This window comes from Streptomyces sp. AJS327 (assembly GCF_013450295.1).
In the GTDB taxonomy this organism is placed as follows: domain Bacteria; phylum Actinomycetota; class Actinomycetes; order Streptomycetales; family Streptomycetaceae; genus Streptomyces.
In genome coordinates this window covers 223,780-280,629 of sequence record NZ_SKBR01000004.1, presented here as the reverse complement: position 1 = coordinate 280,629, position 56,850 = coordinate 223,780, and the positions used below count along the sequence as shown (strand labels likewise).

General features: G+C 68.9%; 55 protein-coding genes and 2 pseudogenes (1 of these 57 only partly in view). 34 read left to right on the top strand and 23 right to left on the bottom strand.

Going from position 1 to position 56,850, the window contains the following annotated elements:
* The 3 genes from E0L36_RS23135 to E0L36_RS23125 form a co-directional block, all read right to left on the bottom strand.
* A protein-coding gene (locus tag E0L36_RS23135) for an MAB_1171c family putative transporter (protein ID WP_308416887.1) crosses the window boundary here: on the bottom strand, window positions 1–1,032 show its 5' portion. 171 nt of this gene lie to the left of the window's left edge; only the first 1,032 of its 1,203 coding nucleotides appear in the window; the start codon lies at window positions 1,030–1,032; its stop codon lies off the left edge, out of view.
* Entirely contained in the window at window positions 1,029–1,595 is a 567-nt protein-coding gene (locus tag E0L36_RS23130) for a secondary metabolite protein (protein WP_180931221.1), read from the bottom strand. Before E0L36_RS23130 ends, E0L36_RS23135 begins: the two co-directional genes overlap by 4 nt.
* Window positions 1,596–1,748: 153 nt before the next feature.
* Window positions 1,749–2,180 carry a helix-turn-helix domain-containing protein gene (locus tag E0L36_RS23125; RefSeq protein WP_180931220.1) on the bottom strand — a complete coding sequence of 144 codons (432 nt, stop codon included), beginning with the start codon at window positions 2,178–2,180 and terminating at the stop codon, window positions 1,749–1,751.
* Between the two features lie 343 nt (window positions 2,181–2,523).
* Here E0L36_RS23125 and E0L36_RS23120 point away from each other — a divergent pair, with 343 nt between their 5' ends.
* The 15 genes from E0L36_RS23120 to E0L36_RS23050 all read left to right on the top strand — a co-directional run bounded on the left by E0L36_RS23120 (window position 2,524) and on the right by E0L36_RS23050 (window position 15,963).
* Window positions 2,524–2,838, top strand: coding sequence for a helix-turn-helix domain-containing protein (locus E0L36_RS23120; RefSeq protein ID WP_180931219.1), 315 nt, complete (start codon window positions 2,524–2,526; stop codon window positions 2,836–2,838).
* A gap of 73 nt (window positions 2,839–2,911) precedes the next feature.
* The gene (locus tag E0L36_RS28610; protein ID WP_180931218.1) at window positions 2,912–3,442 is read left to right on the top strand and encodes a WhiB family transcriptional regulator; all 531 of its coding nucleotides are present in this window, start codon (window positions 2,912–2,914) and stop codon (window positions 3,440–3,442) included.
* 13 nt (window positions 3,443–3,455) lie between these two features.
* Window positions 3,456–4,286 (top strand): helix-turn-helix domain-containing protein, encoded by an 831-nt coding sequence (locus tag E0L36_RS23110; RefSeq protein WP_180931217.1) that lies wholly within the window; start codon window positions 3,456–3,458, stop codon window positions 4,284–4,286.
* 2 nt (window positions 4,287–4,288) lie between these two features.
* Entirely contained in the window at window positions 4,289–5,005 is a 717-nt protein-coding gene (locus E0L36_RS23105; RefSeq protein ID WP_258016521.1) for an ATP-binding protein, read from the top strand.
* 180 nt (window positions 5,006–5,185) lie between these two features.
* Entirely contained in the window at window positions 5,186–5,728 is a 543-nt protein-coding gene (locus E0L36_RS23100; RefSeq protein WP_180931216.1) for a hypothetical protein, read from the top strand.
* Window positions 5,729–6,136: 408 nt separating this feature from the next.
* On the top strand, window positions 6,137–6,529 hold the full coding sequence (locus E0L36_RS23095; RefSeq protein ID WP_180931215.1) for a hypothetical protein: 393 nt from the start codon (window positions 6,137–6,139) through the stop codon (window positions 6,527–6,529).
* A 15-nt stretch (window positions 6,530–6,544) separates the two neighbouring features.
* Window positions 6,545–7,498, top strand: a complete 954-nt coding sequence (locus E0L36_RS23090) for an NlpC/P60 family protein (protein WP_308416886.1) — start codon at window positions 6,545–6,547, stop codon at window positions 7,496–7,498.
* Between the two features lie 65 nt (window positions 7,499–7,563).
* Window positions 7,564–7,908: a hypothetical protein gene (locus tag E0L36_RS23085; protein WP_180931214.1), complete on the top strand. Its 345-nt coding sequence runs from the start codon at window positions 7,564–7,566 to the stop codon at window positions 7,906–7,908.
* Window positions 7,905–9,206 carry a hypothetical protein gene (locus E0L36_RS23080; protein WP_180931213.1) on the top strand — a complete coding sequence of 434 codons (1,302 nt, stop codon included), beginning with the start codon at window positions 7,905–7,907 and terminating at the stop codon, window positions 9,204–9,206. Before E0L36_RS23085 ends, E0L36_RS23080 begins: the two co-directional genes overlap by 4 nt.
* Window positions 9,187–10,644, top strand: a complete 1,458-nt coding sequence (locus E0L36_RS23075) for a hypothetical protein (RefSeq protein WP_180931212.1) — start codon at window positions 9,187–9,189, stop codon at window positions 10,642–10,644. The genes E0L36_RS23080 and E0L36_RS23075 overlap by 20 nt, the downstream gene beginning before the upstream one ends.
* Window positions 10,641–12,170 carry an SCO6880 family protein gene (locus tag E0L36_RS23070; protein WP_180931211.1) on the top strand — a complete coding sequence of 510 codons (1,530 nt, stop codon included), beginning with the start codon at window positions 10,641–10,643 and terminating at the stop codon, window positions 12,168–12,170. Before E0L36_RS23075 ends, E0L36_RS23070 begins: the two co-directional genes overlap by 4 nt.
* Window positions 12,167–13,630, top strand: coding sequence for an ATP/GTP-binding protein (locus E0L36_RS23065; protein ID WP_180931210.1), 1,464 nt, complete (start codon window positions 12,167–12,169; stop codon window positions 13,628–13,630). The genes E0L36_RS23070 and E0L36_RS23065 overlap by 4 nt, the downstream gene beginning before the upstream one ends.
* A gap of 172 nt (window positions 13,631–13,802) precedes the next feature.
* Entirely contained in the window at window positions 13,803–14,024 is a 222-nt protein-coding gene (locus E0L36_RS23060) for a hypothetical protein (RefSeq protein ID WP_180931209.1), read from the top strand.
* Complete coding sequence (locus E0L36_RS23055; protein WP_180931208.1) at window positions 14,021–15,460, top strand: type IV secretory system conjugative DNA transfer family protein; 1,440 nt, start codon at window positions 14,021–14,023, stop codon at window positions 15,458–15,460. Before E0L36_RS23060 ends, E0L36_RS23055 begins: the two co-directional genes overlap by 4 nt.
* On the top strand, window positions 15,460–15,963 hold the full coding sequence (locus E0L36_RS23050) for a hypothetical protein (protein ID WP_180931207.1): 504 nt from the start codon (window positions 15,460–15,462) through the stop codon (window positions 15,961–15,963). The genes E0L36_RS23055 and E0L36_RS23050 overlap by 1 nt, the downstream gene beginning before the upstream one ends.
* A gap of 666 nt (window positions 15,964–16,629) precedes the next feature.
* Here E0L36_RS23050 and E0L36_RS23045 read toward each other — a convergent pair.
* From E0L36_RS23045 to E0L36_RS23035, 3 genes are all read right to left on the bottom strand, one after another.
* Window positions 16,630–16,860: a DUF397 domain-containing protein gene (locus tag E0L36_RS23045; RefSeq protein WP_308416885.1), complete on the bottom strand. Its 231-nt coding sequence runs from the start codon at window positions 16,858–16,860 to the stop codon at window positions 16,630–16,632.
* 323 nt (window positions 16,861–17,183) lie between these two features.
* On the bottom strand, window positions 17,184–17,429 hold the full coding sequence (locus E0L36_RS23040; protein WP_308416884.1) for a DUF397 domain-containing protein: 246 nt from the start codon (window positions 17,427–17,429) through the stop codon (window positions 17,184–17,186).
* Window positions 17,426–18,322, bottom strand: a complete 897-nt coding sequence (locus E0L36_RS23035; protein ID WP_180931206.1) for a helix-turn-helix transcriptional regulator — start codon at window positions 18,320–18,322, stop codon at window positions 17,426–17,428. Before E0L36_RS23035 ends, E0L36_RS23040 begins: the two co-directional genes overlap by 4 nt.
* A gap of 996 nt (window positions 18,323–19,318) precedes the next feature.
* Here E0L36_RS23035 and E0L36_RS23030 point away from each other — a divergent pair.
* The 8 genes from E0L36_RS23030 (at window position 19,319) to E0L36_RS22995 (ending at window position 26,980) form a co-directional block, all read left to right on the top strand.
* Window positions 19,319–20,362, top strand: coding sequence for a Scr1 family TA system antitoxin-like transcriptional regulator (locus E0L36_RS23030; RefSeq protein ID WP_180931205.1), 1,044 nt, complete (start codon window positions 19,319–19,321; stop codon window positions 20,360–20,362).
* Between the two features lie 181 nt (window positions 20,363–20,543).
* Window positions 20,544–21,392 (top strand): methyltransferase domain-containing protein, encoded by an 849-nt coding sequence (locus E0L36_RS23025; RefSeq protein ID WP_180931204.1) that lies wholly within the window; start codon window positions 20,544–20,546, stop codon window positions 21,390–21,392.
* Window positions 21,393–21,551: 159 nt separating this feature from the next.
* Window positions 21,552–23,036: a hypothetical protein gene (locus E0L36_RS23020; RefSeq protein WP_180931203.1), complete on the top strand. Its 1,485-nt coding sequence runs from the start codon at window positions 21,552–21,554 to the stop codon at window positions 23,034–23,036.
* A complete protein-coding gene (locus E0L36_RS23015) occupies window positions 23,036–23,722 on the top strand; it encodes a hypothetical protein (protein WP_180931202.1) in 687 nt (228 codons plus the stop codon). Before E0L36_RS23020 ends, E0L36_RS23015 begins: the two co-directional genes overlap by 1 nt.
* Window positions 23,719–24,513 (top strand): methyltransferase domain-containing protein, encoded by a 795-nt coding sequence (locus E0L36_RS23010; protein ID WP_180931201.1) that lies wholly within the window; start codon window positions 23,719–23,721, stop codon window positions 24,511–24,513. Before E0L36_RS23015 ends, E0L36_RS23010 begins: the two co-directional genes overlap by 4 nt.
* On the top strand, window positions 24,510–25,346 hold the full coding sequence (locus E0L36_RS23005) for a hypothetical protein (protein ID WP_180931200.1): 837 nt from the start codon (window positions 24,510–24,512) through the stop codon (window positions 25,344–25,346). The genes E0L36_RS23010 and E0L36_RS23005 overlap by 4 nt, the downstream gene beginning before the upstream one ends.
* Window positions 25,343–26,278, top strand: a complete 936-nt coding sequence (locus tag E0L36_RS23000) for a GNAT family N-acetyltransferase (RefSeq protein WP_180931199.1) — start codon at window positions 25,343–25,345, stop codon at window positions 26,276–26,278. The genes E0L36_RS23005 and E0L36_RS23000 overlap by 4 nt, the downstream gene beginning before the upstream one ends.
* A 201-nt stretch (window positions 26,279–26,479) precedes the next feature.
* Window positions 26,480–26,980 carry an NUDIX domain-containing protein gene (locus tag E0L36_RS22995; protein WP_180931198.1) on the top strand — a complete coding sequence of 167 codons (501 nt, stop codon included), beginning with the start codon at window positions 26,480–26,482 and terminating at the stop codon, window positions 26,978–26,980.
* Window positions 26,981–27,635: 655 nt separating this feature from the next.
* Here the strand turns inward: E0L36_RS22995 and E0L36_RS22990 are convergent.
* Complete coding sequence (locus E0L36_RS22990; RefSeq protein WP_258016518.1) at window positions 27,636–29,054, bottom strand: MFS transporter; 1,419 nt, start codon at window positions 29,052–29,054, stop codon at window positions 27,636–27,638.
* Window positions 29,055–29,851: 797 nt separating this feature from the next.
* Between E0L36_RS22990 and E0L36_RS22985 the strand changes: the two genes are divergently transcribed.
* The 7 genes from E0L36_RS22985 to E0L36_RS22955 all read left to right on the top strand — a co-directional run bounded on the left by E0L36_RS22985 (window position 29,852) and on the right by E0L36_RS22955 (window position 36,978).
* Window positions 29,852–30,616, top strand: coding sequence for a tRNA-dependent cyclodipeptide synthase (locus E0L36_RS22985; protein ID WP_180931197.1), 765 nt, complete (start codon window positions 29,852–29,854; stop codon window positions 30,614–30,616).
* Window positions 30,617–30,753: 137 nt separating this feature from the next.
* The gene (locus tag E0L36_RS22980; protein WP_180931196.1) at window positions 30,754–31,641 is read left to right on the top strand and encodes a 2OG-Fe(II) oxygenase family protein; all 888 of its coding nucleotides are present in this window, start codon (window positions 30,754–30,756) and stop codon (window positions 31,639–31,641) included.
* Window positions 31,642–31,652: 11 nt separating this feature from the next.
* Window positions 31,653–32,546 carry a 2OG-Fe(II) oxygenase family protein gene (locus E0L36_RS22975; RefSeq protein ID WP_180931195.1) on the top strand — a complete coding sequence of 298 codons (894 nt, stop codon included), beginning with the start codon at window positions 31,653–31,655 and terminating at the stop codon, window positions 32,544–32,546.
* Window positions 32,543–34,105 (top strand): cytochrome P450, encoded by a 1,563-nt coding sequence (locus E0L36_RS22970; protein ID WP_180931194.1) that lies wholly within the window; start codon window positions 32,543–32,545, stop codon window positions 34,103–34,105. Before E0L36_RS22975 ends, E0L36_RS22970 begins: the two co-directional genes overlap by 4 nt.
* Window positions 34,102–35,070 (top strand): 2OG-Fe(II) oxygenase family protein, encoded by a 969-nt coding sequence (locus E0L36_RS22965; protein WP_219636996.1) that lies wholly within the window; start codon window positions 34,102–34,104, stop codon window positions 35,068–35,070. The genes E0L36_RS22970 and E0L36_RS22965 overlap by 4 nt, the downstream gene beginning before the upstream one ends.
* Window positions 35,071–35,122: 52 nt before the next feature.
* Window positions 35,123–36,040 carry a 2OG-Fe(II) oxygenase family protein gene (locus tag E0L36_RS22960; RefSeq protein WP_180931193.1) on the top strand — a complete coding sequence of 306 codons (918 nt, stop codon included), beginning with the start codon at window positions 35,123–35,125 and terminating at the stop codon, window positions 36,038–36,040.
* Complete coding sequence (locus E0L36_RS22955; RefSeq protein WP_180931192.1) at window positions 36,037–36,978, top strand: isopenicillin N synthase family oxygenase; 942 nt, start codon at window positions 36,037–36,039, stop codon at window positions 36,976–36,978. The genes E0L36_RS22960 and E0L36_RS22955 overlap by 4 nt, the downstream gene beginning before the upstream one ends.
* A gap of 423 nt (window positions 36,979–37,401) precedes the next feature.
* Here the strand turns inward: E0L36_RS22955 and E0L36_RS22950 are convergent, their stop codons facing one another.
* Window positions 37,402–38,172, bottom strand: coding sequence for a TnsA-like heteromeric transposase endonuclease subunit (locus tag E0L36_RS22950; protein ID WP_258016517.1), 771 nt, complete (start codon window positions 38,170–38,172; stop codon window positions 37,402–37,404).
* Window positions 38,173–38,381: 209 nt separating this feature from the next.
* Between E0L36_RS22950 and E0L36_RS22945 the strand changes: the two genes are divergently transcribed.
* Both E0L36_RS22945 and E0L36_RS27990 read left to right on the top strand, forming a co-directional pair.
* Window positions 38,382–38,966: a Tn3 family transposase gene (locus E0L36_RS22945; RefSeq protein WP_180931191.1), complete on the top strand. Its 585-nt coding sequence runs from the start codon at window positions 38,382–38,384 to the stop codon at window positions 38,964–38,966.
* 8 nt (window positions 38,967–38,974) lie between these two features.
* Window positions 38,975–39,109, top strand: coding sequence for a hypothetical protein (locus E0L36_RS27990; RefSeq protein ID WP_258016516.1), 135 nt, complete (start codon window positions 38,975–38,977; stop codon window positions 39,107–39,109).
* Between the two features lie 244 nt (window positions 39,110–39,353).
* Here the strand turns inward: E0L36_RS27990 and E0L36_RS22940 are convergent, their stop codons facing one another.
* From E0L36_RS22940 to E0L36_RS22920, 5 genes are all read right to left on the bottom strand, one after another.
* Entirely contained in the window at window positions 39,354–40,373 is a 1,020-nt protein-coding gene (locus tag E0L36_RS22940; RefSeq protein ID WP_180931190.1) for a protein-L-isoaspartate O-methyltransferase, read from the bottom strand.
* Window positions 40,374–40,460: 87 nt separating this feature from the next.
* Window positions 40,461–40,883, bottom strand: coding sequence for a lasso peptide biosynthesis B2 protein (locus tag E0L36_RS22935; RefSeq protein ID WP_258016515.1), 423 nt, complete (start codon window positions 40,881–40,883; stop codon window positions 40,461–40,463).
* Window positions 40,880–41,182 (bottom strand): PqqD family peptide modification chaperone, encoded by a 303-nt coding sequence (locus tag E0L36_RS22930; protein ID WP_180931189.1) that lies wholly within the window; start codon window positions 41,180–41,182, stop codon window positions 40,880–40,882. The genes E0L36_RS22935 and E0L36_RS22930 overlap by 4 nt, the downstream gene beginning before the upstream one ends.
* Complete coding sequence (locus tag E0L36_RS22925) at window positions 41,166–43,001, bottom strand: albusnodin/ikarugamycin family macrolactam cyclase (RefSeq protein WP_258016569.1); 1,836 nt, start codon at window positions 42,999–43,001, stop codon at window positions 41,166–41,168. Before E0L36_RS22925 ends, E0L36_RS22930 begins: the two co-directional genes overlap by 17 nt.
* A 168-nt stretch (window positions 43,002–43,169) precedes the next feature.
* On the bottom strand, window positions 43,170–43,289 hold the full coding sequence (locus E0L36_RS22920) for a lasso RiPP family leader peptide-containing protein (RefSeq protein WP_180931187.1): 120 nt from the start codon (window positions 43,287–43,289) through the stop codon (window positions 43,170–43,172).
* 415 nt (window positions 43,290–43,704) lie between these two features.
* Here E0L36_RS22920 and E0L36_RS22915 point away from each other — a divergent pair, with 415 nt between their 5' ends.
* Window positions 43,705–44,712: a tetratricopeptide repeat protein gene (locus tag E0L36_RS22915; RefSeq protein ID WP_308416936.1), complete on the top strand. Its 1,008-nt coding sequence runs from the start codon at window positions 43,705–43,707 to the stop codon at window positions 44,710–44,712.
* Window positions 44,713–44,930: 218 nt separating this feature from the next.
* The gene (locus E0L36_RS22910; RefSeq protein ID WP_180931186.1) at window positions 44,931–45,275 is read left to right on the top strand and encodes a hypothetical protein; all 345 of its coding nucleotides are present in this window, start codon (window positions 44,931–44,933) and stop codon (window positions 45,273–45,275) included.
* 788 nt (window positions 45,276–46,063) lie between these two features.
* On the opposite strand, the gene mobF is transcribed toward E0L36_RS22910, so the two are convergent.
* The 10 genes and pseudogenes from mobF to E0L36_RS22875 all read right to left on the bottom strand — a co-directional run bounded on the left by mobF (window position 46,064) and on the right by E0L36_RS22875 (window position 56,786).
* Window positions 46,064–49,957, bottom strand: a complete 3,894-nt coding sequence (gene mobF, locus E0L36_RS22905) for a MobF family relaxase (RefSeq protein ID WP_308416883.1) — start codon at window positions 49,955–49,957, stop codon at window positions 46,064–46,066.
* 389 nt (window positions 49,958–50,346) lie between these two features.
* On the bottom strand, window positions 50,347–51,225 hold the full coding sequence (locus tag E0L36_RS22900; RefSeq protein ID WP_180931185.1) for a hypothetical protein: 879 nt from the start codon (window positions 51,223–51,225) through the stop codon (window positions 50,347–50,349).
* A 756-nt stretch (window positions 51,226–51,981) separates the two neighbouring features.
* Window positions 51,982–52,635 (bottom strand): hypothetical protein, encoded by a 654-nt coding sequence (locus E0L36_RS22895; protein WP_258016513.1) that lies wholly within the window; start codon window positions 52,633–52,635, stop codon window positions 51,982–51,984.
* Window positions 52,636–52,756: 121 nt separating this feature from the next.
* Window positions 52,757–52,957 (bottom strand): annotated as a pseudogene (locus tag E0L36_RS28605) (DUF6211 family protein); the annotation flags it as partial.
* A 197-nt stretch (window positions 52,958–53,154) separates the two neighbouring features.
* On the bottom strand, window positions 53,155–53,424 hold the full coding sequence (locus E0L36_RS28600; protein WP_374705578.1) for a DUF6349 family protein: 270 nt from the start codon (window positions 53,422–53,424) through the stop codon (window positions 53,155–53,157).
* A pseudogene (locus tag E0L36_RS28595) lies at window positions 53,387–53,764 on the bottom strand (DUF6349 family protein); the annotation flags it as partial. The pseudogene E0L36_RS28595 and the gene E0L36_RS28600, both read right to left, overlap by 38 nt.
* On the bottom strand, window positions 53,761–54,159 hold the full coding sequence (locus E0L36_RS22890) for a DUF6181 family protein (RefSeq protein ID WP_180931183.1): 399 nt from the start codon (window positions 54,157–54,159) through the stop codon (window positions 53,761–53,763). The gene E0L36_RS22890 and the pseudogene E0L36_RS28595, both read right to left, overlap by 4 nt.
* 45 nt (window positions 54,160–54,204) lie before the next feature.
* Complete coding sequence (locus E0L36_RS22885; RefSeq protein WP_180931182.1) at window positions 54,205–54,609, bottom strand: DUF6197 family protein; 405 nt, start codon at window positions 54,607–54,609, stop codon at window positions 54,205–54,207.
* 77 nt (window positions 54,610–54,686) lie between these two features.
* Complete coding sequence (locus E0L36_RS22880; RefSeq protein ID WP_258016512.1) at window positions 54,687–55,169, bottom strand: hypothetical protein; 483 nt, start codon at window positions 55,167–55,169, stop codon at window positions 54,687–54,689.
* A 222-nt stretch (window positions 55,170–55,391) separates the two neighbouring features.
* Complete coding sequence (locus E0L36_RS22875; protein WP_180931181.1) at window positions 55,392–56,786, bottom strand: DUF3560 domain-containing protein; 1,395 nt, start codon at window positions 56,784–56,786, stop codon at window positions 55,392–55,394.
* Window positions 56,787–56,850: the final 64 nt, after the last annotated feature.

Genomic DNA, 56,850 nt, shown 5'->3' with positions numbered 1-56,850 from the left:
CAGACCAGGGGTGGGGTGATCGCCGGGCGTGGGGTCGTGAGATGCCGCCATGAGCATGCCGGTCGCCAGCCAACCGGCTTCGGCGGTTGCTCGCGGATCGGGAGAGTTCGCGCTCTGGGCGGACGACAGCGCCCGGTCCTGAACAGCGGCTGGCACGTACTCCCGCAGCGCCAGGCAAGCGTCCTGGATTTCCACGACGCGCCTCTGGAGGCGGTGTCTCACGCGGCGCCGGGGGATGGCGGCGGGAAGGACGACCTGCGGAACGGCCTGGGTCACCGCTCGCCAGAGGGGCGCCAGCTGGTGGAGGCTCCGCCAATCGCGGACGGTCCGTATCGCGATGGCCATAGGCGGCAAGCAGCTCCCCACAGCGATGCAGAGCACCGCCGCCGATTTCAGGAGGAGCGACAGCGTGTTGGTCAGCTCCGCTCCGCCGGGGGTGGGTTGATCGCTGTAGAGGAACGCCAGGGCCACGATCCGGTGCAGTGCGTAAACGAGCCCCAGTGCGGTACCACCGCTCAGGACGTAGAGCCCGGCTTTCGCCCATCCCCGTGAGTACAGGGTCCCGCTGTAGAAGAGCACGGTTCCCAGAAGGGTGGCAACGCCTACGTAGAGCGCGAAAACGGCCTTGTATCCGATGGATACAACGGTCTCCCCCTCATCTGAGAAGGAATCAAGACTGTGCCGTTGTTGAGCCAGCACAAAGAAGGTGACCTGGAGAGCAACAACGATGTACACAGCCGCTTTCCGTGTTCCGAGAGCAGCCCTGTTGGGCGGAGTGATCGCCTCGACAAAACTGATCATGGCGGCAGCAGCGATCAGACACGAGACGCACGCGAAGAGGTTCGCCAATCCGGTGATGTGGAACCACGCGTCGATACCCCTCTCAACGTGTGGGATTTCACAGGTAAGCGACAGCGCCAGCGCGAGAAAGGAGATCCATAGGTACCGTTGCGGTAGCGATTTTCCCGCCGAGGGGAGCCTCCAGAGTGTCACGAACCACAAGGACGCCGCAGTGACTGCATGAGGCGTCATTTCGCCGGGCCGCCGGTTCTGAACGGATGGGTCAGGACGTCATCGAGGCTGGTGGCGACCTTCTGGTGCACGTTCTCGATGTCGGTAGGCAGCTCGGCTATCAGTTCTTGCAAGATCATGGCGGCAAGCTCCGCGTCCCGCTCGCGCTCGGAGTCATAGGCGACGCGTCCGAAGACCCGTCGCACTGCCTCCGGGTCGATGTGGGCGGGGAACTCCCTGACCAGGGCGGCGGTGTCGGTGGCGACACGGTGCCCGAGCAGCATGTGGGCGAGTTCGTGGCGGATGATCTGCTCACGATGGCGCTCGCTGGTCCCAGCGGCGTGGAAGATCACATCTGTCTCAGCGAAGGACACCCACAGGCCGCACGGCGCGTTTACGCCACCGGAGTCGGGGAGTTCACGCAACACCAGTCTGCGCCCCCGCAGTTCGCTGAGTCGAGTACAGAACTCCTCGATCGTGAAGTCTCGCTGAGGAAGTCGAATACCGTCCAGCTCACGCTGGCACATCGAACGCAGCTCTTCCTCGCGGCGCCGGTACGCGTCGTTGCGTCTCCTGCGGAACATTGCGCAGCTACCTTGGCTCTCGTCTCTGCGCGCCCCCGTCGCACACACTGACTAATCCGGGGAGAAGCTATCAGGGATTCAACGAAGTGAATCACCACGGAGAGCAGTCAGATAGTGACGCAGCGATCACAATCCGCGAAATTCCTGACCCTCTCAGTCATCCAACCCCTCCAAACGACGGGCCTGCTCGATCACGGTTGTGACCATTCTCAGACTCTCGACGCTGAGCCCGCTCGATCGAAATGCGATATTGCGCACATCACTATCCTCGGCTACTCGCAGTAGTTCACTCGTCACCCGAGCCCGCTCCGCCTCCACTTCGTCCTCCTCAACGAAGTAGTCGAGCGTCACCCAGAAGAACCGGGCAAGCAGGGTCAGAGTAGAGGCGGTGGGGTTTGACTTGACCCCCAATCGCATCTGGGAAATCGTGCTTGCCGCGACTTGCTTGTCGGCGGTAACGGTGGAAGCGATGGACCGTGCCACCTCCGCATTGGTCCACTTCCGTCCGGTTTCCGGGTTCACCACCGTCTCGAAGAGCTGGTTCAACCGTCGCGCCAGCAACGGCAGCTCGTCGTCCGTGGGCATCACATCCCCCTTCACTCTCTCCATCCTGGAGCGAGAGTACTGCGGTGTCGTCATGACCTCCAAGTCGACACCAAAGGGTTGACACCCCCCGGTTGCCTCCCCCTAGAGTCACCGCCAGTCGGATACGACGCCAAAGTATCGCCACTACATGTGAGCGATCACTCTAGTGACGACACTGGTCGTCCTGCCGCCCCGGGGCGTGGATCCTTCTCCACGTCAGCCGGTCCCGGCAGGCGCCGTCCAACCTGCGCCGCACTTGCCCGTGCGCCGTTGGCCTGCCCCGGGGAGGGAACCTGCCGTGACCAACGCTTGGCCTGCATCACCCGTCCCGGATACCGGGTTGGTGGGGAACTCACAGTCCGAAGGACTGGAAGAACTGCTGGCGGTGCTCCGCACCGCCCGAGATCGGCGAGTGCACGTCGGCTACGAGGAGGCGGCCCACCGCCTCGGCGTAAGCGAGAAGTGGTTGAGGGAGCGCATCGCCACACTGCCCCACCGCAAGATGGGCAAGTACGTGCTGTTCTCGCACGAGGACATCGCCGCGATTTCGAGCATGTTCGCCGTGTGTCCACCCGAAGGCGAGCCCGACTCTCGCGCGGGCTCTGCCTCCATCTCCGACCTGAAGCCGTCCCGCGCCGGGCGCCGGCACGCGGCCTGAGTGCGCGTCGCCTCACGGCTTCTCCGCCTGCCCGCCCCCCTGAGGGGCGGACCCTGCCAATTGGGAGAAATCCATGATCACTGCTGATCTCCGACGACCGGTGGAGCGTGCTCGCGCCGGTGACTGGGAGGACCTGCTGTCCTTGCGCGACCCGCGGGCGGACTGGCAAGCCGCTCCCTGCGTGGCAGACGACCCCGACCTCTTCTTCGGTGACGAACTGGCGACCGTACAAGCCATCGCCCTGTGCCGGAAGTGTCCAGCGCGGACCCGCGCGACGTGCTTGATCACGGCGCTGGAGGAGGACTCGGACTTCGGCGTGCGGGGCGGCACAACACCCGGTGACCGCCGGGATCTTCACGAGCTGTGGCGCCGACGGGTGGACGAGGAGAACGTTCGGGCCGCCCTGGCGGGTCGACCTGTCCCGCTGACGGAGGCCGAGGAACGCCGAGCGGTGCAACTCTACGCGCGGTCGAGTGTGCCCACGCCCCGTCGCGTTGCTCGTGGCCTCGGGATCTCCGTGCCCCTTCTACGAACTCGCGCTCGCAGGGGGCGACTCCGGGACACCGGAGACACGGAGACCCCCGGACGCCGTCCCGCCGCGTGAGAGGACATTCACCATGTCGCAGGCCCAGCGACCGAAGAACGCACGGCCCACGACTGTGGGCGAAGGGTGGGATGTGCGGGTGTGGCGTCTGTCGAGGTCGCGTCGAGCGACGCGGCTCGTGATGCTCGCGCTGGCGCGGCACGCTGACACAACGGGACGGGTCGAGATATCCCAGACCGGCCTCGCCCAGGAGACCCTGCTGACCGAACGCACCGTACGCAACTGCCTCGCCGAGCTGGTGCGGATGAACGAGCTGCGGGTGCGGCGCGAGGGAAGCCGGAACGAGTACCAGATCACATTGGGCGCCCAGAGTCAGAGAGCCCCGGCAGGTGCGGCAGAGGAAGACGCTTCCGCGGAATGCCGTACCGAATACCGGAAGAGCGAGACCACAACGAGGAATTCCGTTCCGGAATTTGGGTCCGCGCCGTCCTCGCGTGCGCGCGCGGACGGTACTCCCTTCGGGAGTACTCCTTCCTCAAGCAAGCCAGCCAGCCCGGGCCGGAGCGTGGACGAAGCGCCGCCGACCGTTCGGCCCCTGGTGGACGCGCTCAGCTCCTCGGGGATGGTGGTCGGATGGCGGCTCTCCGAGGCGGAGTGGACCGAAGTGGACACCCTGGTCGGGCGGTGGGGCGTTCCGCAGCTGGTGGACCTTGCCGGACGACGCTGGGACTCCGAGCACCCGCCGCGGTCAGCTCGGTATCTCCTCCGGGTATGGGGGGATCTACCGGAGGCCCCACCCACCGGCGCCGACGGCCGAAGCACAAGCAACGTGTCAGCCGCGCGGGCCGGTTGGCGGCCCTACCGGAACACCACGGCCATCAGCGCCTACGAGAACGGGTTTTGAGCATGTCCACCCCCCAACCGCTGAACGCGGTGATGGTGCGGATGGAACGCGTTCTGCGCCAGCGCGGGATCCCGGTGGATACCGTGGTGGGCGGGGATCGCCTCGACGACGTGTCGGGGCCGGGAGACCGGGAGTGGCACCGACGCCAACGGCGGGAGGTGGCCGTGGGCCGGTGGCAGGCGATCACGCCAGCGCGCTACCGCAATGCCGTCGTCCAGGAGCCCCGGGCTCGGGCCTGGTCCGACGCGGTGAGTCGCGACGCTTCCTCGGCCGGGGCTCTGCTGCTGACCGGAACCACCGGGACAGGGAAGACGCACACGGCCTTCGGTGCCCTGCGCCTGATCGCGGAGACCGGCCCGGTCTGGTTCCAGGCTGCCGCGCTCACCAGCGCACAGCTGTACGGAAAGCTCCGCCCCAACGGGGTGCCTGGGAGTACGGAGGCGGAGCTTCGTCGGCTGTGTGCGGTCCCGCTCCTGCTGCTGGACGACCTGGGCGCGGGCAAGTCCAGTGAGTGGACGGAGGAAGTCACCTACCGGTTGATCGACTACCGGTACGTGCACTGCCTTCCCACGGTCTTCACCAGCAACTTTCCCGCCCGTGACGGGACTTCACCCGACCTCCATTCGCAACTGGGCGAGCGGGTCACCAGTCGGCTGGCCGAGATGACGACCATCGTGCCCATGGTGGGGCCGGACCGCCGCCAACGCGACGCCGCGTGACCCACGACGGGCACTCGCCTTGACGAGCACGCTCGCTCACCGGCGTTTCCGTTCAGGCCCTACCTCACAGCCCGATCCCGTCCCGACGACGCCGCTGGGGCGCAGGTCTACGGAGAAAGTATGCCGTTGTTCAGAAGATCACGGGTTTCATTCCCTCGTTGGGGACCGTGCACATCAAGCGTGACCGAGGCAGTGGATGCCGCAAAGGATCTGGAATCGCACCTCGCGACCGGAGGTGCTTTCCTCTCCATAGCCGTCTCAGGAATGCAGCTCCCACCAGACGAATACGCTGTCGCTGATGTGTGGTGCACCAGCTCCCTGTACTACGCGGCACCCATCGAGTACCCCGTGGGGAGAGCCGGGTTCTTCGAGAATCATCCCGACCTCGGTCACAGGTGGGTGGACAATCCCCGTCTGGATCGCAAGCGTCGCGATGCCGCCGAACGGGAGGCAGCAGCTCGATGGCGAGACGACGTGCCCACCCGCGCCGTACTGACCGGGTCCGCCCTGCATCTCCTGCGGCAGGACGCCGCTGGCTGGTCAGGTTACGGACACGACCAGCTGCTCAGCTGTGTGACCGACCACCAGGCCCTCGGCACGAGCCTGGGATACCGAGGCTGCCTGCCCGTGCGGCTCACCGGTGCGGCGGTGCCGTGGCTCGCGGTTGCCCTGAACCATCTCCGCACTTCCCACCTGGTGAGAACCACGTCACAGGAAAACTGAGACAACAGGCGTGGAATGAACACGGCAGACGCTGTGAGAGTACCTGTCATCGGCGATCGCAACGCGATATGCCGAGCGTCGGCCCCGGAACTCCATCCCCCATCACGCCGGGGCCGACGCCCACACTCCGGAGCGCGGTGAACCTACTGGACTCGTGTTTGGCCAGAGTTTCCGCGACTCGATGACGGGCAATGACAAATGAGGTCCCTCATGGCGATCCGCAATTCACACACCACGTCGCGGAATTGCTTGCTGGCCGCTCTTGTCGGCTTCACCACTGGCTGCACCACCCCGGCTCCGACCGGAGGCGGCACCCCGCAGCCGAAGCACCAGTCCACCGCGCGCCAAGCATCCCCCTCTGCCGCCCCACCCACCACACACGTCGGCAGTACCGAGGTGCCACCTGCGGTGATCAAGGTAGCCAAAGCGTTCACCAGGGCCTATGTCACCGTCGACGCTCGGGACGGGCGGGACTCCTCCTACTCGGCGACCGGTCACCGGGCGAAGCGCCACTCCACCGAACCGCTGACCAGTGCGCTCACCGAAGAGCGCCCGGGCCAGCGGAAATCGTGGGCCGCGCTACGGGTCCGCGAAGCGGTGATCTCCGCAGTACCCACCAGGGTGTGCGTCCCGGACGGCGCTCCGGAACCATCCGATGACACCGCGCTGGTCCGGGTGTTCTACCACCGGACGGAGAAGGGGAAGGGGCACCCGACACGTCGGACCGAGGAACAGCTCACGCTGGCCCTCACGCGAACTACCCGCGACGCGTGGCGGGTTCACGACCTGCCGTGGGCTTGAGCGGTGAAGGTGATCGTGGCCGTTCTGGGCGGCGCGCTCGCGCTCACGCTGCTGGCCATGGCCGCACTCGGCGGCGTCGGGGCGGGGGCTGCCGAGACCGACCAGAAGGGCGCCGGCGGCCTGGTCGACACCGGCACTCCCGTACCCGGATGGATCCACCCTCTGGTGGAGAAGGCCGCCGAGAACGCGTGCCCGCAGGTTACTGCGTCGCTGCTGGCGGCTCAGCTGTACGCGGAGTCCGGATTCGACCCGAAAGCCGTCTCGTCGGCCGGGGCACGGGGCATCGCGCAGTTCATGCCGGACACCTGGCGCTCGCTCGATCCGAAGGGTGAGCGCAACATCATGGCGCCCCGGGATGTCATCCCCATCCAGGCCAAGTACGACTGCCAGGTGGCGCGCCAGGTCAAGGACGTGCCCGGCGACCTGGTGGAGAACATGCTGGCCGCCTACAACGCCGGTCCCGCCGCGGTACTGAAGTACCGCGGAATCCCGCCGTATCCAGAGACCCGCGCGTACGTCACCAAGATCCGCCGCCTGGCGGAGAAGTGGGCGGCGCCGCTGCGTCCGACGGCCGGTTCGGCGAGCCCCGCGGCCCAACGCGCGGTTCGCGCGGCGAAGTCGGCGCTCGGCAGTTGGTACCGCTGGGGAGGTACCTGTGTCAGACCGTTCCAGGGCAACCAAGCCTGTGACTGCTCCTCACTGATGAAGATGGCCTGGCGCGCGGGCGGGGTGAACCTCCCGAGGACCACCTATGAGCAGGTCCGTGTGGGCAAGCCCGTGCGCGAGGTCTCCCGCCTGCGTCCCGGTGACCTCCTCTTCACGCGCGGCAGCGCCAAGCGCCCCGAACACGTCGCCATGTACCTCGGTGGCGGCCAGGTGATCGACGCGCCCCGGACCGGCCTGCGTATCCGTATCCGGCCGGTGGACGAATGGGCGCCCCGCGTGCTGGCCATCCGGCACATCGCCTGATCTCGACGCCGCCACCTCGTTCCTCCGGTCTCCCCTGTCTCTCCGTTCCGAAAGGCGTCCTGCCCATGCAGTCCCTCTTCGCGCTGTCCGACGCAGCCCTGCACTCCCCGCCAACGGTTCTGGCTGCTGGCGTAGACATGATCCGTAGCGTCCAGCCCGCATGGGGCCCGTTCGCCAAGTTCGGGACCACGGCGAAAACCCTGCTGGGCGCCGTCGCCGCCGTGGCGTTGGTGATCTCCGCCGGTACGTTCATCGTCGGCCTCGCGAAGTCGAAAGGCATGGTCGGCGAGGGGCACTCCACGATGGAGACCTCCCGGGGCAAGGGCATGATGGTGGGTGGGCTGGCCGGGGTCTTCCTCATCGCCTCGCTGGGCACGATCTTCGCCATCACCTACGGCCTGGGCGTGTGATCCGCGTGCCCCCCTCCTCGCGCTCCGAACGCCCCGCTTCGCTCACCAGCCGCGCGGATCCCCGGCTCCGGACGGCGCTGTGGATCGGTGCCGCGCTCGTTGTCACCGTCACGGCCCTCGGGCTGGTCGTCACGGCCAGCACCGTGCCCGCACCGCCGCCACACACAGCCTCGCCCACGAACCACGCGCCGTCAGCGGACAGTTCGACCTCGGTACAGGTGCGGGACGGAGTGCCGACTGGGCACCCCCGTACGTCCGAGGGAGCGAAGAGCGCCGCCGCGAACACGGTCACCGTGCTGGGATCCGCCCCCGTGCTGGGCGACCGGAAGACCCGGAACCACACCGTACGAACGATCGCCGCGGCGGGTTTCCACGACAGCGTCGCGCAGGAGGCCGAGCGCGCGGCGACCTCGGCGGAACGTCGGCTGCCGGAGGATGCCGCGAAGGCGGTCGCGCGGACCGGCGTGCTCGCCGCCGAGGTGCGCTCCTTCAGCGTCCACAACGCCGTGGTTCGCCTGTGGATGGTCAACGTTCAGGGCAGCGCGGGCAGTTCGGGACAACGTCCAAGCTCGTCCTTCCACCTGGTCACCGTCGGACTGAGCTGGCAGGACCGAGACTGGAAGGTGAGGTCCCTGACCTCCGGAACAGGGCCTCGCCCGGCGGGATCGCTTCGGCAGTCGGTGAGCACCGCCGCGGACTTCAGCGACTTCGCTGCTCCTTCCGCCCACGACGTGGTATTCGCTGGGCGCCCTGCCCGCAAGCTGCCCTTCGCCTCCTCGTCGGGCGAGGCGGGGGCGCGGTCTGCCGCGGCCACCACCGTGATGATCCAGGGGCGAGCTGACTTCGTACTCGACGATGTCTGGCGGGCTCACGTGCTGCGGGCGACAACCGCTCCTTCCGCGCTGGACGCGGTGAGCGTGGAGGCGGATGCGACCGCCCGGTTGATCACCACCAACCGCGGTATCGGTCCGAACGGAACCGCCTCCGGAGGAGGTTCGCTGGTGATGCGGACGAGCGTCCTGGCAGTGCGACCGGTCAAGGTCTCCTCGCGAGCGGCAACCGTCGAGCTGTGGACGGCCTCGGTGGGTGGACTGGCCGGGGCCACTGACGGGCAGGAGCCGCAGGTCGCCTTCCAGCGGTTGACGGTGGACCTGGTCCGGGACGGTGCTTCCTGGCGCGCGGTCACGATCGCGGAAGGCACCGACCTCGTGCCCGCCGCCCCGCCGAACGCCCCGGCGGCACCGGCCGGGAGCTTCGCCCCGTTGGGAGGTGCGGGGCATGCGGCTCCACTTGCGTGAGGACGCGCCCGGACTGGTACGCGTCCGACGGTCCGGGTACTCCCCAGCCCGACGCCGTCTCGGAGTGGTGGCCTTCCTCACCGGACTGCTCACGCTGGGCTGGGTCGCGCCCGCAGCCGCCGCCGGCAAGGGCTGGTGGTGCCACATACCGATGGTGTGCGAGGCGAAGGAGACCATCGACTTCCTCAGCTCACCCACCGACTACATCCTCCAGCAACTGGCCGACGCCAACATCTGGTTCCTGGGAAAGCTGCTGGGCCTCCTGGAAGCGAGCAGCAGGATCGACCTGACCAGCCCCGGCTTCCTGCGCCAGTACGCACTGATCTTCGCGGCCTCCAGCGTCATGACCGTCGCGCTCTGGCTGGTGGCCGTGGCGAAGCGCGCCGTTCGCGGCGTTCCGGTGATCTCGGCGGCGGGAGAGGCGGTGGGGCTGCTCGCGCTCCAGTTCGTGGTCACGGCGCTCACTCCAGGGACCATCGCCCTGCTGATCACGGCGGTTGACGAGGTCACCAAGGTCTTCGCCCCGGGCGGTACCCGGAACTTCAAGCCTTTCCTCACCTCCATGATCAAACTGCTCTCCTCCCGTCCCGAGGCGGGCGCATTCGTTCTGATCGTGGTCAACCTGGTGATGCTGCTCGGCGCACTGATGATGTGGATAGAGCTGCTGGTGCGCAGTGCCGCCCTGTACGTCGCCGTGGCGCTGGCTCCGTTGGTGAACGCCGGTCTGGTCGACCGCGACCTGTGGGGCAAGACGAAGCGGTGGGTGGCACTGGTGATCGCGCTCGCGCTCTCCAAACCGGTCCTGGTCGCCCTGCTCGGCCTGGGCAGCGCGATCATGAGCAACACCGCGGGCAAGAAGGGCGCCGGGGCCGACTCCGTCTCGCAGATCCTGTCCGGTGCGTTGATCCTCTTCCTCGCGGTCTTCGCCTCGGCCGTGCTCTACAGGTGGATTCCGGTCTTCGGTGACGACATGGCCGGGCTCTACCAGGCCCGCCGGTCGGCGACCGCGGCCGGACCGATGGCCAGCGTGGACGGCCCGTCCACGCACATGAACCGGGCCATGGGGCATCACGTGCAGGACTCCCTGGTCGGCGGCCAGTCGAAAGCCAGCGGCTCGCGAGGCGCGGCCGGAACAGGCACCGGGGCCAGGGCCGGTGCCAGCGCCGGTACGGGAGGCGCCGCTGCGGCGGCCGGTCCGGCGGGAGCGGTCGTCGCCGCGGCCAAGGGCGGCGCCGACCTCACGAAGCGGAAGGCCGCCGCCACGCCTGGCACGGACGGTGCCGACAACAGCCCCCCGTCCGGAGGACCACCACCCGCCAACGGATCACGTTCGGCTCCCAGTTCGGGCGGCGCACCGCCGCCACCGCCCAGGTCCGCATCGCGCCCACCGACTCCCGGCCCCCAACCACCCAACTCCCGCAGGGACACCAGCTCATGACGGCATCGCCCTCCCGTACCTATGTCTTCGGCAAGCTCCGACCCACCGGCCTCGTCGGTGCCCGACAGCTCGGCGAACAGGTGGTGCTCGCCGCCGGTGTGACACTCGGCGTCGCGGCTGGCTACGTCCTCTCCTCCCACACCGCACTCGCCGTGGTCGGTTCGGCACTGCCGATCGTGCTGGCCGCCCTCGTCGTCTACGCGCCCTACCGGCCGCGCGGCGCCAGGGAACGACGGACCCTCTACCGGTGGTGGCGCATCCTCGCCCACCGGCGCCAGGCACTGCGGCGCACCGGTGGGGTCTGGGTCTCGCCGGCGATCGAGGCGGGAACCCACACGGACGGCACCGCGCCGAAGTCGGCCGTGGCTGAGCCGGAGGGGCTGGAGGGCATGACGTGGATCCCCGTGACGGTACGGGGACGGGATGCCGTGGTGATCCTTCAACCCCAGTCCGGCTGTGTGACAGCCACGTTGGAGATCGCGTCTCCCGGACTCGGCGGCAAGGACGTGGATGAGCAGACCGTTGCGCTGGAGCGTTGGCGGGAGCTGCTGGACGGGTTCGGAAACACCGTGGACACGCCCGTGAAACGCGTCCAGGTCCTGGCCCGCCAACTGAAGTCTGATCCCTACGCTCACCAGCGTCACCTGGCGACACGGGACGCTTCGGCCGCGACCGCGAACGTTCCGCGGTGGCTGACCGAGTCCTACGCCGAGCTGGCGGATGCCGTCTCCACCTCGGCCGAGGAGCACCGGTACTACATCACCGTGCACGCCGCCTACACGCGTGATCTCGCGGCGGAGGCGGAGGGACAGGGCGATCACGGTGTGGCCACTGTGCTCGCTGATGCCCTGGAGGAGCTGTGGACCCGCTGCGAGGACGCCGAACTCTCGGTGATGGCACCGCTGGACGGTCCCGCGCTGACTGCCCTGATCCGCAACTCCTACGACCCTGACCACGCCATATGGGACACCGGTCTGCCCCGGCAGCACGCCTTCCCCCGCACCGTGGACATCCGTCACGGTACGTACTTCGCCGCCCGGGCCGCGGGGTCGGTTGTGCCCTGGTTCCACGCCACCGCCGCGGTCGTCGCCTGGCCCACGACCCCGGTCGGGCCCGACTTCCTCTCCCCCCTGCTCATCGGCATGCCGGACGTGATCCGGACGCTCGCCATCACCCAGGACTTGGAGCCCAACGATCGGGCAGTGGCCCGGATGTTGGCCGAGGACACCAACAACCGCGCTGAGCTGCACCGCAGTGTCCAGCGTGGTAAGAACATCGATCCGCGCGACGTGCTGGCCGCGGACGCGACCGAGAGCCGTGGAATGGAGCTGGCCCGCTCGGGGGCCGCGGGCGCGGCCGTCGTGGGCTACCTGACCGTCTCTGCACGCGGTGCGGCGGAGCTGGAGAAGACCCGCCGCGTTGCCGACGCCAGGTCGCGTAGCGCGAACCTGCGTCTCGAATGGCTCGACCTGGAGCACGCGCGGGCCTTCGCCAACACCTTGCCATTCGCCGGGGGCATCCGGTGAACGGCCTCCTCGGAAAGGCGTTGCTGAATCCGCGTCACCAGACCGTCCGGCGTCCCCTGCACACCGCGACGACCACTTCCCAGTCGCTGTACCTTCCGATCGCCCCGCCCACCCTGGGCAACGCGGGGGCCGTCGTCGGCCGCGAGTTGTACTCCGGGAAGGCGTTCGTCTACTGCCCCTTCTCCACGTTCGGTGACGGACTACCGGGGGGCAACATGATCGTGATGGGCGATACGGGCCGTGGGAAGTCGGCTCTGACCAAGACCTACGCCGCCCGCCAGGTGCGGCTGGGTCGCCAGGTCGTGGTGCTGGACACCAAGGAGCAGGCCGAGCGCCAGGAGGGCGAGTGGGCCGCGCTCGGGCGGGCCATCACCGGGCGGGAACCAGTCCGGTTCACCCCGGGAGGGAGTTCGAGCGGGGCGCGGATCAACCCTCTGGACCCGGCCATCTCGGGTAAGCGGCAGGCCGAGCTGGTGCGTACCCTCATCGAACTCGGTCTCGGTGAACGGCTGGACGAGTTCGCCGGATCAGCACTGCGTATCGCTCTGCGCCGGGCCCACCGACAGGCTGGGCACGAGGGCCGTACAGCGGTCCTGGGCGATGTCGCCGCGGCGCTACGTGATCCGGACGCCGCCGAAGCGCGGGCGAAGCAGCGCAGCCGCGAACAGCTCCTCGCGGACGGCTTGGAGGCGTCGTACGTGGTGGACCGGCTGTGCGGCGGAACGGACTCCTCGGGGGATCTGACCGGGATGCTGGATGGCCCCACCAGCATCGGTGTCGATCTGGGCACCGACCTGATCACTTTCGACCTCACCCGGATTCCGTCCGGCAGCGTCGCCATGACGATCCTGGTCGCCGTCATCGCGGTCTTCCTGGAGGAGGTCTGGCTCCGTCCCGTGTGCGAGTGTGGCGCCGCCCCGGGCGTCCATCGGCGGAACCCGCTCAGCACCGGCTCCGGCGCCTGGGACCTGGGCGGCTGCGCGGACACCGGCTGCCATCGCTACGTCCAGCGCAAGCGGATCCTGGTGTGCGAGGAAGCCTGGCACATCCTGGGTACGCCCCAACTCGCCCTGCTCCTAGAGAAGTTCCTGAAGTTCGCCCGGGGCCTGGGGCTGTCCTGCGTCCTGATCGTCCATCACCTCTCGGACGTGGACGACTCGCCTAAGACCCAGGCCGCGTTGAAGATGGCCGACACCATCGTCGTCTACTCCATGAAGCACGCCGAGGCACGGGCGACCGCCGACCGTCTCGGCCTCCCCACGTGGACGGCCGAGCACATCATGCGGCTACGCCGCGGCATCGCCTTGTGGAAGGTCGGCGACACCCTCTACCCCGGTGTCCAGCACCTGCTCACGGAAGCCGAACAGCACCTGTGCTTCTCCTCCGGGTCCATGTCCGACCTCGCCGCCACCGCGCCCCAGGCGGTTCGACCCACGGCACACCAGCAGGAGCGACCTTGACCACCCCGCGCCTCCCAATCACCGCGAGGCACACCCCCTCCACGGCGCCCCGCTCCGGATCCCGGGCTCGGCGGCACCTCCCCTCCACCCCGCTACTGGCGCTGTGCGGCCGACGCACCCACCACCTCGCCCGGTCCCTCATGCGGGTTCTGACGGGGAGGGGTGCGGCCCGGTGAACGCGCTCGACACCAGCACCGTGCTGTACCTGTGCGTGGGACTGGGTGCGGTCACTCTGCTGGCCGCGTGGATCGTCACCGCTCGGATCGGCCGTGACTCGGGGTTCGCCACGAAACGTCGTCTCAAGCGGCAACTCACCGCCCAAGCGGTGCTGCGAGCCACCGAGTTGCGCCCCTCCCTCACCAGCCGGACGAGGTCGGACCGGGAGCGCACGTGAACCCCCACGAGTTCGGATACCGTCTCGGCACCTCGCGGCGGCCCCGCGGGGTGGAGCTGTGGTCGCGTGCCGACAAGGCGTGCCGAGTGATCGGTCCCATGGGTTCCGGAAAGACCTTGCGGTTCTTCGCTCCGCTGATCCGTCACTGGCCCGGCCCGGTCCTTGCCACCTCCACCAAGGCCGACACGGTGGAGACGACCCTGGACGCCCGCCGACGCGACCAGCGCCCCGTCCTCGTGCTGGACCCGCAGGATCTCGCTCCCGCGCTGCCGAAGCTGCGTTGGTCGCCCATCACCGGTGCCGCGGACACCCACGTGGCCTTCAGCCGGGCCAAGGCGGCCGTCGCCGGCACCCGTACTCCGGGCGTGGTTCAGGAAGCCTCCGAGGGGGCCGCCTTCTACAAGGGCCAGGCGGCCAAAGTACTCGCCTGTCTCCTGCACGCCGCCGACCTCGATGGCACGCGTCTCCCTCAACTGCTCCGCTGGGCCCGTACGTTGACCGATCCGGCCCCCCTAGCCATCCTCGACGGGCACCCCGGGGCCGGACCGGGCTGGGCAGCGATGCTGCTCTCCGCAACCACCGGTGATGACCGCACCGTCGGCAACACGCGGGTGACTCTGGACTCCGTCCTGGAGTGCTTCGCCCACCAGTCGGTCATCGAAGCCCTGGACGACGGCACGCACCCCACCGACATCCCCGGCTTCCTGGAAGCGGGGGGCACGATCTACCTGCTCGGCAAGGACTCCGCCACCTCGACCGTCGCTCCTTTGATCACCGCGATCAGCGAGGACCTACTGGACCAGGCGGAACGGCACGCGGCCACCTCCCCCGCCGGACGACTCGACCCACCCCTGCTCGCCGCCTTGGACGAAGCCCCGAACATCGCCCCGATTCCCTCACTACGCCAACGCGTCGCTGACGGACGTGGCCGTGGCATGACCGTCGTCTACGGGCTCCAGAGCTGGGCCTCGGCCGAGGCCCGGTTCGGTCCGGCCGACGCCAGGGAGCTGGCCGCGTACACCAACAACGTCCTGGTCTTCGGCGGAAGCAAGGACACCGACCTCCTGCGCGAACTGTCCGAGCTGGCCGGGCACATCGAGCGCGGCAAGACCACCACCACACGTTCCGGTGGCCCCCTCTCCCTGGACTCCGTCTCGCACGCCACGACGCCCGTGCTCGAAGCCGTGCTCCGCCCGGACCAGATCAAGGCACTGGAGACGGAGGCGGGTCACGCCCTCCTCCTGGCCGACAACTTGGCACCCGTGATCACGGAACTGTCCGGGATGTGGACGTGGAAGACCTGGCCGACCATCCAGACGGAGATCGCCCGGCTTCGCGAAGCCAACGCGGCCGAACGCGACCGTCGCGTTCACGCCCGACGCCAGCAGGCCACCGCGCACGCGGCGACGTGGCACGCCATGAGGAAGTCCGCCTGATGCACAACCCGGGCCGCGACGTGGCCCTTCCACTCGAACGCTTCCCCCCGATGCCGCCCGCGCTGGCCGACCACTACCTGGCCATCAGTGACCCCGAACCTCTCATCGAAGCACCCCACCCCTGGGACGTGGGAGAACTCCCCACCGACCTGGCAGCCGAGGTTCTGGCCTGGCTCGACCACGTCTGCGGCTGGCTGAACCGCACTTACGCCTGGCAGCCCCACCAGATCATCCCGCCCTGCTGGCGCGACCATCACCATCTCGTCCACGAGATCGCCGCCCTGGCCTTCGCCCGCTTCGACGCCTACCGCGACCCGGGATCGACCGTGGCCTGGCACGAGCAATACGACCGGTTCCTCCACCGCACCGCCGCGACCCTCGGTGCTGACGGCGAACAGTGTCGCATCGGCCGCCACACCTCCCGCCCCTCCCGCTACCACCTCGCCGCGTGGGGAGCCCTGACCAGCGACAACACGACGAAGGTGAACCCGTACGGCAACTGATCGCCCAGGGCGGATTGACTCTTAAGACTTGACGCACAGACCACCGAGCGTTGCATAATCCATTTCCGGCATGTACTTAGGTCATTGCCGCGACTCTCCAGAGAGGACCGCCCCCATGGCGCGAACCAGGCGGGGAACGGCCCTCTCTGCTAGCAGTCAACTCATGTCACGGGAGCGGACGTACTTTACGGTCACAAAAGGTATTGTGAGTTCGAAGGTCGTTCGCTCCCGTTCCTTCGTTAATGTGGCGGTATCCCGCTGCCTGCTCCTCTTGCCCCGACAGGGGCGTTGTGCACGCTTAGCCACTCTCACCTCCCTCCTCCGCAAGCGATCAACACACATCGATCCTAAAGTAGTTGATCGAGCCTGGCGCACAGGTCGCCTCGGAGGCACCGGTGCGCCCCAGGGCGGCTGAGGATCCGGAGGAGCGTCGCACAATGGGCATTTTTCGAAGCATTGGCCGAGCAACCCGCGTTCCAGGTTTCACGGTTTCTCTCACGCAGCCATTGCAATGCGGTGGCCAATTCTGTTCTGGATACGGGTTCCACGGCACACCTCCGCAAACGTACTCAGCAACAGCCACGGCGGGTATGTCACATACGAATGGCCCGTATCCTCCGAATGTGGACCGGAGGATACGGGCCCTCTTCGTAATGGGGTCTCAGATCAACCGGCCCTGCCGGAACTCACATCAGCAATGAAGTCTGCGAACGCCCCGACAGAGAGCAGCAGCGCAGACCCGGAGGGGTTTTTCGAGTCGCGGACAGCGATGCCCCTGTGGCGCTGGAGCACATCAGCAATCTCGACGCACTGTGACTCGCCACTGCCGCTGTAGCTCGACTTCTGCCAGACAACGCCTTCGAGTTGCGGTGCTGTCAGGCCATGGGGTTTGGTCACTCGTACAGTCCTTCCAGGTACTCATCAAGACGGTCCCGTGATTTGTCCACGGGAAAGGCGACGGGGGAAGCGGTGGCGACTCGCCTGCCAGCCTGGGGCCCTATTCCCCGGTGTACCGGTTCTGGCTCGCCAAGGGAACCAAGCAACGGCCGTCGTGCCGTCGCGTTCGCAGGCGTCGAGATCGTCAACTTCAGTGCGACCAGGACAAGAAGTACGTCACATCATCGTTAGACCGCGAGGTGCTGGAGACGTGGGTGAAGGTAGGACGAGGTGGTCCCCCGCAACACTCCTACGGGGGACCACCTCTCATCTCGGGCGGTCAGCTACGGGCAACCAAGGCCGATGCCACCAGCCCGCAGGCCCTCTGTGAACGCCGAGAACGTGGACGGAGAGAAGACCAGCGCGGAGGTGCCCTTCTTCCGCTGCTTGGAGTCCCGAACGTAGATCCGGCTGCTCCGGCCGGCGACCTCGATGCAGTTGTTGCCAGTGCCGTCGCTGTACGACGACTTGAACCACGCGCCCTCTGGGGGCAGCTCATGGATCGCGATATCCGTATTGATAACTTTCACCCTTTTGTCAGTTCTTCCAGGAAATCGATAGTTTCCTCCACGCCCAGAGCTACACCCACCATCGCGTCGAACCGGCGCGAGAACCGGTCCACCTCTCGGGGCTTGTCTGACGTGGAGACAGCTCCCCATGCATTATCGGTCTGCACACGGGCCGGAAGCGCGCCCAGGTTCAGGATCGTGAAGTCATTATTCGACCTGTACCCGCGACGGAAGGGCATGACCTGCAACGAGACGTGATCCTTCTTCGCCAGCCCGACGATCTCCTGGTACTGCTCTCGCATCACGCCATCGTCTCCGTACGGGGTTCGCAAGGCCGCTTCCCCGAGGATGATCCGAAGACGGGCAGGGGGCCGACCCTCCGGGCGCAACACGCGCTCCTTGCGCTCCATGCGCAGTTCGAGGTTGCGCTTCACCGATTCGGCCGTGGTGTCCTCCACGGGGCGATGCGCCTCCAGTAGCGCCTTGGCGTATCGCTGCGTCTGAAGTACCCCGTACACCAGTGTCGGATGGTACGCGGTGATCGCTATCGCCTCCGCTTCGAGACCGACGTAGTGCGGCATGCCGGTGGGCATGAAGCTGCGGTACTGGGTGAGCCAGTCTTCCCCCGGAGCATCCCGGTTCAACTCCACGAGCTGCTCCACAAGCTCGGGGTCGGTGACGCTGTACCGCTTCAGGAGGGTTCTCAAGTTCCCGACGTTTCGTCGGAAGTTGATCTCACCGCCTTCGATACGGGACAACGTCGCCTCTGAGATCCCCTTGAGCCCCCGGACTGCCTCCTTCCGAGTCATGCCGAGGGTTCTGTCCTTCTCCGTTGGTGGGCAGTTCTCGCGCAAATGTCGCAACTGGATGCCGAGTTCGAGTCGTCGACCAGTGGCTCCCAACTTCGCCCCCATGAGCGTCTTCCTTACGTCGTCGTGCGTGGCGCGTCGCCCTCTGCGTCAGGGCTGATACCCCCTGAGCATGCGGGGCAGTCCGCTGCGCATGTTGCCGCATAGTCCACTTCGTAGTCTCAGTGAATTTTCACTGGAGAACCGCTTGCGGTCCAACTTGGACAGCGGCCACGGTGGTTCACATGGAACCGTGAGAGCCAGCACGCGGGTCACGGACGCTTCGATTCCTTACCGCTGGCCCTCTCCCCGCTCCCTCTCACGAAGCCGAGGCCAGCCATGAGCAGCAGCCCTAGGAGCAGCCAGCTCTCGCGTCGAACCAGCCTTCCGGAGCGACGTGGAACTTGGTGGACCCGGCCACGGAGAGGTTCATCTCCGAACCGGTCCTTGGGCCACCAGGGCCCAACGCGGCTTAGGCAACCACCTACTCGTGTCGTGCGGCGTCGAACGAGTCGGCGCCACAGATGTTTCCGAAGTAGCGGCGCCCCGCATCTGGTTCGACAAGCACGCCCGCGAAAGAGAGGGGTCACGAGATGAGCAAGATCACCTTCCGCGTCTCGCGTGACGGCGGGCGGACCTGGGACGAGCGGCGGTCGTTCGACGGCGCGCGTCCTGGGCTGATGCCGCAGCCGATCGCGTTTCCGCCCTGCTCGTGTCCGCTGCACCGAACCTCGGCCCGACCACGAGTGGAGGAAGTGAACCGTGTACCCGGCGAGTTGACGGTTCGCCTGCGATCCGGGGGCGGGGTGCCGTGACGGCGTCGTGGGTCACGTGCCCGCTCGCGGAGCCGACCTCGTCCGCGCCCGGCGCCTGCTGGGCCGCCCACGCCGTACTGACCACCGCCCCTCCCCTTCTCCTACGGGTTTGCCAGGGGATGTGCGTGTCCATCTGTTCTGTCCGCGAGACCGCTTGGGAGTTGTTCGTGAAGTTCGCGATCCGTGCGCCTTGGGACGGTCGATCGGCTCCGCTTCGTTCGCGTGTGGCGGAGTGGGTGATGTTCCGGTGAGGCGGGGGACGGTGGCGCGGGTGGTGCTGGGGGCCGCGTTGCGTCAGCACCGGATGACGGGCCGCTCCAGCACCCGTCTCGCCCGGGCCGCACGGCGAGCGGGGTTAACGGCCGCCGCTCTCAGCTTCGTTGAGCAGGGGCTGCACCCCCTCGACCAGGGCACGTTGAGGGGGCTGCTGGAGGTCTACGGTGTCCACGATCCTGGCGAACGTCGGGCGCTCACCCACCTGTTGGCCGCCGGGGAGCCAGCGCGGAACCCGGCGGGCGAGCTGGCCGAGGCCGACCGGGCTGACGGGGCGCCGATCCGCGACCTGGGTCCGGGGCACATCGAGCGGCTCGCCGGTCTGGAGGCCCACAGCACGCTGACCCGCGCCTACACCGCCGCCCTCATCCCCGCGCCGCTGCGCACCCGCGCCTACCAGGCCGCGCTCGCCTCCGCGTCCGCCCGGCCGCTTCTGGGCCGTCGGGACAGCGCGGCCGAAGCGGACCGCCCCGCCAGACCAGGGCAGACGGCTCTGCGCCAACTGCTGCTGGACAAGGCGGTGTTGCGTCGACCGGTCGGTGGCGCGCACGTGATGGCCGACCAGTTGGAGTACCTGCTGCACCTGTCCGGCCGTGACCTGCTCACCCTGCGGGTGCTGCCCCTGCGGTACGCGCCGCCGACCCTGGGCAACGCGCTCAGCGTCCTGACCCTGCCCGGGCACCGGGACCCGCTGCCGCTCTTCGAGTCGACCTTCGCCGTCCACTACAGCCACGGAACCGACGCCGTACGGCGGGCCGAACTGCTCGCCCGCGCCTTCCACACGGCCGAACCAGCGGGCGTCAGCCGTCACCTGGTGGCCGACGCACGCGGAGCGCTCCTGACGGGGACCCGCCGTGACCCACCACACGCACCCCGTATTCCCCCAACCACCGGCGCTCATCGCCTACTTATGAACCCCGCTGGCGAACAGGCCCGCCACCGCTCAGACGCGGGGGGAGGAGCCATGGCCGCCACGATCCCACCGGTTGAGCACCAAGGCGCCGCGTGGTGCCGCTGAACGGACCCACTCCACCCGTGGTGGCCGTCGGCTTCCGAAACGAGCGGACCCCCGCCCGGCCCCGGCCCGGAGCCTCGTTCTCGCGCTCACCCCTGTGTCGCGGTGAGTAGCGGTGAGTCGCACCTCGGGCTGTGTTCAGTCGCCCTGTCCCTACCCGCCCCGTTCGTGTCTGGAGTCCGGTGTGCCGTCCACGCCCTTATCCGCCGCGCGCAGGCCGACCGCAGCCGACCGCGTCGCGCGGCGCATTCACTTCGCCATCAGCACCGGGCAGTTGCAACCCGGTGACCGTCTGATCCAACGCCCCCTCGCCCGGAGGTTGTCCACCACTCCCTGGACACTGCGCTCCGCGCTGATTCAACTGGCCGCGAAGGGCGTGGTCGACTACCTCCCCGGCCGGGGCGCGGTCGTCCCCGGGGCGGGCCCGCCCGAACTCTTGCTCAACGGCCGGGGCGGCACCGCCGCTCCCCAACCCGCGCTTCCGCGACCCCCGGACCGTTTGATCACCCAGCTGGAGACGGAGAAACTCCACGCCCGGCTCGGACGCGGCGGCGACGGACTCGTGGTCGATGTCGGTTGCGGAACCGGTGTCTTCACCCGACTCCTGGCCAACTGGGGTTACACCACTCTCGGGTTGGACTGGGACGCGGAACAGGTGTCCCTCGCTCGCAGGGCCTCACCACCCACCATTCGCTACGCCCAGCACGACTTCACCCGCGACACCATGCCTGGCGATCCGCCCTTCCCACCCCGCACGGTGGACCTGATCACCACCCGCCTCAGCCTCCACTGCCTGCCACGTCCCCTCACCTGGACGACCTGGGCCCGCCACCGCTGGCTGCGTCCCGGAGGACGGCTGTACGTGATGACCGCCCTCAGCGACGGCACCACTCCGGTGGGACTGACCGATGCGGCCCTGGACGCGATATGCGACGGCTGGCAGGTCCTCCACCAGTGGCAGCTGGCCCAGACCCACGGCCGCCCCACCCACTGCCTCCTGCTCCGCAACCCGCCCCGCCGCCCCGCCAGTTGAACGTCTCCGCCCGTGAGTCGGCCGGAGAAGTCCGCCCGGTCGGGTCAACGCCCTGTCCGTGTCGCAGTTCTTGGAGGTTCGACCATGACTTCTTCCCTCGGAGCGTCGCCGGTGTCGGGCGTTGCTGACGCGTCCGTGAGTCGTAGCGTCACGTTCACGGTGAACACCGAACTCCCCGGCGCCGGTGAGGTGGATGCCTCGGAGGAGATGGTGCGGCGGGTGACCACCGCTGTGGAGACGGCTTTCGGCACACAGGTGGTCAGGCACGGTCCTGGTCTTCGGACCCTGCGGTTGGAATGCGGGTTGACGGTGCGGTTGCTGGCCGGGCCAGACCAGACGGGTGAGCGGGGCAACATCATGGTGAGTGCCGTCATCGGTGATCCGGGAACGGGGCAACGCGCGGAGGCCGTGTTGCGGTTGGTTCAGCGGATTCCGCTCACGACTGCGGAGTGGCGCGAGCTGACAGGGCAGATGCCGTTGACGGTGGGGGTGCCCCAGCACCTGCCATCAGGTTGCCTCTCGCGGACGGCTCCGGTTCTCGCGGTGCACCATATGAGGGATTTCCTGGTGCTGGTGGACGCGTTACGGCGCCTGGGTGTGCCACCGCGGCTGATGACGGTGCTGGACAAGGGCTACCGGTACCGGAACACGCTGCGGGTGGACGCGCACCTGCGCGCCCTTGGGGTTTCGGTGTGGCCCTGGCAGCGCGCCGAGGCGGCCCTGGCTGATCACGTGCGGCGCGCTGGGGAGGCGGGGCGTCGTGGGGTGTTGATCGATGACGGGGGATACCTCCTGCCCGTGCTGATCGAGCGGTGCCCGCGACTGCTGGACCAGTTTGACGGGTTGGTCGAGCAGACCACGTCCGGTATCGCGAAGTTGGCACGGTTCGACGCGCTGCCGCTACCGATCTTCTCGGTCGCTGAATCCCGCGTGAAGGCGGCTGTTGAGCCCTACGGGATCGCGGACGCGGCGCTGCGTAACCTCTCCGCCCTGCTGCCGGAGGAGAAGTGGGAGGGGCAGGCGGCGCTGGTGCTGGGGTTCGGGCGGATCGGTTCACAGCTGGCGGAGGTTCTGCGGCAACGCCGGATGCGCGTGGCTGTTCACGACGCCTCCACCGAGGCGTTGGTCACCGCGATGGAGCGAGGCTTCGAGACCGGGCGGGACCTGTGTGCGCTGCTGCGGCGCCACCAGCCGCTGCTGGTGGTCGGCTGTACGGGAAGAACGTCCCTCGGTGCTGAGCACGCGGTCAGCCTGCTGCGGGATTGCTACCTGGTCTCCACCACCTCCCGGGACCGCGAGTTCGATCTGACCGGGTTGCGGGGTGCCGCCAAGTCCTGCTGGTCGGCTGGTCGGCTCGGCTTCCACCTGGAGATGCCGCACAGTCCTCGTCCGCGTGTCACCGTCGTGGCCGACGGCTTTCCGATCAACTTCCACTTCGCCGAGAGCCTGCCGAACAAGTACGCCGACCTGGTGATGGCCTCGCTCGTGGTGGGTGCGGCCACCCTCGCGCGGAAGGGCAACGGCTTCGCCCCCGGGCACAACGTGGCGCGCACGGACGAAGTGCTGGGCGACTCCGGCCTGCTGGAGCGCTACTACGCCCGCTTCGGTCCCCATCACGCCACCACCGGCGGGGACGCCGAGTGATGAGGGAGAAGTTCTTCACCGGACTCGACATCGGCCTCGTCCTGCCCCACCCGGGGCCCGGCTACCTCACCACCACCCCAGACACAGCGGACGGCCAAGCCGTCCCCGCCGGAGGTCGCGTGCGCGACGCCACCACCCTGTGGTGGCTGCCCAGCAGCCCAACGACCGTGGCGGAGCAGGCCCGCACCGCGTCGGCCAGGGCACCGGTGGAGGTGTGTCCCGACGGTACCGAGGGGGAGAACATCGGCCTCGCTCTGGCCCTGGCCGACCACCTCACCACCTGCCGTGGACCGCGCGCCCGCATCGGTCCCTGTTCCCTGACACCGCCACCGCTCACGCCCGGATACCTGCGTCTACCGCACCTGGTGTGGGCCCAGACCCCACACGGCGCGCGTGACCTGCCGGTGTGGGAATCCCTCACCACCACCGAGGCCCGGCGATGGCTCGGCACCCGCCCACCCGCCGCCGACCTGGACTTCATCGAGCGACACCTGGACCAGCTCCTGCTCCTCAAACGCCGCGCACGCGCACACCCTACGGCCGCCGACGGGTCGGCCATCTCCCCCGCGCAGCGGTCGTTGAACCGTCTGCTGGCGCGAACCGGCCGCTACCTGTCGATCCGCTTCGTCCTTCAGCACACCGACCACTTCCGCAGCCTCCTGAACGAGACGGGTCATCACCGATGAACGACTGGACCACGCACGACCTCGGACCGCTCGCCCCCTCCTACACCCGCCACAGCGACACGCTCCGGGGCGCGCTGCGCCACGCCCTGGTCGACCGGGCCCTGGCCCACCACATGTCCCCAACTCCCCAGCGAGTTTTGGATGTCGGTGGTGGCACCGGTGTCCAGGCCCGGCTGCTGGCCGAACGCGGCCATCACCTCCTGATCCTCGATCCGGACCAGGAGATGCTGGCGCGGGCCCAGTCCGCCTGGCCGCCGCACGCGGAGGGGGTGCCCGGCAGCATCACCTACCGCACCGGGCCCGGTGAGCGGGCCGCCGAACTCGCGGGGACCGGCTGGGACGTGGTGCTGTGCCACGGCGTGCTGATGTACGTGGACGACCCCGCCCCGCTGTTGCGCGCCCTGACCCGGTGCGTGCGCCCGGGCGGTCTGGTCTCCGTCCTCGCCAAGGAGAGGGACGCCCTGGCCATGCGGCGCGGTCTGCGTCGCGACTGGCCCGGCGTGCTCCACGCCCTCACCAGCGCGGAGGAGACCGGCAACCTCGGTACCACCAGCCGTGGCGTCAGCCGCGCGGAGGTCACGCGCCACCTCGCCCACCACCACGTAGACCAGCTGCGCTGGTACGGCGTACGGATCCTCACAGACCACCTCGGCAACGAGCCGGTCACGGACGAGTTCGAGCAGATCCTCGAAGCCGAGTGGCAGGTGGGCGCCCGCGACCCCTACCGCGGGATCGCCCGCCTCTTCCACATCGTCGCCCGCGCACAAGAGGGCCAGGAGCCAGCGCGATGACGATGACGCTCACCACCGCGTGCGACGCCCTGGCCACCGCCCGGCGCTACTGCGACCAGCGCTGCTTCGCCTACCACGCCTCGTGGCGCTTCTTCCGCCGTACCGGTCTCAAGGGCAACCCCACCTGGCACACCGGCTTCTACCGCACCGCCCTCACCAACTGGTCACCATCCACGGGACGGTTACGCGTGCTGATTGCCGGAGCCGCCGACGAGACCGTCCTGGTCACGCTGGAACGCCTCGTGAACCGGCACCGGCACCGCCTGGAGGTTCATCTGATCGACACCTGCCCCACCCCTCTTCACCTGGCACGCGCCCACGCCCACTGGAGCGGTCTCCATCTGACCGAACGACTGGACCGCGCTCCCCAACTCGCCACCTGCGTACCACCGTTCGATCTGATCCTCACCGACGGCCTGCTGTCCTTGCTGCCCACCCCCGGCCAGCGGGCCGAGACCATCACCCGCCTCGTCCAACTCCTCGCGGACCAGGGGATGTTGCTGTACACCACCCGCGTCGCCGGCGATGCGGGAGTGCTGGAGTACGACCGCCTCGGGCGGCGGATCACGGCCGCCACCGCCCTCCTGACCTGGCCCGGCCCGCCCCACCAACGCCTCCGGATGGCGCGCTCCCTACGCGAACGCCCCTCCCGTCCCGCGCCGTTCACCACCGCGGAAGAGATCACCTCCAGCTTCGCGTCACACTTCGCCCACGTGCGCACCTACACCCGAAAAGCGCCCCACAGCCTTCCCCTGGCTCTTGCCCCCTCGGTACGCGCCGGGGTCGGCAGCACCAGCGTCGGCGTCGCCGCCACCCACGGGAGCGCACCATGACCTACCAGCCCCCTCACCTCGCCCACCACCCCGCACACCCCCAACTCGACGTGGAACTCGCCCAACTGGGATACGCGTGCGTGCACGGATGGCCCGACCAGCGGCCCATCACCCCCGCCCTGGTCCGCTCCCGCCTCGCCGCCCCCGCACTGGCACCGCCCACGCTGGTGGTCACGATCCGCACCCACCAGGGCGAGCTGGCCGCGGCCGCCGCGCTACGCCACCCCGCCTCCCCCACGGCGACCGCACGCCTGTGGGGACCACTCGTACACCCCACCCACCAACGCCACGGTCTCGGACACAGCCTGCTCAACGCCCTCACCCCCCACCTGCCACCTCCCGGCACGCGCGTCACCACCGCCGAGATCCCCCAGGAACGCACCGCCGCCACCGCCTTCCTCACCACCCGGGGCTGGACGGCGGACCACGGCGCGGTACTGCTCAAGGCCCCCCTGCCACTGCCCGCCATCCCCCATCCACCGGACGCGATCATCCGCCCCGCCAGGCCCGGCGAGGACCTGACCCGCATCGACGCGCTCCATGCCGCCGCCCGCCCGGGCGACCCCAACGCGACCGGCGCCGGGGTGAGGTGGGCCGCCGACGAACGCTTCGACCCGCCCTGTCTCACCCTCGCCGAGGCGGACGGTCGCCTGCTCGCCGCCGCGCTCGTCTACCCCCTGGCCCACACCCAGCCCCACGCCGAACCCGCCGAAGCCCTCCTCGGTGACCTCCTGCTCCACCCCCAAACACACCACCGCCCCGCCATCGCACTCCACACCGCCCGACGGGCGCTGGAAGCCGCCCACCAAGCCGGAGCCCACATCGTGCGCGCCATCGTTCCCGAACCCGACACCACACTGCGCGAGTTGACGCACCGTCTCGGTCTCACACCACGGGCCATCCTGCACTGCTACCGACCACCCCAGAAGTAGAACCAGGGCCGGTGAAGGCCGCCATCGAGACGGCCCTCCAGCCCCCGGAACGCTCCGCCACACGGGCTCCCCGAACTCAGTTCCGCGCACCTCCGGAATGACGCGGACGACGCCGACCCGGGCGAGTTCCCTGCCCTGCCATCTCGCCCGCACGATGTCCCCACGAAGGGGGCGACATCACTCAGAGGAAAGGCAACCCCCATGTCTCATGCCGATGTTGACCTCAAGGCACCGCCCCGCAGGCGTTTCGGGGCCGTCACCCTGGTGCGTGACCCCGACGGTCGTGTCCTGCTGGTCAAGCCCACCTACGAGGGCAAACGCTGGATCCTGCCCGGCGGCGGAGCCCACCAGGACGAAACCCTCACGACAGCCGCCCAGCGCGAGCTGCGAGAGGAAACCGGGCTCATCCGCCAACTCACACACCTCATCGCGCTCGACTACGTCCCCTTCAATCCCGAGAACGGAGTATCCGAGGGAATCAACGTCGTCTTCGACGGCGGAACACTGACCACCGACGACGCACACACGGTGACAATCCCCGACACCGCCCGCCACGAACTGGCCGGATGCGCCTGGGTCCACGCCCACCAGCTGGACGAGTTCTGCGCGCCGTACCAGACCCGTCGTATCCGTCAGGCCCTCAACGCCATCGATCGCGGCGCCAGCCTGCCCCTGCTCGAACTGGGTCACACCAGCACGTAACCTCCACGACCCGGCTCGGACCCCCAACTACCAGGCGCCACCCGGGCCGGGTAACACCCCTCCGGCACCACGCCCCGCCCCGCCAAAGAGACGGTGGCACGGAGACGACCAACCGGTCTCGGCGCCCCCGTGGGGCTACCGAAGATGGGTGGGTGGTGGTGCATCAGCAACACGTGATCTTCCTGTTGTCCTAGGGTTGGCGCCCCTCCCGGTACCGGTCTGGTACCGGGTCTTGTGCTTGCTGGGCGGAGTTGGATCATGCGCATGCCGTGGTGGCCGGTTCGGGGCGGCTCGTCTCCCCTGCCGCGCATACCGCTACGAACCAGGCTCAGGGAGGCGGGCACGCCGCTCGCAGTCCGTGCGATCCGGATGCACCTCACGGCTCGGGTGCTGTCAGGGACCGGCTCCGCCGTTGCCCCGATCGCCATGGCGTTCGCCGTGCTTCAGCTCGGGTGCGGGCGGGGCGGGGCGCCGTGGTTCTGCGGGCTGGTCAGCGGGCGTCGGCGGTTGTTCATGCCTGTGAGGACATGGGCGCGGTCGGCCAGGAGCAGGGCGAGTTCGGGGTACCTCGGCCGACGGCTTGCAGCATCTCTGCGATGGCTACGAGTTCCCCGATCCAGCGACGACTCCGCGACGTACCGTCCGCGGCACTGAGTCATCCCTCCGATTCCCCCGACTCGGCCCGCACCATGCCCTCCCGCAGCCTGCTCCACACGGCGAGGACCACACACACAGCCAGACAGCCCGATGCGGTGATCAGCAGTGCCGTGTCGGCGGCTGCTTCCGAACCCACCCCGCGGTCTTGGTCGGTGACGGCCCCGGCCAGGCCGACGCCGAGGCCGGCGGTCACGGTGATGACCGTCTTGGTGACTCCCGACGCCTCCCCGGCCCGCTCCGGCCGGATCACCGCCTGGGTGGCGATGAGCGTCAGTGAGTTAGCCGCTCCGAGGACCGCGCCGCCCACGGTGGCCACGGCTACGTACAAGGTGAGGGAGGAGGTCCGGGTGAGGCATGCCAGAACCAACGCTCCCCCGCACAGGCAGCCCACCATCAGCCGTACCGCGGCCCATGGCGGCACTCGCCCGGCGAGCGGCCCGGCGAGCGCCATGGCCAGCGCGGGGGCGAGGAACATGGTGCCCGCAAGGACGACCGAGAGGTCCCACTGACCCTGGAGCGTTAGGGGTACGACGAACAGGAACATCACGGTGGTGGTGTTGGCCGCGGCACCGGCCAAAGTGAGCGCCATATACGGCCCGTTGCGGAACAGGCTGAGCTCCACCAGTGGATGGGCTGCTGCCCGCTCACGCCGTACGAAAAGGATCAGCAGGGCTGCCGCTACGGTCACGCCCGTCAGCGCGGCGGGCCACGGCCAGCGAGGTCCGCGGTCGATGACGACGCAGAGCGCGGCGAGTGCGGCCGTGGCACCGGCCAGGCCACTCCAGTCGACGCTGCGGGGCGCGCTGGTGTCGTAGCTCTCGGCTGTACGTGAGGCGCAGACCGCGCCGAGTACGGCGAGGGGGACGTTGAGCCAGAACACGGCACGCCAGGACACCGACTCGGTCAGGGCGCCGCCGATGAACGGACCGCAGGCGGTGGCGATCCCGCCGATGCCGAGGGCCCAACCCGTGGCACGGCCCCGCAGCTCAGCCGGGTAGACGTTGGTCAGCAGGGACAGCCCCACCGGCATGATCATCGCGGCCCCGGCGCCCTGGGCCACCCGGGCGCCCACGAGGACGGGCAGGGTCGGGGCGAGCGCGCAGATCAGCGAGGCCGCGCCGAACACGGCAAGGCCCGCGACCAGGAGCCGCCGCCGGCCGAACAGGTCGCCGAGCCGTCCCGCCCCCAGCATCAGCGTGCCAGTGGACAGCAGGTACGCACTGATCACCCACTGGAGACCGTCTCCGCCCGCGTGCAGGTCGCGGCCGATCTGCGGCAGGGCGAGGTTCAGGCCGAACGAGTCGAGCTGGATGCAGAACACACCCACGGACATGGCGAGGAGTGCCCATCGCCGGGTAGCGAAGGGCGGCGTCGTCGCGCCGCCGACACCGTCCCTCAAGGTCGCGCCCTTGCTCATGACTGCCTACTTCTCCTCATGGTCGGCCTCTCTGGGGGTGGTTCTTGCTGCCGCCGCACGGCTGTGCGGCGGCACGAGACGCTGGTGGTGAGGGGGAAGGTCGCAGCCGAAGAACACTCCTGGACACGGAGCGCCGCTGCGGGAAAGGAGGAGGGATGAAGAAGTGGGGCCGGGATGGAGGGGCTACCCACGGGAAGTCCGATGTGCCACGTCGGCGGGACCGCTGCGTGGATGACTCACGCAAGATCCGTGCCTCGACGGGCGGTCGGGACGAGATCACCGTAACTGGTCCCCGGGCACTTGCCAACCCGTCCCTGCTCGGACCCGGAGAGCGAAAGAGGTCGGTAGAGTACCGAAATCCGCGCTGAACTACTGGTATATGGCGTTTCATCAGGCTGCGAGAAGGCATTCAGCCATCATGGGCAATGCTGCGGACTGTGATCATACGGTCGCATTGGGGCGCTCCTCTCCCTCGACTGCGCGAGTCGCGCTCCGAACCTCCGCGCCGCAAACTCCCAGTTGAACGCCCTGCGTTGGTCATCCCGCGGGTCGAGAGGTTTCGCGTCACGACCCGCCGACCGTGCATGGCGCGACCGAGCGGTCACTATCCGTACCGCCCAGCCAGGTTCATGCTTCCTGCGCCGATCAAGTGCCCTGGTCAGTCGCAGTGAAGCGCCCGAGAAATGCGGTCGCTCGGTGGGGTGGCCTGATCCCCCTCTGGGGCCTTGGCTTCCGGCTCAACCTCCTGTTAGGAATTTTATGCGGCAGACGAATGCCATTCCTGCACCTCTCCCCTCATGGATCAGGCGGGTTTAATGTCGTCAGATGCGCAAGGGATTGCTACTCCGATACGCCGGATAGCACCTACTCGCAGAGCGCGCTACAAGGCAGAGATTGCCTCGGTTTCTCCGGATTCGAGCAGGAACACCTTCGAGCAGTACGAAACATGTTTTCTCGGTGTCAGCCTGGAAAACAGCAACTTCACCACTCCCAAACTCACGAGCATGGTCAAGTGGATCTCCCGAAGGTTCGGACGATGCACCGTGCTCATCGGCGACAGTATTCATCGGCTCACTCTGGAGTCGACTCAGGAACTGCCCCCCGACCGCGCCAGGGAACGGGCGCTGGAGCTCGGCCGGCACTTTTTGGAGACCGAGGAGAAGGTGTTCCACGAGTACCGTGAGAGCACTGACTTCACCTTCCTGACCTGCGCAAAAGTTCAGGAAGGTGAGAGGTACGCCGAGTTCCACAGCAAGTTGCGGGCGTTCTTCGAGGAGGACGAAGCGTTCCGTTCCTCGGTTGAATCGTTCGGTCACGCCTATCACCGGAAGCGGGCTGACGGCATCAGCGGGGCCGAATGGGAGAAACGCATCCGGATGTCCAACGAGTACTTTCTCGAAGAGTTCGCCATCTTCGCCTGCCTCAAAGAGCAGGGGCTGCCAGTCATGGTGTATCCCGGATCGTTCAGCACCCTGTCCGAGATAGCCAAGGGCGAGCATCCAGGAGCCCCGGAAGAGTTGCGTGATCTCGTGGTGGTATCCCTTCATCTGAAAGGCCGGTGAGCATGACAGTCGAAGCTCGTGACCTGGTCCCCGAAATACGCCGGGGAAAGATATATCAAGACGTTTACGAGAAGCGTTCGCCCGACTTTCCCGCACTCGGCGAAGCACGCCTCGAAAGAGCCCGCGCAGTAGGCGGGGTGCTGGACTTCGGTGGTTCTGAGGCGCGCAGCCGGGCATTCCGGGACGGCGTTTTCCTCCTGGAGATTCCGGGCGAGCTCGACGTGTCGGCGGGTGACGCGTTTGCGCGTCAGTTCTTCGAGGGTCCGGCCGCGGCGCCGTACGGCCGGTTCCGCGACATCGGCAGCGACCACTTCGGGGATCCGCTGCTCGGCTTCCACCAGCGGATCAACCAGATCGAGCAGTTCCTCCTCGAACGCCGGTTCTGGTCCGCCGCCTATCCGCCAGAGATCACCGCCCTGGCCGAGTCGCTCACCCGGCTGTCGCGGCAAGTTCTGTGCTCCATCCTCTCCGCCGTGGGCATACCGGAGGGGGACTGGCGGCGGGCGACGGGCGGTTGCTCGCAGTGCGCGGGCTCGTATCACCTGACGTTCAATCACTACCGGCCTGCGCACGAGGACATCGGGCTCAGCTCCCACAAGGACGACGGGTTCCTCACCATCCTGCGGACGACCGCCCCGGGCCTCGAAGTCAGCCGAGAGGACCACTGGGAGACCGTCCCGGCAGACCCGGACTGCTTCATCGTCAACTTCGGCCTGTCCATGGAGATCCTGACCGCGGGCAGCCGCATGCCTGTGGCCGCCATCATGCACAGGGTCGCCCGCCAACAGGACGACCGGTCCAGCTTCGGGCACTTCAGCTCCAGCGGTTGCCTGCCCGGCGAGGACGAGGGCATCTACCGCTACCTACACGGCAGCGGCCTTGAGCGCGTCTGCGGCTCGCGCGAACTCATCGACGAGAACGACTACGAGATCTACGCCGGTACGGACGCGCCGGACGGATCGGACACCACCATCGCCCCGAGCCGCCCCGATGAGCGCCCCACTGCGAAGGGCGTACGCCAATGACCGCCAACGCAATGACCCTGCAGCGTGCCACCGTGACGGGAACCGGCCTACACTTCAACGCCGCCGACGGCCTGTCCCGGGCCCTGCGGGACGGCTGCTTCCTGCTCGCCATGCCCGCCGGGTTCGATCCGGGCCCGGGCATCAGCCTGTGCCGCGAGTTCCACCGGGCACCCGACGAAGGGCCTACGGCCACTCGGGCGTACCGCGGTTTCAAGGACGTACCGGGCGTCTACTTCGACCGGGAGCACTTCCAGACCGAGCACGTGCTCATCGACGGCCCCGGGCGAGCCAAGCACTTCCCGCCTGAACTCCTCACCATGGCCGAGCAGATGAGTGTTCTGACGCTCCTTGTGCTGCGTGACGCAATGACCGAACTGGGCATCGCACCCGCGCTGTGGAGCGAGATCACCGGTGGCGCCGTCGACGGCCTCGGTACCCACTGGTTCGCGGCGAACCACTACCGGCCGGAGCGTGCCAAGCTGGGCTGCGCCCCGCACAAGGACACCGGATTCGTGACCGTGCTCTACAACGAGGAGCCCGGCCTGGAAGCGTCCGTCGACGGCGCCTGGGTGTCCGTCGACCCTGTGCCCGGCTACTTCGTGGTGAACTTCGGCGGCGCCTTCGAACTGCTCACCGCAGCCCTCGATCGCCCGGTGCGGGCCATTTTGCACCAGGTGCGGCAGTGCGCCCTGGTCCCGGGAGCAGCGGACCGTTTCTCCTTCGCGGCCTTCGCCAACCCGCCTGCCACAGGCGACCTCTACCAGGTACGCAAGGACGGCTCGGCGGTGCCCGTGCGCGGTTCCGAGGACTTCCTGCGCGAGTTCAACGAGCAGACCTGGTCCGACCGGCACGCCGACTTCGGCATCGCCAAAGCCGTCGGCGCGGGCGGAGGCGGTACGTCATGAGCATCTCGCCGGACCGCCTCAGCGCCCTGCGGCGGGGCGGGACCGTTGCCCTGCCGCAGGGCCCTGGCGCGCCCTTTCCTGGAATCGTCGCCCACCATGACGGACCCAGCCGGTTACGCGGCCACGCCCCGGCGTTCCACGAGGCGACCGTGGTACGCGGGGAGCCCGCCTCGCACTACTTCCGTGCCTCCGGCATCAGTGCCTGTGCCGAGGAGAACGGCGGTCTGTGCACGTTCTGGATGGGCAGAAAACTCGCCGTCTATCAGATCACCAACCAACCGCTCGTCGGCGATGACGTCCTCACGCCCTCTACCGACGCCAACCGCGAGCTGTTCGGCGACTTCATGGGCTCCTTGCCCCACGACCACCCGGACCGCCCTGGGAAGCGGGCCGTGGTCGAACGCTCCCTCGGTAACGCCAAGTTCGTCGAGCGCCTGGAACCCGCCGTCCGGCGGTACACGGCAGACCACCTCGGCCGCGCGGCCGGCCGGCCCGTACCGCTCGACGACTTCACACTGTCCCTGACGGCGTACGTAGACAGCATGATCCCCGGCGTCCTCGATCTCACCCAGCGGCCGCTGCCCGAGTACCTGGACTCCGCCGAGTACGGCCGCGTCGTGCGCGGCTTCTTCGACCTCGCCTCCGACGTCATCAGCAACGACAACCCGGCAGCGATGGGCGAGTTCGATGTCATCGTGCCGTTCGTGCGCGAGCTCCTGACGGACAACTTCGACGCCCTGGCCGACGCGCCCGAGTTCAACATGATCCGGCGTCACTTCACCTTGTGGGAACTACCCTTCACCCGGAGGTCCGTGGCAACGCTTGACGCCACGCGGATCAAGGAACTGGGCACGGTCATCGTCGCCACGTACGACACGACGGCGCTCAGTTTGATGTGGGCGATCGGCTATGTGGAGGCCACGCCCCGGGTCAAGGACGCCGTCGTGGCGGAGGCCCGGCGCGGCATAGGGCCGGCGGCCGGGACGGGGTGCCCGTACGCGGACCCGCCTCCGCAAGCGGGCGCCACCCCGTCCGTGATCGACCTCGCGGTCCTGGAGGCCGTACGCCTCGGCGGCAGCAATCCCAGTGCCCTGTGGCGCCGTACGACCGAGCCGTTCACCCTGCGCCACAGGGGCCATTCGGTGACCGTTCCACCAGGCACCATGATGTGGCTGGACCGCCTTCAGGCCAACTGCGACCCCGCCGTCTTCCCCGAGCCGCGCCGCTTCGCCCCAGCCAACATCAAGGCCATCGTCCGCTCCGACCGGGAGACGGTCTCCTCGCTGCTCTCCCGCGGCCGCTACGAGATCAACTCGTTCAGCATGATCAACGCCGACCGGAACCCCCGCAAGTGCCCGGGCCGGCTCTTCTCGGTGCGGATGCAGTCCGTGGTCCTCGCAGAGCTGTACGGCCACTACGCGGTCGCCACGCATGGCACCGACCTCCAGCTGAAGCACCACGCGGCCATGCCGCGCCCGGCACGGCCGGGAAGCATCACGTTCCTGCCCGAACCCGGCATGCCGCGCGACACCGCAACTCCGAGGGAGCCGACCCCATGACCACCACCAACTCCCGCACCACCCGGGCCCGCTTCCACCCCACCACCACCCGGGCCCCGGTCCGCCTGCCGCCCATGCCCGGCGAGCGGCAGGCTCAGGCCACCTACCCGCCGGTGGACCTCGAACGCTCCTGGTTCGACGGGGACGAGCTGCTCTTCGAGCGCGAGGGAGGCTTCGACCGCGCCCTGGCCAAGGGGTTCTTCCTGCTACGCATACCCGACGGCCTCGACACCAGCCACGGGGACCGGTTCGCCACGCACTTCCACGAGGACCCGGCCGGTGACGACCTGGACCCCTACCGGGGCTACCGCCACGCCGACGTCCCCGGCACCTACCAGGGATACTTCGATCGCGAGCACGACCAATGGGAGAACTTCTACATTGAGAGGGCGAACTGGGCGCTGCTGCCGCACGAGGTCACCGAACTCGGCCACCGGATGACCGGCCTCGGCGTTGCCGTCCTGCGCGCGGTGCTGCGGCACGTGGAGGTACCGCCGGACCTGTGGAACGAGGTGTCCGGTGGCCTTTCCGACAACGGTGGCCACCAGATGCTCGCCTTCAACCACTTCCGTTCGCAGAAGGAGACCCGCGGCTGCAAGTTCCACCGTGACTCCGGGTGGGTGACCGTGCTCCGCTCCTTCGAACCAGGCCTCCTCGCGCTCATCGACGGAGAGCTGGGCGCCGTCAACCCCGAGCCGGGCCACTTCATCGTGAACTTCGGCAGCTCACTCGAAGTACTCACCGCCGCCCTGCCACGGCCCGTCCGCGCGAACGTGCATGGCGTGGTCTCCACCGAGCGCTCAGCGGGCCGGGCCGACCGCATCTCGTACGTGACGTTCCTGGACTCCGCCCTTGACGGCACCGTCTACCGGCTCGACAACGGCACGGCGTACCCCGTGCAGTCGGTCGCAGACTTCGCCGCTCAGGAGGTGAGCCGGACCTATGACAACGACGGCGCGCTGTAACCGGGGCACGAGCACGGCACCGGTGGAAACCGACCAGGACGGGAGTCGCACCATGACGGACACTGCGCAGGCACAGCAGGCGCCGCGGGAAGATCAGGAGGAGTCTCACCTCATCCTCCCCGCAGCCGAGGTCGATGCGGGCGCCCTGCGGTTCGCCACCGCAGACGACACCGAACAGGCGCTTTGCATCGGCGCGTTCAACGTGGCCGTCCCTGGGGGCCTCGACGTGCGCGCCGGACTCAACTTCTGCCGCACCTTCTACAAGCCGGGGACCGGTGATCCGGCCGACCGCCACCGAGGCCACCGCGAACACGGCCACCCAGCCTCCAAACTGGGCTACGAGGACCGGCCTGACCAGGTCGAGCAGCTCCAACTGGAGAGCTTCCTGTGGCAGGAGTACCTGCCGGACGAGGTCACCGCGGTGCTGCGGCGCATGCGGCAGCTGACCCTGGACGTCCTCTACGGCGTGTTCGACGCGGCAGGGGTGCCCGAGGCCGAACGCGACCTCATCACCGGTGGCGCCCGGCAGGACACGGGCCTGTGCTACACGACGGTCAACCACTACCGTGCGGGCCTGAGCGACCGCGCCGGGATCGTCGAGCACTCCGACAGCGGGTTCATCACCACGATCTGCACCGACCAACCCGGCTACGAGATCCTCCACGAAGGCCGCTGGCTGCCGGTGCGCGAGCGCCCCGGCCACTTCACCGTCAACCTCGGCGACGCCTTCCGGGTCCTGACCAGGAAGCTGCCCAGGCCCGTGACCGCCGTCTACCACCGTGTGCCAGAGCTGCGCCCGGACGCGGGCGTCCCGGACCGCTCCTCGTTCACGGTCTACATGGGGCCCCGCTACGACATGCCGCTCCACCAGTACGACACCGAGGGGAGACTGCGTGAATACCAGAGTTTCCGCGACTTCTCGGTGGAGAAGGCGGGCAAGCTCGGCTACGACTTCCACTCCCGCGTATGAGCACGGCGGCGGGACACCCGCGCACCATCGCGCTGCAGGGCTGGCAGCTGGCCGAACTGCGTGACGGTGAGCTGCACTTCACCGTCGAGGACGGACTCCGGCGAGCACTGAAGGACGGCTTCTTCTACGTGCAGCAGCCCGCCGACACGGACCTGTCGGCGGGGGACCTCTTCGCCCGTTCCTTCTACCTCCCGGCCGAGGCCCCGGTGAACCCCGCTGCGGAGCAACCGGACCCGTACCGGGGCTTTCGCCGCTGGACGGCCGAGCAACTCGGCCGCCACCAGGGATACTTCTGCCGTGATGCCGACCAGACCGAACAGTTCTTCCTGGAGAGCGCCTGGTGGGATCAGGTCTATCCGCCCGCGCTCGCCCGGCAGGCCGAGCGCATGCGTGACTTCGCGCTCGACGTTCAGCGCGCAGTGCTCGCCCGCCTCGACCTGCCGCGCGAACTCTGGGACAAGGCCACCGGACACAGCCTGTCCCCGCACGGCACACACACCCTGACCTTCAACCACTTCCGCCCGGAAGTAGCCGCGCGCGGACTGAACATCCACAAGGACTCCGGCTGGGTGACGGTTCTGCGCTCCACCGAGCGCGGACTTGAGGTAGACCGGGACGGCGAGTGGCACCCCATCGACCCGGTCCCCGGTACCTTCATCGTGAACTTCGGCTGCGCGATGGAGATCCTGACCCGGCTGACCGCCACACCGGTGGCCGCCGTGGCCCACCGAGTGGTGCGCCAGCCGCCGAGCGGCGGGGCCAAGCCTGACCGCTTCTCGTACGCGCTCTTCGTCGACAGCAGTCTCGACGAAAGCGTCTGTGCCGGCCTGTTCGCCTACGAACCGGGCAGCGGCCTTCACCTCCAGTCGGGGTTCGGGAACTTCCTAAACGACATCCTCGATAACACCTACCGGGAGGACACAAGCGGTCTGTACTGAGACAGCGCCGCCCGGCGGACGGCAGGCCATGGACCCGTCGGTGAACAAGTAGCAGCTTTCCAGTCGTACCACCGCAGCTCAGAGCTGTACCAGCGCGTCACTTGTTCACCGACGGGCCCGAGAAACCTCAAGTAGCCAGAGTTGCCGTAGGACACTGCCGGAGAGATCCAAAGCACTCACCCCAGCCGGACACCGAATGCCCCGATGAACCCAGTCGTCGCAGGGCAGTTGGCAGACGGCGGTACACACTGCCTTCAAATTGGTCGTCTCACCGAACCTAGTCGCCCTGTTCCGTTCGTGTTCCTCCCACCTGGGCTGAGTCGTGAAGACGGTTGGCTCAGCCTCGCCCACGAACTCTGTCTGACGACTCCGCCGCGTGACGCGGCAGGTCAGCCCTGCCGGGCGGCTCGGCGGCCGGGCAGGTCATGTCGGCGGCCCAGGTAGCTGATCATTCCGAGCGAGAAACCAGTCTCCTCGGCGAGATCGCGGCAGGTGCGTCCGGCGGCCCGTTGATCGCGGAGCCAGTCGAGATCGATCTGCCGCCAGCGGGTCGCTTTGCCCTCGCGGCTCATGCCGTACTCGCGGACCAAGACCTTGATGGCCTCCTCGTTCACGTCGACGTGCTTCGCGATCCACTTGAGCGGGCGGTACTCCTCGATCGAGCAGGTCTGGCTCGAACAGCCAGTCGCGGCGGTAGCGCGCGAGGAACCGGACGTTGGCCAGCTCGGCGTCCGGCGGCTCGCTCCACACCTCGTAGCGCCAGCCGCGGGACGCGACCGCCTCGCGGGTCCAGGTGAAGGTGAATGCGTGCTCCGGCCTGGCGGCCCGGTGGCGCGGCTTGACGTCGACGACCAGCGGGCCCGTGGTGGTGGCCATCAGGTAGTCCGGGATGTGCCGGCGCAGCGCGCCGTCCACATCGGCCCGCAGCAAGAAGGGCTGGGCCACGATCGCCGTCACGTCCCGGTCGGAGTCGGCGTACAGCAGCCGCGCGAGCTCCAGCCGCGACTCGTAGATCACGTGATCCGACTGCGTACTCGACCAGTACGAACCCGAGTAGTGCTTCTGCCCCATGTACCAGCGGAAGATCCGCCACGGCTCCGCCGCGTACAGCATCTCCAGCGGCACCGACTCCCAGCCGAGGCCGTCACGCACCTCGTCCTCGGCGAGCCGTAGACACACCTCGACATCCACCATCCGCCCCCAGTGCCCGTATAACTGACCTTGATCCGCAGGACAGTTACACGGGCACTGGAGTAAGAACGACCACACGCACTTTCGATCACTCAAAAGGGCGATCATTCCGAGCTGGACATCTCAGGATCGCGTCATAAGTGCTACTCAGAGGTCATCGCTCGCGAGAACATGACGCGGATTCTGAGTACCTACACTTCGTCGCGGCGGCCGTGTTGTGTTCCCGCCTGGAGCTGGCACCGAAGGTGGCGAAGGTGCGCACGGGGTTCGTCGCTGATCTTCGTGAAGGGTGGGCTGTCTTCATCGACGCCCTGTTCGGCGAGGCCGGGAAGCACGTCATCGACTTCGACCTGATCGAGTCCCAGTTCCGGCACCTGATGCGGGTCGCCGTCTCCGTACGGGAAGGCGCTCTCTCGTCGGCCACGCTGCTCAAGCGGCTGCGGGCCGGGTCCCGGAAGAACGCCACCTACACCACGTTCCGAGAGGTCGGCCACGTCATCCGCACCGTCCAGCTCCCGCGCTGCCTCTCGGACGCCCCGCTGCGCCGGCGGGTGACGGCGGCAACGAACAAGGTCGAGGGGTTCAACGGCTTCTCCCAGTGGCTCGGGTTCGGCAACCAAGGGGTCATCGCCGACGATGACCCGGTCGAGCAGGAGAAGGCGATGAAGTTCAACGCGCTGCTCACGAACGCGGTGATCTTCCACAACGCCCTGGACGTCGCCGAGACCGTCCGGCAGCTCCTGGCGGAGGACTGGGAGATCGAGCCGGAGGACCTGGCACGGATCCGCCCTACCTGACCGCCCACTTGAACCGGTTCGGCGAATACTCCACCCACGTAATCGGTATCCAGCCGGATGCGTACGAGACGAAGCTGGACGTGACCTTCACCGCGCTGCGCGAGCCGGAAGCGGCTGCCAGCGGCTTCGAGCGGGCTGCCTGACGCCAACGGGGCTGGCTCGGCATCATGGCGCACATGGACGAGCCGGAACTCTCCGGGAACGAGGTAAACGACCTCCTGAACGGCGACGAGCGGGACGCCGGATGGCAGGACGAGGAAGCGTACGAGTGGAGCCGGTGACCAGCGCCCGGGCCGTGGGTGTGCAGCTTCTGGCCGATGGGCGAGAAGCTGCGGCCGGGTGCCGGACGGAGCCGTCACGCTCCCACTCGGCACCCGGAGCGTAGGTCTAGCGGGTCAGCCGCAGGTGCCATCCGGCCGGGCCGGGCCCCTCCTGCTGTACGAGTGCGGGCGTGTAGGTCTCGGGGGCCGGGCGTCCGGCTTCTTCCCATGCGGTCAGCCAGTCGCGCAGGACCGTGAGGGAGGGGGATTCGGGGTGGTCGGCGTGGATCATGCCGTCCTGTTGGATGGCGGCGGCTGTGGTGGGGGTGGAGTGCCCGATGGCCCACAGATCGGGGGTGAGTCCGGCCATGGTGAGCTGTGGGTCGGCGAGGGATGCGGCGAAGGTTCGCCACGACGGCCAGTTCACTTCGGCCCCGTACGGTTCGGTGTGGGCGTCTTTGAGGAGGCGGTCCAGGGCGGTACGGGCGCCGGTGTGGAGGTGGTCGTCGCTCTCGCGCCAGGCCAGAGAGATCCAGGCGGGGGCGGGGAAGCGGTTCTCCCAGTCCACCCACCGACCGGGCAGGTCGAGATTGCCCTTCGGGGAGGTGGTGGCCTCGATGTAGCCGCCGTTGAACACGGCCTCGACCACCGGTACGCCGCCGCTCACCCGGACCTTGACCACCACGGTCATGTTGGGCACCGGCGCGATCGGCAGCGGCGCGACGATCACGCCGCCCTCGGCGGCCTGGTCGATCCACGCCTTCGGGAGGAAGGGCGGGGTGCACCAGGCCACCATACGGTCGTACGGGGCGCGTTCGGGGAAGCCGACGGTGCCATCGGTGATGTGGCAGCGCACGTTGTCCAGTCCGCGTTCGTGGTGGATGAGGTTGGCCCACCGTGAGAGGTAGGCGTCGATATCGAGGCTGGTGACCGTGCCGGTGGGGCCGACGAGGTGGGCGAGCAGGGCGCCGGAGTATCCGGAACCGGTGCCGATCTCGGCGACGTTCATGCCTTGGCGGACGTCGAGGGTGGTCAGCTCGCGGTGGATCACGGCGGGGTTGGAGCGGTGCGGGGTGGCGCCGCGGCCTTCGTGGTGGGTGTAGTGGCGCTCGGGAACGGTCTCGGCGGTGTCGGCGACGGTGGTCACGCTCACTCCTTCGGGGCAAGGGGGCACTTGTATGCGACAACTGCGCCGGGCGAGTGAAGGACACGCTCTCGGCGGCCCGGCGACGGGTCAGATGGTGAGGGCGGTGTGGTGGTGCCACCCGGCCGCGGTGTACTCGCCGACCGGCCCGGAACCAGGTAGTTCGGCCCAGGCGTGGTATTCGACCGGCGGCGGGGCGAAGCGAGCCCCCAGGCACCAGTTGAGGCGTCGGCCGAGCAGGGCGGCGGCGAGCATGGCACCCAGCGAGGTCTCCAGGCAGGCCGCGCGTCCGGGCCACCACCGTGCGGTGTGCCGCACCGCGCCGACCAGCGCCTGTGCCTGCGCCTCGTCCAGCTCGCGCCGGCCGACGCGGCGGGCGAGGCGAGCGGCGCGGACGGTGTGCCGGAAGGGCAGTCGGAGGAGTACCAGGGCGATGGCGAACCCGGCGGTGGCGGCCAGGCGTTCGCCCATGGTTCCGGTGCGGGTGGTGGTGTACGCCTCGATACTGCTCATCGCCGCCACCCCCAACGTGGCCTACGCCGGGAGGGCTGGGCTTCGGCTCGCGTGGCGAGGCCCTGGGCGGTGAGCACGTCCGCGACGGCACCAACGTCGTCGGCGGCACGGGAGCGGGGGATGCCGTAGCGCTCGGCGAAGCGGTCCGCGGCCTGCTGTTGGCTCGTGCTGGAGAGCAGGAGGAGTACGGCGGCGGTTGCGGTAGGGGTCAGATGTATCCACCGTCCTGTGTGTTCGTCCAGGAGAGCGCCGCCTTCGTCGGTGAGGGCGGGGTGAGTGCGTTCATGCAGCCGCCACATCGCCGCTCACCTCCTCCCACCAGGCGGGTCCGGTCTCCCGTTGGCGCATCCACATCTCGGCGGCCACCGCCTGGTGCAGGGCGCCGGCCGCCACGGGCTGTCCGGCTGCTGCCCGCGCGAGCTGGGCGGCGACCGGCTGGGGGGTGATCAGGCCAAGGGCGGCCAGCCGCGAGGACGTCCCGAGCAGCTCCCGCAGCACCCGGGCGTGGGTGCGCAGTCCTTCGTAGGAGAGGGCGTTGAACCCGCCCTTCGTTACGCGCTCCAGCACGAAGCCGGGCAGCACGTCGGAGGCGGTGAATGCCTCGGTGAGCAGGGGCTTGTAGCCGCCCGGTGCCCCGCGCTGGTCGGCAGGCACGGCCAGGCAGGCGCGGATGACTTCGTTGTCCAGGTAGGGGGCGGCCAGTTCGATGCCGTAGCCGTCCAGTGCCATCTCGCGCCAGCCGGCGACGTCGGCGCCGAGCCGGGCCAGATCCTGGCGCCCGGCCCAGTCCGCCAGCCGCGCGGGCGCCTGGTCCAGCGCAGCGGCGGCCCGTTCGGCGGCGTCGGCGAGCAGGCTGCGGGCGTCCGGGGCCATCCAGTCCGCCGTGGCCAGCAGCGGACTCCAGGCCAGGGGCCGCTGTGCCTGCGGTACCCACTCCCGCACGGGCCCACGCAACCCGGCGGCTACCGCCTGCCAGTCCCCGGCCAGGTCCCGGCACGCGGCCGGCCGCGTCCGGGCGAGCAGAGTGAACAGGGAGGTGTTCCGCAGCCGGGCGTGGGCCGTCGCGTGCCGCCAGGCCCGGCGGTGCTGCCGCTCACGCAGCAGATCCGCGAGATACGAGGAAGAGGCCGAGAGCACCCCGTCCCCAGCCGCCCCGGTCAAGTGCACCCCGGGCCCGGCGGTACAGGCGGCGACGGTCTCCAGCACGGCCTGCTTGATGCGAGCGGTGACGGTGTAGGCGTGGGGCGCGTCGGTCAGCGGCAGACGGCCGGGCTCGTCGAGCCCGGCGTAGTACACGGCCTCGGATGCACCGGGCACCGGATGGTGGTCGAGGCCCGGCACGGCGGCGGCGGTACGACGGGCGTAGTCCAGGTCGTCGTCGCGCAGCCGCTCATCGGCGAACGTCACCGCACACACCGGGGCCCGTTGGGCGGCCACGCAGGCCAGCGTGGTCGAGTCCAGCCCTGCCAGATCCGCGCTGACGGGCCGCCCGTCGAGCCGGGCGGCGACCGCTTCACTCAGCGCGGCACGCACGGTCGGCGCGGCCTGCCGCAGCCCGACGGGCGGATACGCGACAGGCTCGTACCGCTCCACACGGGCACCGTGGGAGCCCAACAGCAGGAGGTGCCCGCCCGGGACGCGCCGGATACCGCGGAAAAGGCTCCGGCCGGCGAGGACGTCGGGCTGGCCGAAGGCCAGATGCGCGGCGAGCGCGGCCGTGTCGACCGGCGCCCCGTCCAGCTCCGCCAGGGCCGACGCCGCCGACGACCACCACGTTCCGCCGCCGTCCGTGCGGTAGTAGACCGGGAACTGGCCGGCCAGGTCCCCGATCACCGCCACCTGCCCACCGCTGCGGGCGATCACCAAGTACGAGCCCGGCCACCGGGTCAACACCCGCCACCCGCACGCCCGCACCACCGGCAGCGCCTCCCAGATCTGCCGCTCATCGGCGCCGCATTCGCCCACCACCGCCAGCGCCACCAGACCCTGGCTCACCGCGCGAACCCGCTCGGCCGGCCACCCGCATGTCCACACGTTCTCCAGGCCCGGTACCGCCCGGCCCCCTGCGGGCCGCCGCGGCAGCCCGACATCCCCATACCAACCCGCGCCCCACCTCATCATCGGTTCACCCCTCCGTCGTCTCGGTGATGTACGGCAAGACGAAGGCGCCGGGCCCGCCCCGCCCCCGTGCCCCAGCACGAGAACGCGGTGGCCCGGCGCCTCCTGATGCCGGGGCCGACCGTGGCGCTCACCGTCCGACCGGCCCCGGCCGCCATGAGAGGAGGCTCAGGCGTTCTTGTACTGGGTGTCGTCCGCGCTGTCGAAGTTCTGGGTGCCCAGCGTCACCTCGCCGACCTCACCAGCCTCCAGCACGACGGGCGCCTCGTAGACGGGGGTGTGTTCCATGACGAACTCCCTTCACCGTGCCCGGCTTCTCATCCGCCGGGCTGTATCTCGCAGTCAACGCCCGGACACGGGCGGTGGGGAGCTGCCACAATGTGGGCCAGCGGTAGGCCAGTTGTGAACCAGGACCGTGGATCGGCCGGACATGACTCTTGCGGAGCGCATCCGTACTGCACGCACAGCCCGGCGCCCCAGGTGCAGCCAGCAGCGACTCGCTGATGAGCTGTCGGTCGCCCGCTGGGGCCGGCCAGGACTGGTGGACCGCCAGCAGGTCTACCGGTGGGAGACCGGACGGCGCGTGCCCGTCGAGTGGCTCCCCTTCCTCGAACAGATCCTTCACCTTGACCCGGTCGGGAAGAATGACGCCCAGGTGACCGCCGACACCGTGACCGACGTGATGCTTCTGGGAGGCAGCGACGTGGACCGACGGCAGTTCTTCACCGCGTCCGGCGCCGTGGGCCTGGCCGCCCTCCACCTGCCCGACGCCGAAGCCGTCACCCGCCGCGCCAACCGCTCCGGCCCCGTCGCCGTCGGCATGGGCGAAGTGACCGCCGTCCGCACGATGACCACCACGCTCGGCGACGCCGCCGCCGAACTCGGCGGCGGCCACGCCCGGCACCTCGCTGTGCGCTACCTGACCCAGGACGTCCAACGGTGGCTGAACGGCCGCTACACCGAGAAGACCGGCGGGGAACTGTTCGCCGCCACCAGCGAGCTGGTCCACCTCATCGGCTGGATGGCCCGCGACGAGGGCAACCAGGGCCTGAGCCAGAAGTACAACGTCCACAGCTTCCGACTCGCCGCCGAGGCCGGCGAGAACGAACTCGCCGCGACCGCTCTGCGCGGCCTCGCGGACCAGGCCGTTGACCTCGGCCACCTCCCCGCGGCCGTACGCCTCGCCGAGGCGTGCGAGCAGCGTGGCCGGAAGCTCGACAACGCCAAGGCCCTCGCCTACTACCGCAACACCTTCGCCCGCGCAGCCGCTGCTGACGGCGACCGGGCCACCGCCGCGAGGATGCTGACCTTCGCCCAGGCCGCGATCGAGAACGCCCCGGCGCCGCCCGGCCAGTCATGGGCGAGCCACTACAGCCACGGCCGGTGGGCCCACGAATCCGGCATGATCCACGCCACGCTCGGCGACCTCGCCGCCGCCGAAGAACACCTCCACCTCGCCCTCGACATCCACGGCCTCGACCGCAAACGCACCCGCGCGATCGTCCTCGCCGACCTCGGCCACGTCCAGCTCAAACGCGGCAATACCACCCAGGCCCTGGCCACCTGGGGTGACTTCCTCGACTGCGCGGACGGCGTGCGGTCCGTACGGATCGAGGACGCCTACGGCAACATCACCGCCCGGCTCCCCGCGATCCCCGACACCGCCGCAGCCCAGCAACTCGCCGAACAGCTCGCCGCCCGTACGGCTTGACCCCATACCGGGTCTCGCCGCGCCACGAGCCCGCCCGCCCCGCCTGTCGTCATACGAACGAATGACGACAGGCGCGACGGCCGTCCAATGACCCCGGGAAATCCGGGGGGCTCGCGGCGGCTCGAATCCAATCGGATCCGATGGTGATTGATGACAGGGTTTGACGCACAGCGGTCGAGCAGCCCCAGAGCCTGATCGACCAGCTGGACAACGCCGCCTTGGCGGACAACTGGTTCGGATACCCGGCTCAGAAGCACAGAATCCACCTCTCGCAGGCGTACACGCTGCTCGGCGACACCACTTCGGCCCGCGCCGAGCAAGAAGCCGCCCTCGCCCTCACCGACGCGCCCTCCGTCATGTCCCGGGCCCTCCTGGCCCTCGACCACGCGCAGTGCCAGCACATCGACAAGGATCCCCAAACCGCCGCCGACACGGCCACCACCACCTGGCACCAACTCCCCAAGGGCTACCAGAACGGACTGGTACGAACCCGAGCCGAAACACTCCGCGACGCCCTCACCGGTCGTCCCCGTGACCAGCTCACCGAAGCCCTCAGCACCTGACCACACAGCCGACACGAACGACGAGCACCCCGTTCACCGCGCCCAACACCGACCCCGCCATCGCGACAAGCACAAACCTCACCCCACCCAACGCGAGCGCCCCCGCACCTCCCCGGTCGGCCAGGCCCACACTGAGAACCGCGATCCAGCGCCCTCCACTCCCGGAGTTCGGCGTCATCGGACACGGCCCCGGCAGCGACACCCCCACCCCATCCCGCCCCGCGCGGCCCCAACACCGCCATCGAGCCGACCGCGCCGAGCGAGACAGGACGAGGCAGCGACCCCACCACGCACCAGAGCACGTTCACAGACGAACTGCTCACGGGACAGCGGCGCGACGCGGCCGACAACCAGCTAGCCCTCCCTCGACCCCCGCATACGCGGGGAGTTCGATGCCGCTCGCTTCCGAGTCATCGACGCTGAGCCACCCCCGCATGCGCGGGGAATACGGGAGCCCCGCGTGTGCGCGGGGAGCAGTTCTGGGGCCACCCCCGCGCGCGGGGAATACCGCCGCCACCGTCTCCACCCACCGCACGCACCTGGGGCCACCCCCGCGTGCGCGGGGAATACGGGGTGTGGCGGGCGGTCCCCGGACGCGCCGCGGGGCCACCCCCGCGTGCGCGGGGAATACGGTATTTGACCTGGGTGTTCGTCGGCGAATGGGCAGCGATTCACCCACTTTCCCGGAGTCGGACATCCCGCACATTCAACCCATCACCGTCTGGGACGAGGCTCCACGACCGAGCAGTCACCGGACGCTGACGACGGCGCCAGCGTGCAGTCTCTCATCAGATCGTGGGCGAAGAAGCCCTTCCGGGATTCTGTGGATGAGTCCCGATCTCGTACCCAGTGGTGCTCCGGGCAGCAGGCCGCGCTGGTGGGCGCGACGAGCGGTCGTGCCGTCGTGCCGCTTCTTCCGCGACGCGCTGTTCCGGCGATAGAGCCAAACGTCGTGCGAGTTCAGCTTCGAGGGAGTGGACTCGCTTTTTCGCGGCACGAACCGCCGGGGTCTCCCGCTCATTCGACTCGGCGCGTGGCGAGATTCCTTGTTCCGGGGTGGTGCCGGAGGTCGCTACGCGCTGGGCGGCGCGAACGGCCGCGTGAGCGCGGCGGTTACGTTCCCGGACTGCGGCATCACTGAGGTGGGCATAGGACCCTACGGGTGAGCTGGTCATGGGCGGGAGATGCCCAACGGCTCGGTGTGACGCGGTATGGGCCATGGTCTGAGCCGAGGTTCGTGGGGTGTCTTTGGGCTCGGTGCCAGCAGCTCGCTGAACGTGCTGACGAACGTGGTGGGGGATGACGTTGTGGGGTAGTTCGGCCAGGATCAGGTGTTCCTCGTCGCCGAACTCGACCTCCCGGATGAGACCTGCGACAGCGCGATCGACACGCTCTTTCCGGGTGCGGGCCGGACCCGCCTGGGCCCGGTCGGCGTCGGTCTCATAGGCGGTCAGGGGAAGGAAGAGGTGGGATTGGTGCGTGTCACGGCTCATCATCGTGTAGAGCGCGTTGGCCTGAACGCCGGGTGCGTACACCAGTGCGTCCTGGACGGTCAGTCCCTGTGACTTGTGACCGGTGATCGCGTACCCGAGGCTCAGCCCGCCCAGTGCGATGTAGTCGGCATCGATCCACTCGGCCTGATCCCGCTGCCCGTCCGGGCTTTTCTCCCGCCATTCGACAAGAACGCGGCTGTCGCCGTCGATCGCCCGGACCAGACCGCGGTAGCCGTTGAGGACGTCGTGGTTCTCGCCGTGGCTGATACGGGAGCGGTAGTCGTTCGCGCGCAACAGCACCTGGTCCCCCACAGAGACGGTGAGTTCGCGTCCGCCGGCGAGCGCGTAGGTGTGTTCGGGCCCCGAGAGGTCTCCCCGGGCTTTTCGGAGGGCGCGCGCGCCGAGGTTCAGGTCGTCCACGATGTCGTTGGTGGCGGCGAGCATGAGCAGGTGCCGCACGGCGGTGTGGTCGTCGGCGTACGCGGCTCGCTTGTCGGCCCAGACAGTGAGCATCGCGGCGACGGTGGCGTCCTTGTCCTCCAGCGCGTGGACGCGACCGGTACCCGCGAAGGTACGGAGTGCTTCGACGCGTTTGTCGTCGCGCCACAGCTCCAGTGCCCGGCGTTCGGCCATGTCCTTCTGCCGGAAGTTCTCGGTGAGTTGGAGGCCGCCGACGAGCTGGTGTACGGCGGCGAAGGACCCACCGATACCGGGTGAGCGCAGCTGCTTGGGGTCACCGATTCCGACGATCTTCGTGCGGGTCGTCGCGGCGTGGGTGAGGAGTTCGGCGATGTCGCGGTCGTCGCACATCGCGGCCTCGTCCATGACCAGGACGTCCACTCCGGTGAGGCCGGGGCCAGCGTTGCGGATACCGGTGAGCCAGGACGCGAGGGTGCGGGACTCGATGCCCGCCTCGGCCTTGAGGTTCGCGGCGGCGACGGCGGCCGTACTCGCCCCAGCCACGACGAGACCGCTCGCTTCCCACGCCTGCCGGGCGGTGTCCATGATCGTGGTTTTGCCCGCTCCGGCGATGCCCACCACCGCATCGATTCCGTGCCCGGCCGCGAGTAGCCGTTGGAGGACGGCGCGTTGCTCGTCGGAGAAGGCGAAGCTACCTCCGTGCTGGGCCTCGACGGCGGACAGCGTCATGTCCACCGTGTTGGGACTGACGACGGCGGCCTGCTCGTTGAGGCGACTCGTGGTCTCGGAGACGATCAGTGCTTCAGCGTCCACCACATCCGCGGTGGTGTACCGGTCGGCGTGGGTGAAGTGCTGGGCACCCTTGGGGGTGAGCTGGATCGCGTACCCGGCGTGCTGGAGGACGGAGTTGGTGAGCTGTTCGGCCTCGGCAAGGTCCGTGACGCCGTACGGGAGGGCGTCCAGCACAGCGGCGATGGCGGCGGCGTGGGTGAACTCCTTGGTGGTGGCGGTCAAGCCCGTCGCTGGGTTGAAGACCTGGGCACACAGCTCGTCCAACCCCGGGTTGTGGTGGGGTCGTTCCTGTTCCATCGCACCAGCGGCGATGGCGTCGGGGTCGTCACCGGCGGCGCGGCCTTCGGCCTGCCAGTACGCGCGCAGCGCGTCATCCGAGGCCCCGGCGGCCTCGCCGTTCTTCGCGGCTTTGGAGGCGGTCGAGGCGACCGTGCGCTCGCGCGTGGTGGCGCTGTCGTAGGCGATGCCCAGCTTGGTCAGCAGGTCGCGGACCTGGCTGTCTCGCTTGCTGAACAGTCGGATCGTGGCCTCGGGGATGGCCGCGATCTCCCACGCGCCGGTGCGCTCGTCGCGGCGGAAGCTGATGCCGAACCTGTCGGTCAGCTCTCTGCGGATACGGGCGTTCATGAGGGACTGGGTCGCACGAGCGTGCCGGTGAAGGTCGCGGCCCCCGCTGGCCATGGTGGACCACTTGCCGTCCTTCCCTCGCACCATGTTGGCCAGAGTGAAGTGCAGGTGGAAGTGGGGATCGCCGTACGGGGCACCGTCGACCGGGCGGGCCGCACGGTGGACCATCATCCAGCCGCAGAACCCGCTCGTCTCCATGGTCCTGGCTTCGTCACCGTCGCCGTGGTGGCCGCGCATGGCGTACGCGGTCCACCGCTCCAGGGCCGCTATGGACTCGCGGCCGGCGTCCGTGTAGATGCTCTCGACCTGGGTGGCGATCTCCGCGGGCGCGTAGGCGAGGAACGCGGACTTCGACTTCGCCAGGTCCAAGGTGACGTCGGCGCCGAAGTTGCCGACCTGCACACGGCCTTCGAGGAGAGCGGCTTTGATCTCCTCGGCGTCCCAAACGTCTTCGGGCGCGAGCCCAGCCGCCTTGGCCATGGTCACCGCTTCGCGGACATCCATCGGCAGGTCGCGCAGACGGCGTGCGCCTTCGCCCACGGTCTGCGCGTACCGGCGCTTCATCGACGCGGCGTCGAACAGGTCGGTGGGCCGCTGTCCGGTCTCGGTGGCGCGGGCCTCGATCGCGCGCAGGAGTGCGCGGGCGTCCAGATGGCCACCCGCCTCGGCCACCACCGCCTTCTCCAACACCTCTTCGCCGTACAGGTCAGCCGCGTTGATACCGACGGCGTCGGCGAGCTTCAAGACCGTCGAGACGGGAACCCGGTGCGACTCCCCGAACCGCTTGAGCTGGCTCTCCATCCGGCGGAAAGCGTCCCGCTTGCGCTGGGAGTCCAGCAGCGAGGGCGGGCTCACGCCGCGCTCGGCAGCGGCACGACGAACCGCGCGGGCCAGCGAAGCGGCCGGGAGCCTGGCGCCCGGCGCGATGGCCAGCTTGGGTTCCACGAGTGTCTGACCGGTTCGGGGATCTTCCCCGTACATGAGACGCCGGGCGGCCTGGAATCGGGCGGGCACGAGGACGCTGCCAGGTGTGATGTCGAACTCCGTGAGGCCGTTGCCGATCCACACGAGGGGGCGTTCGCCGGCGTCCAGGTGGTAGTCCACCTGCCCGTTGGCGTCGGGTGAGGAGAGGGCCTGTTCGCCGTAGAGGACGCGGGCGTCGAGCCCGGCTGCGGCGGCGACTTCACAGGCGTCGGTCCCGGTGAACCGCGCGGCCCCCTTGCTGCGAAGGAGTCCGCGGGTACGGAAGAAGGCGCGCTTGGCCTCGCGGGAACCGAGCAGGCTGGAGACGGGAACACCCGCGGCTACGGCCTGGGTTTCGACGGCGGCGACGAGAGGGGACGCGTCCACCGAGGCGGTTTTCCCGCAGCCGTGCCCGCCGGTAAGGCGATACTCAACCTGTCCATCGGACGGGCCGATCATGGTCACCCATCCCAGTGGGCCCGTCACCTCCCGCCCCTCTCAGTCAAATTCAGCCAAGTTGGCCAATTGTATCGCCACGAAGTGACGATACCTTGGTCCTCTTAATTCAAGATCATGATCAACGAGGGGGAGCCTCGGGCACTCGGATCGGCCTGGTCGCTCGGGCGGATCAGGCTCCTGGAACCTGATGTCCGGTTGGACTGCTACCTCTGTGCGAGGTGCGAGGTGCGCGGGCTGGGATGGCGTACGCGCTGCGGCGGTACGACGATTGGGCCTCGCAGTCACTGCTCCGGGTATCGGCTTTCCACCGGGGCGAGTCACTGGGTCTGCGAGCTGACCCGGCCCTCTCGCTGCGAAACGGGCGGCTGCGGCGGAGGCGATTCGGCGGACTCCCCGCGCCAGGCCGCACCAAGACCCTGTGCCGCCCTCTCCAGTCCGGAAACCGCATCGCACCACGCACCGTCATCGGTGGAAGCCATGTCCCACTGGGCGGCAGCACTCATCAAACTCCGCGTTTCCCGTTCCACCCAGTCGGACCATGGGGCCAAGCCCTTCGCGACCGCGCGCACCGCGCCCAGCTCGGCCAGAAGATCAAGGGCCGCCGGCTCCATAGCCTCCCTTGCCGTACGCAGGGCAGACCGCACAGCGGACTTGCACTCCTCCGTGTCCCTACGCGGCGGCTCAACCCGCGCCTCATCGCCTGTGATCCGTTCCCCGGATTCAAGGTCAAAGATCGGGCCCAACTGCCGATTCCACCAGGCTCTCATCGCTCGCCAGGAACGGGCCGCGTCCGCCGCAGCAGGCCGCTCCCGCCGACTGATCTCCAGCAGCCGCCCGGCACACCGGGCCACCTCCGCCACAGCTGCGGCTTCCGCCGTGGCGGCTGCCTCCTGCTGGGTGCCGAACGACTGCTCGACCACTTCTGCGGCCTCGTCGTCAGTGATCGGCCACGCCTTCTGCATCGCGGCATGCTCGGCGAGCTGCTGCCTCTTCCACTCCCGGAGCAGGTCAGCCGGGTAATGCGCTGGAGTGTCATCGATTTCCGCAGCGTGTTCCAGGCACAGAGGCAGGAGGTTTTCTGCGCTGCGGTTCTCCGCCTCCGTCATCTGCGGTTCCCAGCGAGGACCGCCCTCGCTTCGCGCGTGGATGTGCGCCACGCGGCTGTTGAGGATCGTCTCCCCGGTCTCGTTGTTCATCCGGTAGAGCGGCCTGCTGCATCCGGGTTCGCCGCACCGGAAGGCGGTGGCGTAGAGCTGCTTTACTGTCGCTTCGGTCGGCCCCCGATGCTCAATCGGGCCTGAAGGCGTACGTCCTGTCATCGGAGATCGCCTTCCGTGTCCGCCCGCGATGACGTTTCTCGTGTTCAACGACAGCGGAGGGCTGCGGGCTACGGGTCGCGGCCGTCGAGGATGCGAGGTAGGTCTGTATATCCGGCCGCCGATCGCGCGGGGGCATCTTTCGCCCCGCTGGTCACGACCATCGAGGGATGCAGCCGCCAGCCGCATCGGACACCGACGCGGAGGGCCGGTTCGGGCCCGGTGGTCAGACTTCGCCCTATGCACCCGAGCGCTCGCCCGGAGGGCGGAGCGGGCCCCGACCGGCGGAGGGCTCGTAGCGGCTGATCCGTCGCCTCTGCTGCCGGATCGTGCGGTCTTGGTTGGGCCCTGCCCGAACCGCCAGCGCCTGGTGACATGGCGAAGGCCCCCGCTCCAGACTGCCGATTGAAGCGGAGACCTTCGTCATGTTCGCCGGGTGGCTCTCTTGGCCGACGGCTATGTGTTCAGAGGCCATTCGCCGAACGGCACCGGCGCCTGTCCTTGGGCTTCGCGCACGGCTTCCTCCGTACCGCACGTCGTGCAGATGAAGACCTCGCGGTCGGTGGTCAGCCGGGAACGTGCGGGCCGTTCACCGAGCGGGCCGCCGCAGCGCGGACAGCGGGTGTCGGGCACGGGTCACTCCCCCGGGTTCTCGCGGGCGGACTTGAGGATCAGATTCCAGGTGGGGCGTGAGTAGGTCTTCTCCGTCTGCTTCTGGAGTTCGGGAATCAGTTCGGCGTTCTTCGCGCCGGGGTTCGCGGCAATGGCCTGCCGGGCGAGGGTCAGCCGCTCGTCCCCCTGGTACGGGTACGCGAGCCCGCAGCGGCCCTTCGGGCGCCCGCCGGCGTGCCCGCGGCCCTTGCGCTCCGCGAGGTACTGCCACAGCCTCCACCGCTTCCACTTCGGGCGCCGACGGGTCGGAAGCACGTCCCAGTCGTCTGGCTCTGGCCACCCCTCGGGCGGGTTCTTGACGTAGTGGGAGACCGTGGCGGAGTCAGCGAAGCCGCAGACCTTCGCGGCCTCGGCAGGGCCCACCATCTCTTCGGGGTCGCCGTCGAGCTTCGGCGGGTTGGTGGTGCTGGCGGCAGCGCGCTGCCGCTGAAGCTCGTGGTGCCACGTCGCCCATGCGTCGCCGTCCCAGTGCATGACGCCGTCGATGGTGTCCGCGACGGGCGGGTGCCCGTTGTTCTCCCGGTTGGTCCAGAGGTTCTGAAGCGTGGGTTCGCTGATGCCGTGGACCTTGCGTAGGTCTGTGCGTGAGTAGAGCGTGCGGCCGGTCTTGGGGGACACGGTCGTCTCCTGTCCTTGGTCGGGGTCGTGACCGCTCCGCGCGGCCACTGGATGTCGTCCGGGTCCTGGGTCGGCGTCCACGTACGACTGCCCACTGGTTCGAGCCGGGGAGGGTGGCGATGTCGGCGAGGGGGACGGCAGCGGCCCAGTCGGCGCGGCCGGGGTGGTCGACGGGCAGGTTGAGCACGAGATGGCGGCCGGTCGGCGAGAAGTCCTCGACAATGACGAAGCTGTCGGTGGGATCGGCGCCGATGCTGTTACCCCTCGTGAGCTGGGCGATGTCGCCGGGCTGGGGACAGTGGGGGCGTCGGTCACATAGCATGGTGTGGTCTTTCTGGTGAGAGACACCGACGGCCAGTGCCTTGTTGCCCTTGTGCGCTGGCCGTCATCTGGTGTCTGGGTGCGCGGCGTCCTGGGGGACGCGCGGCCGGTCGGAGGTTGCCCGCTCCGCTGACGGCGGAGTAATTAAACCACCTTTGCGTCGAGCGGACGGGGCCCTGATCCGGACGACGGCGGTCATCAGAAAAGGGCCCCCTGATCTGCGTCGCGTCGACCCCGGTCGACGGATGGCCGGGTGATGCGGAGTTCGTAGCGGGGGCGTTCCGCGTGCGGAGGAGCGTGGGCTTCGCGGCTGTACCGGCTCCACGCCACGACGGGAGCGCCCTGGTCGATCCAGTCGGCCGGGTAGCGGGCGGTGAGCTGGGCCCAGCGGCTCCGGCTCCGTGGCACAGCCCCATCGGTCCTCGACCGTGGTGATCGGCGGCAGCGTCCTCCAACCGGGGAACGCATGGTCGTGCGCCTCCTCCACCGCTTCGTTATCTCCCTCTCCGAATCCGTCACCGGAGTACACGGGACCTTCCCACCCGCACACGAGGCACCCGCCGCAGAACTCCTGTTTCTCCCCCCGGCGGCCGGTCGGCCGGCTGCGGGAGAGCAGGGTCGGGGTGTGGTGTGCGGGCGGGTACAGCTCGCGGCCGAAGTCGCTGTACGCGCCGCCGGGGTGTCCGGGCTGGATGTGCCACGCCTGCGCCGCGGTCTCGGGCCGGTGGCGGGTCCGCGCGTTGCGCACTCGCCAGTAGTACGTCTGCCGCGCCCGTGCCCCGGTCGGCTCGGGGACGGTGGCCGTCACGGTTTCCTGCTTCCGGCGGCGAGCACTTCGCGGAGTGGGTCCGCGAGCACGGTCTGTTCGTCGAGGGCGTCGAGGAATCGCGGCCCGTACGCGCGGCGCACGGCGCGGCGGGCGTCCTGGTGGCGGTCCAGCTCCGGGTAGTACGGCGATCGGTCGAGCACGTCATAGCCGTGCTGCGTGAGCACGTCGGCTATGAGCGACCGGACTTCTACGGGGTCGAGGGTGGAGAGGTCGGTTTCTCCGGGGGCTGCGAGGAGTACGCGGATCAGCTCGGTCGCGCTAAGCCGGGGGTGGAGGGGAACGCTGAGCCGGTGGACGCCGTCCCGGCTGGGTGTGGCGGCTCCTCGGCGGCTGGGCGTCCTGGTGGTGCTGCGGTCTTCTGTCGTCTCGTCCATCGTGATGGCCTTCGGTGGTTGAGGATGCTGGCGGGGCGTCCGGGGTCAGAACAGGGCGTGTTCGGCGCGGGCGGCGTCGGCGGCGGTACGGCCGGGTTCGGCGCTCCACCGGTCGAGGACCTGGCGGTGCAGGACCTTGGCGGCGCCCGGGTCGTCGGCGTCGACGGGGTGACCGGCGAGGGTTTCTGCGAGGGTGGCGAACGCCTGGTCGCGTGTGCGGTCGATGCGGTCCCAGTCGTACGTCCGGCCGGCGGCTCCCCGCCCGTGGCCGGCGGCGACTTGGAGGGCGCCGCGCGGCCAGCACGGCAGGGTGGCGGTGCGGCCGGGACCGTCGAAGAGGCGCGGGCCTTGGTGGATGCCGACGTGTTCGATGTGGCGGGCGGCCCATTCCAGGATCGCGGCGGGGGTGTCCGCGATGACGATGCTCTCGGGGGTGTGGCGGGTCGGCACGGTGCTGTCCTTCGGGAGGGACAGGGGCGGCGGCGCGCTGCCGCCGCCCCAGTCGGGCTGCTAGTGGTAGGCGGGGATCAGTCGGCGGACCTTGTCCTCTCCGATGCACCCGCCCTTGTGACGGCGCGCGCTCGGCGGCCCCCGTTGCGCCCGCGCAAGTGCGACCAGAACTTCGGGCCCTCCCACGGGCACAACTCGCAGCTGAGGTACCAGTGGTTGTCGCTGCCGGGAAACCCGGTGAGGGCTGCCCGCCAGTGGTGAGCCCGGAGCCCCGCGAACGCGGTCAGCGCGCCCTCGATGTTGCGATCGTTGACCGGCATCCGCGGGTGCAGGAGAGGCACCGGCCCGCACAGCGGGGTGGGGGCCTCGGCGAGGACCTGGTCCAGGGGGACGGCGCCGATCCGACCGGCGGCGTACTGCTCCGCGAGATGGGCGGCGGCCATCTCGGTACCCGGTGTTCCCTTCGGCGGGCGACGGAGGTTGTGTTCGCCCGCGGTGGTGAGGACGAGCCAGTCACGGTGCCACCTGTAGGCGCGGCCGATGACCTGGTCTTCGCCCACGATCACGGGATATCGGCACTGGATGTCAGGGGCGCCGACGCGGTACTTCGGGACGGTGGTGGTGCCCTGGGTCGCGGGGACGATGAGCCTGCCCGCTTCAGTGGCGGGGACGGCGACGGTCGCGGGTCATTCGAGGAGTTGCGTGGTCATGGTGGTGCCCTGTTCTGGTGAGAGAGAGGCCCGCCCCGGCGCGCTCGGCCGCCGGGGCGGGCGGGGGCGTGGTTACGCGGCCTCGGCCGGGGCCTGCGGGGCGGCGGACCATTCACGGTGCGGGGTGACGCCCAGGTCCGAAAGGACCGGGTTCAAGCTCCCGTTGTCCGGCACCCATTCCCAGTCGGTGCCTTCGACGCCGGGTCGCTCGGTCCAGGTGAGCATGTACGAGCGTCCGGAGGTACGGGGGTCGCCGCACACGGCCTGTGCCTCACGGCGGGTCATCGCCCACAAGGCGCGCTTGCGACGGCGCGGGGAGTTCTTCGAGGCGATCAGCACCAGCGCCATGCTGTCCAACCAGCTCGCACCCGCGGCGGGGGCCGCTGCGGCGGTCGGCTCCCCGACCGGTACCGGCTCTTCGACCGCCGGGGGCTGCTCGGCAATCTCCTGCGGTTCGGTGGCCGGGGCCTGGGGCGGCTGCTGCATCTCGTCGGCGCTCCTACGTCCGGACACGCCGTAGTACGGGGCGGTCCATGTCCAACCGTCGTGACGGTTGTCCGCTGCGCGAACAATGCGCTTGCCGGGGCTGTTGTGGATGTGCGGGATGGTCACGGACTTCGGGTTGACCCGCAGGACCTCGTACCAGGTACCGCGGTAGAGAACGAAGTCACCGCGCTTGAAGTCGGCCCGCGACCAGATCGTGAAGCCCTCTGCTTCGGCGTCCTCGATGACCTTCTCCCAGTGGGCGATCTCCTCAGTCAGCTCCTGACGCTCGATCTCCAACTCCGGGTCTGCCGGGTTCCGGGAGAACCCCTTGGCGGACTGGCCGCGCTGCCACTTCTCGACCGCGCGGAGGTCGGCCCGCAGCTTGTCGAGACGGCGGAGCGTGCGGCCGGGGTCCTTCTTGAACTGCTGGTAGTTCGCGGCGGCCTGCGCCCGGCCGGTCCAGTGGGAAGCGCGGTTGCTCTCACTGATGCTCTTGCGCATCGCGTCGTCCATCCGCGCGTGATCACGGCGGGCGCGGCCCTCGGAATGGTGACCCACGAGGATCGGCTGCCCGAAGGCGAACCGCTCGGATATGTCTTGGCTCTTCTTCCACGCGGCCTCGGAGGACTGGGCGGCGTTGGCGGCGTACCCACCGAACCGATCGGCGCGGCCGTCGGCCTTCTCCTGTCGCTCCTGTTCGGCCTCGCTGAAGCTTCGGCGGTCGGCGTTGTCGATGGTCAGCGTGACCTCGAAGCCTGCGACGCGGAGTCGCTGCGCGAGGCGTTCGAGCGAGGGGGAGTAGGTGGCGTGGTCGCGGCTGTGGGGGAGGTACCAGCAGCCAAGGTTCCTGCTCCAGCGGAAGGGCTGGCGCTGGGTGCGGCCGTACTCGCGGAGTCGCAGGATCTCGGCCGATCCGTCGCTCCGGCTGGTCCCCTCGATCAGGGTTCCTTCTCGGCGGGTGTGGGTGATCTCGATAGTCATTGAACTGGTCTTTTCTGGTGAGAGTTTGTGGTCCGGCCGCAGGGCGGACTTTGCGTTGGCAGCG

Excerpts from the sequence above, each read along its gene's own strand:
- E0L36_RS23130 (WP_180931221.1), bottom strand. The coding sequence starts at position 1,595 with ATGTTCCGCAGGAGACGCAACGACGCGTACCGGCGCCGCGAGGAAGAG.
- E0L36_RS23125 (WP_180931220.1), bottom strand. The coding sequence starts at position 2,180 with ATGCCCACGGACGACGAGCTGCCGTTGCTGGCGCGACGGTTGAACCAG.
- E0L36_RS28610 (WP_180931218.1), top strand. The coding sequence starts at position 2,912 with ATGATCACTGCTGATCTCCGACGACCGGTGGAGCGTGCTCGCGCCGGT.
- E0L36_RS23110 (WP_180931217.1), top strand. The coding sequence starts at position 3,456 with ATGTCGCAGGCCCAGCGACCGAAGAACGCACGGCCCACGACTGTGGGC.
- E0L36_RS23105 (WP_258016521.1), top strand. The coding sequence starts at position 4,289 with ATGTCCACCCCCCAACCGCTGAACGCGGTGATGGTGCGGATGGAACGC.
- E0L36_RS23085 (WP_180931214.1), top strand. The coding sequence starts at position 7,564 with ATGCAGTCCCTCTTCGCGCTGTCCGACGCAGCCCTGCACTCCCCGCCA.
- E0L36_RS23075 (WP_180931212.1), top strand. The coding sequence starts at position 9,187 with ATGCGGCTCCACTTGCGTGAGGACGCGCCCGGACTGGTACGCGTCCGA.
- E0L36_RS23070 (WP_180931211.1), top strand. The coding sequence starts at position 10,641 with ATGACGGCATCGCCCTCCCGTACCTATGTCTTCGGCAAGCTCCGACCC.
- E0L36_RS23050 (WP_180931207.1), top strand. The coding sequence starts at position 15,460 with ATGCACAACCCGGGCCGCGACGTGGCCCTTCCACTCGAACGCTTCCCC.
- E0L36_RS23035 (WP_180931206.1), bottom strand. The coding sequence starts at position 18,322 with ATGGGGGCGAAGTTGGGAGCCACTGGTCGACGACTCGAACTCGGCATC.
- E0L36_RS23015 (WP_180931202.1), top strand. The coding sequence starts at position 23,036 with ATGAGGGAGAAGTTCTTCACCGGACTCGACATCGGCCTCGTCCTGCCC.
- E0L36_RS23010 (WP_180931201.1), top strand. The coding sequence starts at position 23,719 with ATGAACGACTGGACCACGCACGACCTCGGACCGCTCGCCCCCTCCTAC.
- E0L36_RS23005 (WP_180931200.1), top strand. The coding sequence starts at position 24,510 with ATGACGATGACGCTCACCACCGCGTGCGACGCCCTGGCCACCGCCCGG.
- E0L36_RS23000 (WP_180931199.1), top strand. The coding sequence starts at position 25,343 with ATGACCTACCAGCCCCCTCACCTCGCCCACCACCCCGCACACCCCCAA.
- E0L36_RS22995 (WP_180931198.1), top strand. The coding sequence starts at position 26,480 with ATGTCTCATGCCGATGTTGACCTCAAGGCACCGCCCCGCAGGCGTTTC.
- E0L36_RS22990 (WP_258016518.1), bottom strand. The coding sequence starts at position 29,054 with ATGAGCAAGGGCGCGACCTTGAGGGACGGTGTCGGCGGCGCGACGACG.
- E0L36_RS22985 (WP_180931197.1), top strand. The coding sequence starts at position 29,852 with ATGGATCAGGCGGGTTTAATGTCGTCAGATGCGCAAGGGATTGCTACT.
- E0L36_RS22975 (WP_180931195.1), top strand. The coding sequence starts at position 31,653 with ATGACCCTGCAGCGTGCCACCGTGACGGGAACCGGCCTACACTTCAAC.
- E0L36_RS22970 (WP_180931194.1), top strand. The coding sequence starts at position 32,543 with ATGAGCATCTCGCCGGACCGCCTCAGCGCCCTGCGGCGGGGCGGGACC.
- E0L36_RS22965 (WP_219636996.1), top strand. The coding sequence starts at position 34,102 with ATGACCACCACCAACTCCCGCACCACCCGGGCCCGCTTCCACCCCACC.
- E0L36_RS22960 (WP_180931193.1), top strand. The coding sequence starts at position 35,123 with ATGACGGACACTGCGCAGGCACAGCAGGCGCCGCGGGAAGATCAGGAG.
- E0L36_RS22955 (WP_180931192.1), top strand. The coding sequence starts at position 36,037 with ATGAGCACGGCGGCGGGACACCCGCGCACCATCGCGCTGCAGGGCTGG.
- E0L36_RS22950 (WP_258016517.1), bottom strand. The coding sequence starts at position 38,172 with ATGGTGGATGTCGAGGTGTGTCTACGGCTCGCCGAGGACGAGGTGCGT.
- E0L36_RS22935 (WP_258016515.1), bottom strand. The coding sequence starts at position 40,883 with ATGAGCAGTATCGAGGCGTACACCACCACCCGCACCGGAACCATGGGC.
- E0L36_RS22930 (WP_180931189.1), bottom strand. The coding sequence starts at position 41,182 with ATGTGGCGGCTGCATGAACGCACTCACCCCGCCCTCACCGACGAAGGC.
- E0L36_RS22925 (WP_258016569.1), bottom strand. The coding sequence starts at position 43,001 with ATGAGGTGGGGCGCGGGTTGGTATGGGGATGTCGGGCTGCCGCGGCGG.
- E0L36_RS22920 (WP_180931187.1), bottom strand. The coding sequence starts at position 43,289 with ATGGAACACACCCCCGTCTACGAGGCGCCCGTCGTGCTGGAGGCTGGT.
- E0L36_RS22900 (WP_180931185.1), bottom strand. The coding sequence starts at position 51,225 with ATGAACAACGAGACCGGGGAGACGATCCTCAACAGCCGCGTGGCGCAC.
- E0L36_RS28600 (WP_374705578.1), bottom strand. The coding sequence starts at position 53,424 with ATGCGTTCCCCGGTTGGAGGACGCTGCCGCCGATCACCACGGTCGAGG.
- E0L36_RS22890 (WP_180931183.1), bottom strand. The coding sequence starts at position 54,159 with ATGGACGAGACGACAGAAGACCGCAGCACCACCAGGACGCCCAGCCGC.
- E0L36_RS22875 (WP_180931181.1), bottom strand. The coding sequence starts at position 56,786 with ATGACTATCGAGATCACCCACACCCGCCGAGAAGGAACCCTGATCGAG.